Source organism: Streptomyces thioluteus, assembly GCF_039535865.1.
This window is the reverse complement of sequence record NZ_BAAAXZ010000062.1, coordinates 1-52,289: the sequence shown is the minus strand read 5'-3', so window position 1 is coordinate 52,289 and position 52,289 is coordinate 1. Positions and strand designations below refer to the sequence as shown.

At 71.9% G+C, this 52,289-nt stretch carries 32 protein-coding genes, 2 tRNA genes, 14 pseudogenes and 1 riboswitch; of the genes and pseudogenes, 29 read left to right on the top strand and 19 right to left on the bottom strand.

Going from position 1 to position 52,289, the window contains the following annotated elements; translation table 11 throughout:
• Window positions 1–269 precede the first annotated feature (269 nt).
• Window positions 270–450 (top strand): annotated as a pseudogene (locus tag ABD794_RS08150) (hypothetical protein).
• Between the two features lie 39 nt (window positions 451–489).
• Here ABD794_RS08150 and ABD794_RS08145 read toward each other — a convergent pair.
• Window positions 490–1,870 (bottom strand): annotated as a pseudogene (locus ABD794_RS08145) (ABC1 kinase family protein).
• Between the two features lie 41 nt (window positions 1,871–1,911).
• Window positions 1,912–3,038, bottom strand: a pseudogene (locus ABD794_RS08140) (ThiF family adenylyltransferase).
• Window positions 3,039–3,482: 444 nt separating this feature from the next.
• Here ABD794_RS08140 and ABD794_RS08135 point away from each other — a divergent pair.
• On the top strand, window positions 3,483–4,079 hold the full coding sequence (locus ABD794_RS08135) for a M48 metallopeptidase family protein (RefSeq protein WP_425585956.1): 597 nt from the start codon (window positions 3,483–3,485) through the stop codon (window positions 4,077–4,079).
• Window positions 4,080–4,101: 22 nt separating this feature from the next.
• Here the strand turns inward: ABD794_RS08135 and ABD794_RS08130 are convergent, their stop codons facing one another.
• A complete protein-coding gene (locus tag ABD794_RS08130) occupies window positions 4,102–4,641 on the bottom strand; it encodes an NUDIX hydrolase (protein ID WP_344961938.1) in 540 nt (179 codons plus the stop codon).
• Window positions 4,638–6,098 carry a zinc-dependent metalloprotease gene (locus ABD794_RS08125; RefSeq protein ID WP_344961936.1) on the bottom strand — a complete coding sequence of 487 codons (1,461 nt, stop codon included), beginning with the start codon at window positions 6,096–6,098 and terminating at the stop codon, window positions 4,638–4,640. Before ABD794_RS08125 ends, ABD794_RS08130 begins: the two co-directional genes overlap by 4 nt.
• A 203-nt stretch (window positions 6,099–6,301) precedes the next feature.
• On the opposite strand from ABD794_RS08125, the pseudogene ABD794_RS08120 reads away from it, so the two are divergent.
• The 4 genes and pseudogenes from ABD794_RS08120 to ABD794_RS08105 all read left to right on the top strand — a co-directional run bounded on the left by ABD794_RS08120 (window position 6,302) and on the right by ABD794_RS08105 (window position 9,503).
• Window positions 6,302–7,427 (top strand): annotated as a pseudogene (locus ABD794_RS08120) (SDR family oxidoreductase).
• Between the two features lie 100 nt (window positions 7,428–7,527).
• Window positions 7,528–7,962, top strand: coding sequence for a molybdenum cofactor biosynthesis protein MoaE (locus ABD794_RS08115; protein WP_344961933.1), 435 nt, complete (start codon window positions 7,528–7,530; stop codon window positions 7,960–7,962).
• Between the two features lie 126 nt (window positions 7,963–8,088).
• Window positions 8,089–8,331 carry a hypothetical protein gene (locus ABD794_RS08110; protein ID WP_344961931.1) on the top strand — a complete coding sequence of 81 codons (243 nt, stop codon included), beginning with the start codon at window positions 8,089–8,091 and terminating at the stop codon, window positions 8,329–8,331.
• A gap of 80 nt (window positions 8,332–8,411) precedes the next feature.
• Window positions 8,412–9,503: a YlbL family protein gene (locus tag ABD794_RS08105; protein ID WP_344961928.1), complete on the top strand. Its 1,092-nt coding sequence runs from the start codon at window positions 8,412–8,414 to the stop codon at window positions 9,501–9,503.
• Window positions 9,504–9,588: 85 nt separating this feature from the next.
• On the opposite strand, the gene ABD794_RS08100 is transcribed toward ABD794_RS08105, so the two are convergent.
• Window positions 9,589–10,182 (bottom strand): PPA1309 family protein, encoded by a 594-nt coding sequence (locus tag ABD794_RS08100; protein ID WP_344961926.1) that lies wholly within the window; start codon window positions 10,180–10,182, stop codon window positions 9,589–9,591.
• 144 nt (window positions 10,183–10,326) lie between these two features.
• On the opposite strand from ABD794_RS08100, the gene ABD794_RS08095 reads away from it, so the two are divergent.
• From ABD794_RS08095 to ABD794_RS08080, 4 genes are all read left to right on the top strand, one after another.
• On the top strand, window positions 10,327–13,182 hold the full coding sequence (locus tag ABD794_RS08095) for a UPF0182 family membrane protein (protein ID WP_344961941.1): 2,856 nt from the start codon (window positions 10,327–10,329) through the stop codon (window positions 13,180–13,182).
• 41 nt (window positions 13,183–13,223) lie between these two features.
• Window positions 13,224–13,297 (top strand) — tRNA-Met (locus ABD794_RS08090).
• Window positions 13,298–13,556: 259 nt separating this feature from the next.
• On the top strand, window positions 13,557–15,563 hold the full coding sequence (locus tag ABD794_RS08085) for a tetratricopeptide repeat protein (RefSeq protein WP_344961924.1): 2,007 nt from the start codon (window positions 13,557–13,559) through the stop codon (window positions 15,561–15,563).
• Between the two features lie 92 nt (window positions 15,564–15,655).
• Window positions 15,656–15,729: transfer RNA gene (locus ABD794_RS08080), tRNA-Met, on the top strand.
• 56 nt (window positions 15,730–15,785) lie between these two features.
• On the opposite strand, the gene ABD794_RS08075 is transcribed toward ABD794_RS08080, so the two are convergent.
• Window positions 15,786–16,202: a Fur family transcriptional regulator gene (locus ABD794_RS08075; RefSeq protein ID WP_344961922.1), complete on the bottom strand. Its 417-nt coding sequence runs from the start codon at window positions 16,200–16,202 to the stop codon at window positions 15,786–15,788.
• 182 nt (window positions 16,203–16,384) lie between these two features.
• On the opposite strand from ABD794_RS08075, the gene ABD794_RS08070 reads away from it, so the two are divergent.
• Entirely contained in the window at window positions 16,385–17,857 is a 1,473-nt protein-coding gene (locus ABD794_RS08070; protein WP_344961920.1) for a catalase, read from the top strand.
• Between the two features lie 104 nt (window positions 17,858–17,961).
• On the opposite strand, the gene hisN is transcribed toward ABD794_RS08070, so the two are convergent.
• Window positions 17,962–18,777, bottom strand: a complete 816-nt coding sequence (hisN, locus tag ABD794_RS08065) for a histidinol-phosphatase (protein ID WP_344961917.1) — start codon at window positions 18,775–18,777, stop codon at window positions 17,962–17,964.
• A 271-nt stretch (window positions 18,778–19,048) separates the two neighbouring features.
• On the opposite strand from hisN, the gene ABD794_RS08060 reads away from it, so the two are divergent.
• Window positions 19,049–19,687 (top strand): TetR/AcrR family transcriptional regulator, encoded by a 639-nt coding sequence (locus tag ABD794_RS08060; RefSeq protein ID WP_344961915.1) that lies wholly within the window; start codon window positions 19,049–19,051, stop codon window positions 19,685–19,687.
• A gap of 15 nt (window positions 19,688–19,702) precedes the next feature.
• Here the strand turns inward: ABD794_RS08060 and ABD794_RS08055 are convergent, their stop codons facing one another.
• From ABD794_RS08055 to ABD794_RS08040, 4 genes are all read right to left on the bottom strand, one after another.
• Window positions 19,703–20,026: a DMT family transporter gene (locus tag ABD794_RS08055; RefSeq protein WP_344961940.1), complete on the bottom strand. Its 324-nt coding sequence runs from the start codon at window positions 20,024–20,026 to the stop codon at window positions 19,703–19,705.
• An 87-nt stretch (window positions 20,027–20,113) separates the two neighbouring features.
• Window positions 20,114–21,118 (bottom strand): ribosome small subunit-dependent GTPase A, encoded by a 1,005-nt coding sequence (gene rsgA / locus ABD794_RS08050; RefSeq protein WP_344961912.1) that lies wholly within the window; start codon window positions 21,116–21,118, stop codon window positions 20,114–20,116.
• 17 nt (window positions 21,119–21,135) lie between these two features.
• On the bottom strand, window positions 21,136–22,500 hold the full coding sequence (gene aroA, locus ABD794_RS08045; RefSeq protein ID WP_344961910.1) for a 3-phosphoshikimate 1-carboxyvinyltransferase: 1,365 nt from the start codon (window positions 22,498–22,500) through the stop codon (window positions 21,136–21,138).
• Between the two features lie 84 nt (window positions 22,501–22,584).
• Window positions 22,585–23,301: a M50 family metallopeptidase gene (locus tag ABD794_RS08040; protein WP_344961909.1), complete on the bottom strand. Its 717-nt coding sequence runs from the start codon at window positions 23,299–23,301 to the stop codon at window positions 22,585–22,587.
• 192 nt (window positions 23,302–23,493) lie between these two features.
• On the opposite strand from ABD794_RS08040, the gene ABD794_RS08035 reads away from it, so the two are divergent.
• From ABD794_RS08035 to ABD794_RS07985, 11 genes and pseudogenes are all read left to right on the top strand, one after another.
• Window positions 23,494–24,342 (top strand): SOS response-associated peptidase, encoded by an 849-nt coding sequence (locus ABD794_RS08035; protein ID WP_344961907.1) that lies wholly within the window; start codon window positions 23,494–23,496, stop codon window positions 24,340–24,342.
• A gap of 26 nt (window positions 24,343–24,368) precedes the next feature.
• On the top strand, window positions 24,369–24,995 hold the full coding sequence (locus tag ABD794_RS08030; RefSeq protein ID WP_344961905.1) for an alpha/beta hydrolase family protein: 627 nt from the start codon (window positions 24,369–24,371) through the stop codon (window positions 24,993–24,995).
• Between the two features lie 250 nt (window positions 24,996–25,245).
• The gene (locus tag ABD794_RS08025) at window positions 25,246–25,950 is read left to right on the top strand and encodes a sigma-70 family RNA polymerase sigma factor (RefSeq protein ID WP_425585957.1); all 705 of its coding nucleotides are present in this window, start codon (window positions 25,246–25,248) and stop codon (window positions 25,948–25,950) included.
• Window positions 25,947–26,288, top strand: a complete 342-nt coding sequence (rsrA, locus tag ABD794_RS08020) for a mycothiol system anti-sigma-R factor (protein WP_344961901.1) — start codon at window positions 25,947–25,949, stop codon at window positions 26,286–26,288. The genes ABD794_RS08025 and rsrA overlap by 4 nt, the downstream gene beginning before the upstream one ends.
• A gap of 162 nt (window positions 26,289–26,450) precedes the next feature.
• Window positions 26,451–27,770: an HD-GYP domain-containing protein gene (locus ABD794_RS08015; protein WP_344961899.1), complete on the top strand. Its 1,320-nt coding sequence runs from the start codon at window positions 26,451–26,453 to the stop codon at window positions 27,768–27,770.
• Window positions 27,767–28,990 carry an HD-GYP domain-containing protein gene (locus tag ABD794_RS08010; protein ID WP_344961897.1) on the top strand — a complete coding sequence of 408 codons (1,224 nt, stop codon included), beginning with the start codon at window positions 27,767–27,769 and terminating at the stop codon, window positions 28,988–28,990. Before ABD794_RS08015 ends, ABD794_RS08010 begins: the two co-directional genes overlap by 4 nt.
• Window positions 28,991–29,122: 132 nt before the next feature.
• Window positions 29,123–29,305 (top strand): hypothetical protein, encoded by a 183-nt coding sequence (locus ABD794_RS08005; protein ID WP_344961895.1) that lies wholly within the window; start codon window positions 29,123–29,125, stop codon window positions 29,303–29,305.
• Window positions 29,302–30,294: pseudogene (locus ABD794_RS08000) on the top strand (tetratricopeptide repeat protein). Before ABD794_RS08005 ends, ABD794_RS08000 begins: the two are co-directional and overlap by 4 nt.
• Before the next feature lie 102 nt (window positions 30,295–30,396).
• Window positions 30,397–31,027 (top strand): annotated as a pseudogene (gene def, locus ABD794_RS07995) (peptide deformylase).
• A gap of 360 nt (window positions 31,028–31,387) precedes the next feature.
• On the top strand, window positions 31,388–32,005 hold the full coding sequence (locus ABD794_RS07990) for a carbonic anhydrase (protein WP_344961893.1): 618 nt from the start codon (window positions 31,388–31,390) through the stop codon (window positions 32,003–32,005).
• Window positions 32,006–32,052: 47 nt separating this feature from the next.
• Window positions 32,053–33,526, top strand: a pseudogene (locus tag ABD794_RS07985) (SulP family inorganic anion transporter).
• Window positions 33,527–33,563: 37 nt separating this feature from the next.
• Here the strand turns inward: ABD794_RS07985 and ABD794_RS07980 are convergent.
• From ABD794_RS07980 to ABD794_RS07970, 3 genes and pseudogenes are all read right to left on the bottom strand, one after another.
• Window positions 33,564–33,842: a YciI family protein gene (locus ABD794_RS07980; protein ID WP_344961891.1), complete on the bottom strand. Its 279-nt coding sequence runs from the start codon at window positions 33,840–33,842 to the stop codon at window positions 33,564–33,566.
• A 200-nt stretch (window positions 33,843–34,042) separates the two neighbouring features.
• A pseudogene (locus ABD794_RS07975) lies at window positions 34,043–35,065 on the bottom strand (ribonucleotide-diphosphate reductase subunit beta); the annotation flags it as partial.
• Window positions 35,065–37,457: pseudogene (locus ABD794_RS07970) on the bottom strand (ribonucleoside-diphosphate reductase subunit alpha). The pseudogenes ABD794_RS07975 and ABD794_RS07970, both read right to left, overlap by 1 nt.
• Before the next feature lie 160 nt (window positions 37,458–37,617).
• Window positions 37,618–37,743, bottom strand: a riboswitch (cobalamin riboswitch).
• Between the two features lie 350 nt (window positions 37,744–38,093).
• On the opposite strand from ABD794_RS07970, the gene ABD794_RS07965 reads away from it, so the two are divergent.
• The gene (locus ABD794_RS07965; protein WP_344961889.1) at window positions 38,094–38,555 is read left to right on the top strand and encodes a hypothetical protein; all 462 of its coding nucleotides are present in this window, start codon (window positions 38,094–38,096) and stop codon (window positions 38,553–38,555) included.
• Between the two features lie 76 nt (window positions 38,556–38,631).
• Here ABD794_RS07965 and mctP read toward each other — a convergent pair.
• Window positions 38,632–40,259: pseudogene (mctP, locus tag ABD794_RS07960) on the bottom strand (monocarboxylate uptake permease MctP).
• Complete coding sequence (locus ABD794_RS07955) at window positions 40,256–40,423, bottom strand: DUF3311 domain-containing protein (RefSeq protein WP_344961887.1); 168 nt, start codon at window positions 40,421–40,423, stop codon at window positions 40,256–40,258. The pseudogene mctP and the gene ABD794_RS07955 overlap by 4 nt, the downstream one beginning before the upstream one ends.
• 284 nt (window positions 40,424–40,707) lie before the next feature.
• Here ABD794_RS07955 and ABD794_RS07950 point away from each other — a divergent pair.
• Window positions 40,708–41,360, top strand: a pseudogene (locus tag ABD794_RS07950) (HAD family hydrolase).
• A gap of 118 nt (window positions 41,361–41,478) precedes the next feature.
• Here ABD794_RS07950 and ABD794_RS07945 read toward each other — a convergent pair.
• Window positions 41,479–42,072 carry an SPASM domain-containing protein gene (locus tag ABD794_RS07945; RefSeq protein WP_344961885.1) on the bottom strand — a complete coding sequence of 198 codons (594 nt, stop codon included), beginning with the start codon at window positions 42,070–42,072 and terminating at the stop codon, window positions 41,479–41,481.
• Window positions 42,073–43,176: 1,104 nt separating this feature from the next.
• Window positions 43,177–43,947: pseudogene (locus ABD794_RS07940) on the bottom strand (GntR family transcriptional regulator).
• 240 nt (window positions 43,948–44,187) lie between these two features.
• On the opposite strand from ABD794_RS07940, the gene ABD794_RS07935 reads away from it, so the two are divergent.
• The 4 genes and pseudogenes from ABD794_RS07935 (at window position 44,188) to ABD794_RS07920 (ending at window position 48,474) form a co-directional block, all read left to right on the top strand.
• Window positions 44,188–45,459 carry an extracellular solute-binding protein gene (locus tag ABD794_RS07935; protein ID WP_344961883.1) on the top strand — a complete coding sequence of 424 codons (1,272 nt, stop codon included), beginning with the start codon at window positions 44,188–44,190 and terminating at the stop codon, window positions 45,457–45,459.
• A 70-nt stretch (window positions 45,460–45,529) separates the two neighbouring features.
• Window positions 45,530–46,540: pseudogene (locus ABD794_RS07930) on the top strand (carbohydrate ABC transporter permease).
• A pseudogene (locus tag ABD794_RS07925) lies at window positions 46,537–47,372 on the top strand (carbohydrate ABC transporter permease). Before ABD794_RS07930 ends, ABD794_RS07925 begins: the two co-directional pseudogenes overlap by 4 nt.
• Window positions 47,373–47,382: 10 nt before the next feature.
• Window positions 47,383–48,474, top strand: a complete 1,092-nt coding sequence (locus tag ABD794_RS07920) for a glycoside hydrolase family 3 N-terminal domain-containing protein (protein ID WP_344961881.1) — start codon at window positions 47,383–47,385, stop codon at window positions 48,472–48,474.
• 48 nt (window positions 48,475–48,522) lie between these two features.
• Here the strand turns inward: ABD794_RS07920 and ABD794_RS07915 are convergent, their stop codons facing one another.
• Complete coding sequence (locus ABD794_RS07915) at window positions 48,523–48,702, bottom strand: hypothetical protein (protein WP_344961879.1); 180 nt, start codon at window positions 48,700–48,702, stop codon at window positions 48,523–48,525.
• Window positions 48,703–52,289: the final 3,587 nt, after the last annotated feature.

Here is a 52,289-nt window from a genome sequence, read left to right as displayed (position 1 = left end):
CGTGCCCATATGCACGAGGGCAGGGCCGTCCGGCTCGCGGCGGCCCGGCGCGTGCAGCGCCGCGCCGAGCGGGCCTCGCTGCGCGCCCGACGGGCATTGGCCATGGCCGTGATGCAGCACTAGGCCATTCCGCCGAACGCGACTTGGTGAACCGGGGGGCCGGTCCGAAAGGACCGGCCCCCCGGTGCGTTCGGGTGCGTTGAACCCTCACGAACCGTTCACGGGGATATCGTCTGGGAGTGGACCAGAAGACGCCTGATTCAGCGCAGTTGGACCCTGAGGCCACCGGCACCACCCTCACGTGTGCCCGTTGCGGAACCACCGCCGACGGCTTCCCGCCGACCTGGACCTGCTCCGTGGAGAACGGCGGCCGCCCACTACTTCTGCGACGACTGCTCCCGCGCCAACCTCAGAGCGATCGAGGGCCGACTCGACTCCGCCTGGTGGTGAGGGAACGGGCCCGCGCCTCCGGCGGACCCGCCCGCCCGCTCAGGCGGGAGTCCCCTGACCGCAGTCCTCCACCGGGCCGGCGTCCGCGAAGCCCGGGACCCACGCCTCCATCTCGTCGCGCAGCCGCACCGTCGCGCCCAGCTGACAGAGCACCCCTATGGTGCTCGTGGTCACCCGGTGGATGAGCAAGTACGCCGGGGGCAGGTTGAGCTGACGGGCCAGCTGGTACGCGGGAGAGCGGGGATCGGCGATCCGCGTGGCCTGGGACCGCATCCAGTCGCGGGTGAAGGTGAACTCGTCCACCTGGGCAGGCTCGATGATCGGCAGCAGATAGTCGAGCACGGGCTTCCGGGTCGAGCTCGATCTCCGGCTTGACGAACCCCTCGTCACGGAGCAGCTCGTGGACCGCCTCGGCCTCGCCGTCCAGCGTCAGCCGCAGCGCCGTCCCGATCTCGGCCGGCAGTCCCTGCGGCAGCCGGTCCACCGTGCCGAAGTCCAGGACGCCCAGGCGCCATTTCTCCCGGTGGCCCGTCGGGGTGGTCGCCGGTGACCAGACGGAAGTTGCCCGGGTGCGGGTCGGCGTGCAGCAGTCCCGTGCGGGCGGTGCCCGAGAAGAGAAAGCGGGCCAGCAACTGACCTGCCCGGTCCCGCTGCTCCTGGGTGCCGTCCGTTATCACCTCGGACAACGGCACCCCCCTCCAGCCACTCCGTCACCAGCACTTGATCGCTGTGGTGCACCACGGCCGGCACCGTGACGTCGGCGTCCCCCGCGAACTCCTCGGCGTGGGCGATCTGGGGCGCTCGCCTCCAGCCCGTAGTCCAGCTCCTCGGCCACCCGGTCCCGCAGCTCGGCGATGAGGGGCTTGAGATCCATCCCGGGGATCAGCGGTCCCAGCAGCCGGGCGAAACGGCCGAGTTGGGTGAGATCGGACAGCAGCGCATCCCCGGCCCCGGGGTACTGCACCTTGACCGCGACTTCGCGCCCGTCGTGCCAGACAGCCCGGTGCACCTGCCCGATCGACGCCGCCGCGGTCGGCTTGTCGTCGAACTCCTCGAAGAGATCCCGCCAGTCCGCCCCCAGCCGCTCCGCCAGCGCCGCGTGCACCGACTTCACCGGCATCGGGGGCGCCGCCTCCTGGAGCTTGGTGAGCGCCGCCCGGTAAGGGCCCGCGACCTGCTCCGGAAGCGCCGACTCGAAGACGGACAGGGCCTGTCCGAGCTTCATCGCACCGCCCTTGAGCTGGCCGAGCGTCGCGAACAGCTGCTCCGCCGTGCGCTGCTGCAGCTCGGCGGCGATCATCTCCGCCGGCCGGCCGCCGATCCTCTTGCCCAGCCCCAGTGCCGTGCGTCCGGCGAACCCCAACGGCAGCGCGGCCAACTTGGCGGTACGAGCGACCGCCTTGCGCGGTAGATCAGACATGCGCCCCTCCAACTAGCTGTGCAGCCACGCCGCGACGGTGGTCACCCGTGCATTCTCCCGTGCGGGTCCCCCGCGGCCCCGTCACGACCCCCCTCCGGAAGGCGCGCCGCACCGCACGGGCACCGCGGGTGCGGCTCGACGGGGCGCGAGGACCACCCCGGACCCGGCAGCGCCAGCTCCAGGCGGTGCCCCGCACCCGCCGTGGACCCACCGTCGAGGAACGCCAGCGCCCACGACACGGTCAGCCCCGCCACGACCGTGGCCAGTGCCATGTCGCATGACGGTACCCCCGCGCGCCGGCCGGACTTCCACTGGGCGAGCATCCGGGGCCACGCCGCGTCCTGTTCGGCGCGGTCCAGGTCCATGCACCCGGCGCAGGCCGACCGGCCCGGCAGGACCAGCGGGCCCACCACCCCCGTCGCCTCGGCCACCCCCGCGTACAGAAGGGGCGTCCCCGACGACCCCAACTCCCGGGCCTCCGCCGGATCCGGGGACCAGACCGCCACCCCGTCCCGCGGCGCGCACACCGTCAGGGCCAAGGGAGGCTCGGGGCGGCCGGCCCGGGACCGGGGCGCGGGCAGCGGCGCCGCCTCGCGCCACCACCCGGCGGGCCGCCGCGTCCCGCCGCTCGCCCGTCCGCCGCGCGCCCACCCCGCACGGGCCCACATCCCACGGCTCGACACAGCCGCCGTCCACCACGTCGACCCGCCCCACTCCCGAGGCCGACAGCAGCGCGGCGACGGCGGCCCCCCACCCGGCCGCCCCGCGGACCCGCACCCGCGCCTCCTGTCGCGCGGCCATCAGCCGCATCGCCGCGCCCGGTTCGGGATGCAGCACCGAGAGCGAGGCCAGATCCGGCCGCAGCCGCTCCAGGGCCGCGCCGCCGCGGCTCCGCAGGGCGGCCCCGCCCGTACCGCCGCCGCGCGCGTCGTCGAGCAGGCCCGCCCGCGTCAGGCGCTCCAGCAGCAGGTCCGCCCGGCCCTCCGGGAGGCCCAGGGCGGCGGCCTCCACCCGCAGCAGCGGCAGGCTCCGCGTGCCGTCGAGCAGGGCGAGGAGGGACGCGGTCGCGGTGTCCACGGGGCCCGACCACCGACGCGTGGGCCGCCGTCATCCCCAGCTGAACGGTGTCCCGGCTGCGCCAGGCACGCCGCAGGGCCGGCTTGACCATCGGATGCGCGCGGTCCCGTCCCGGGCCGAGGCCTCGTCCGCGGGCGCCGGGATTCCGTCCCCGGCGCAGGGGACCGGCCGCCCGCCACCGGAATCCCGTCTCCCGCCTCCGGGTTCCCGCACCCCCGCAGCGGCACGTCTTCCTCCGCCACGGCCACCGCCGCCCCGCACGCCCGTCCGCTCCCCATGGCTCCCCCTCGTCGACCCGGGACACCGCGCTGTCGCGGTGCCCTCGCCGCATCCCGGCAGGGCCCTGGCACCCCGCGGATCCGACAGGCCCAGGATGCCCGGCGGCGCCCGTCACCGCCCGGAGTTGTCCACAGGCAGGAGTGATTGTCGTACTAGTGGTGTGGTCGATGGGGATCGGCCCTCGACCGGGCGGGCGCGGGACTTCCGGCGCCGCCACCCGGTAACGTCGGGCGCGTGCCCGTCGACCCCCTGCACAGTGCCCCCAGAACAGCGCGCGGCGCCCCGAACCCGGGCGGGCCCGTCCGTCGAGGGGGCGCCGACGGAGGCCGGGACCGGCGCGGTGGAGGTCCGCAGGAGCGCGCGGCGCCGCAGGACCGTCTCCGCGTACCGCGAGGGCGACCGCACGGTCGTCCTCATCCCGGCCCGGATGTCGGACGCCGAGGAGAAGCGCTGGGTGGGCGTGATGCTCGACCGGCTCGCGGCGCAGGAGAGCAAGCGGATACTCGGGGACGCCGAGCTCGCCGAGCGGGCCGGGCGCCTCTCCGCGCAGTACCTCGACGGCCGGGCACGGCCGGCCACGGTCCGCTGGGTCACCAACCAGAACACCCGCTGGGGCTCGTGCACCCCCGCCGAGGGCAGCATCCGCCTCTCGCACCGGCTCAAGGGCATGCCCGAGTACGTCGTCGACTACGTCCTGCTGCACGAGCTGGCGCACCTGCTCGTGCCCGGACACGGCCCCGCCTTCTGGCGGCTGCTGGAGGCGTACCCCCGCACCGAGCGTGCACGGGGGTACCTCGAAGGTGTGGTCGCCGCCGGCCGGCTTCCGCACCTGCCGGCGGCCCGCAGCGAGTGACCCGGGGCGCTCGGGCCCGCGGTCACCCCAGCAGTGCGCGCACCCGGTCCACCAGGCGCACCACCGACTCGTCGGCCACCGAGGCCACCTCGTCGTAACCGAACCAGCGCAGGTCCAGCGACTCGTCGCTGATCGCCGCCTCGGAGCCGGCGGGGGCCAGCGCCGCGTACTGCACGTCCAGGTGCCAGGCGCACGGCGTGTGGTGCCGGTCCAGCCGGACGGGACCGCCCGGCAGCAGCGTCAGTCCCTCGGCGATGCCCGACTCCTCGCGTGCCTCGCGCAGGGCCGCCGCCGCCAGCGTGGCGTCCTCCGGCTCGCAGTGCCCGCCCATCTGGAGCCACATCTCCAGCTTGCGGTGGAGCGTGAGCAGTACCCGGCCGGCGGCCGGGTCCACCACCAGGGCGCTCGCGGTGACGTGGCCCTCGTGGCACGCCTTCCACATGCCGTCCGGACGGCTCCGCAGGTGGTCCAGATAGGCCAGCCGCAGGCTCTCCTGCCGATCGTCCCCGTCCGGGGCGGACCACTCCTCGAGGACCCGCTCCGCGTCGGCGTGCAGGCTCACTCGGCCCCCTCGCCGCCGGACCCGTCCTTCTTGTCGTCCTTCTTGTCGTCCTTCTTCAGGTCCGGCCCGGCAGAGCCGCCGGCCGCCTCGCCGAGCATCTTGTCCAGCTCGGAGAAGTCCAGGTGCTCGCGGTGCACAAAGCCGTCCGGGTCGTCCAGGTCGGCGGCCGTGGGCAGCATGTCCGGGTGCTCCCAGAGGGCGTCCCGGCCCTCGGCGCCGCGCGCGTCCGTCAGGGAGGCCCACAGGCGCGAGGCGTCGCGCAGCCGGCGCGGACGCAGCTCCAGGCCGATCAGCGTCGCGAAGGTCTGCTCGGCGGGGCCGCCGGTCGCCCGGCGCCGGCGCAGCGTCTCGCGCAGCGCCCCGGCGGACGGCAGGTGCGGGGCCGCCGCCGCGTGCACGACCGCGTCCACCCAGCCCTCGACCAGCGCCAGCGCGGTCTCCAGCCGGGCCAGGGCCGCCTTCTGCTCCGGCGAGTCCTCCGGCTGGAACATGCCCTGCTGGAGCGCCTCCTGCATCTGCTCGGGGTGCGTCGGGTCGAGCTGGCCGACCACGTCCTCCAGCTTGGAGGTGTCCACCTTGATGCCCCGGGCGTAGCCCTCGACGGCGCCGAACAGGTGCGAGCGCAGCCACGGCACGTGGGAGAAGAGCCGCTGGTGGGCGGCCTCGCGCAGGGCCAGGTAGAGGCGGATCTCCTCCTGCGGGACGCCCAGGCCGGAGCCGAACTCCGCGATGTTCACCGGCAGCAGCGCCGCCCTGCCCGCCGGGCCCAGCGGCAGGCCGATGTCGGTCGAGCCGACGACCTCGCCCGCCAGCACGCCCACGGCCTGGCCGATCTGGGTGCCGAACATGGCGCCGCCCATGCTGCGCATCATGCCGAGCAGCGGGCCGGCCATGGCCCGCATCTCCTCGGGCAGCACGTCGCCCATGGCCGAGCCGACGCGCTCGGCGACGGGGTCCACCAGCTCGCGCCAGACCGGCAGGGTCGCCTCGACCCACTCCGCGCGGCTCCAGGCCACGGCCGTGCCGGAGCCCGAGGGGAGCGAGGTGACGCCGTCCAGCCACAGGTCGGCCAGGCGCACGGCCTCCTGGACGGCCGCCCGCTCGCCGTCGGTGACGCTGGCGTCCTTGCTGCCGTCGGCGGTGCCCTGCGCGACCGTCTGCCGCGCGATGTCCTTGGCCATGTCCCAGTTCACCGGGCCGCCCTCGTACGAGAGCATCTGGCCGAGCTGCTGGAACGCGGCGCCCAGGTCGCCGGGGTTCATCGCGCCGCCCATGCCGGGGACGGCACCGCCGAACAGCGCGGCGAAGGGGTTGTCCCCGCCGCCGGCCCCCGGGCCGAACCCGAACGGGTTCGCCGGCCCTTGGCCACCACCCTGGTCACCGCCCTTCTTCTTGCCGTTGTCGCCGTCCTCCGGCTCCTCCGGCGGAAGACCGAATCCGAATGGGGTGTCACTCACGGGTTTCCTCGGCTCGTAGGGCCGCCGGCTCGGGCCGGCGGCGAATGCCCGACAACACCACCCAGCGTAGACACCTCCCCGGTATCGGGGCTTGGTGCTCCACCGGCTCGGGGCCTGCGGCAGGATGGACGTCACCTGGTACGTACGGGTCATGACACAGGTGATGACGCATACGTACTGAAGACAACCGCTGGAGACGCCCGGTGAGTTCCCCCGACCGAGAAGTTCGCGCAGCGCGAAACGGTTCCGCGCGAGACAGTACGAGCCTGCCCGGCCGACGGCCCGTGGTCGCCGTGACCGGCGCCGCCCGCGGCGTCGGCGCGCTGCTCACCCGGCGGCTCGCCGCGTGCGAGGAGGTCAAGCACGTCCTCGCGATCGACGAGCGGCGCGGCGACGTGAGCGAGGCGCAGTGGCACGTGCTGGACGTGCGCGACCCGGCGATCGCGGAGAAGCTGCGCGGGGCCGACGTCGTCGTCCACCTCGCGCTCGACCTCGACCTGGAGACCGACTCCGCCGCCCGCACCGCCTACAACGTGCGCGGCACCCAGACCGTGCTGACGGCCGCCGCGGCGGCCGGGGTGCACCGGGTGGTGCTGTGCACCTCGGCGATGGTCTACGGCGCGCACCCGGACAACGACGTGCCGCTGGACGAGGACGCCGAGCTGCGGGCGACCGCCGAGGCCACCGGCGTCAGCGACCTGCTGGAGATCGAGCGGCTGGCCCGCCGCGCACCCCGCGCGCACCCCGGCCTGAACGTCACGGTGCTGCGGCCGGCCGTGCTGGTCGGCGGCACGGACACCGCGCTGACCCGCTACTTCGAGTCGCCCCGCCTGCTGGTGGTCGCGGGCTCCCGGCCCGTGTGGCAGTTCTGCCACGTCGAGGACCTGGTGAGCGCGCTGGAGTTCGCGGCCCTGGAGAAGGCCGAGGGCGAGCTGGCGGTGGGCTGCGACGGCTGGCTGGAGCAGGAGGAGATCGAGGAGCTCAGCGGAATCCGCCGCATGGAGCTGCCCTCGGCGGTGGCGCTCGGCGCCGCCTCCCGGCTGCACCGCCTGGGCCTGACGCCCTCCCCGGCCGGCGACCTCGCGTACACGATGCACCCGTGGGTGGTCAGCGGACATCGGCTGCACGCCGCGGGCTGGCGGCCGCGCTGGACCAACGAGGAGGTCCTGGCGGAGCTGCTGGAGGAGGTCGCGGGGGCGGCACACGGTCGCGGGGCGCCGCCTCGGCCGCAAGGACGCGACCGCCGCGGGGGCGGCCGGGGCCACGGTGGCGCTGCTGGGCACGGCGGCGCTGGTGCGGCGGGCGCGGAAGGCGCGGCGGAGGGTGTGAGGGGTGTTGTGCCCCTGTCCCGCCCTTTCTCCCCCAGCGGGTAGCCGGGGGAGAAAGGGCGGGACAGGGGCTCCTTCCGCCCTGCGGCACCATGGACCGCATGCCCGCTTCGAACGAAGGCCCTGTGCGCCTCCTCGCCGTCCGCGACACCCCCCTCTCCCTGGACGAGGTCTTCGCCGCCGTCGGCGACCCCGCCGCCGGTGGCACCGCGCTCTTCGTCGGCACGGTGCGCGACCACGACGGGGGAGCGGACGTGACGGGACTCGGCTACTCCGCGCACCCCTCCGCCGAGGCCGAACTGCGGCGGGTCGCCGAGGCGGTGGCGGCCGACTTCCCGGTGCGGGCGCTGGCCGCCGTGCACCGGGTCGGGGATCTGGTCGTCGGCGACCTCGCCGTCGTGGTCGCGGTCTCCTGCCCGCACCGGGCGGAGGCGTTCGCGGCCTGCCGTCGGCTGATCGACGACCTCAAGCGCGAGGTGCCGATCTGGAAGCACCAGACGTTTTCGGACGGTACGGAGGAGTGGGTGGGGGTTTAGGCAGGTGGCATGCCCGGAACGGGTCGCCCCCGGTTGCGTAACCAGGTCCCTGAAGTGAGCGTTGAGACGGCAGACGATTAATGTGCTCATCGGTAAGTCGCGAGGAGTAAGGGGTCGGAGGCCGTTATGGCGGCGCTCGCTTGGTTGCTGATTCCGGTTGCCGCGGCCGTGGTCGCCGCTCTGTGGGGGAGCTGGGCGGCCCGGAACCGCAAGGCCGGCGATGTCTCGGAGCTCGCGGGGTACGAGAAGTTCCGCGAGGCCATGGAGCGCCGGGAGGTCATGGAACGGCCGGAAGCCGTGGAGCGTCCGGAAGCCGTGGAGCGCCCGGAGGTCATGGAGCGCTCGGACTCCGGGACCGGATCCGCCTGACACCGGCCGCGACCAGGCATTCCGTCCCGTACGGACCGCCCCGGGAGTGGACTGTCAGACCTGTCCCGTACTGTCGTTCCATGCCCCGCCGCACTGCGACGATGCTCGCCTCCCTGTTGATGCTGATCGCGTTTCTCTGCGCCGGCGTGCTGATCCCCGTGCCCTACTCGGAGATGTCCCCCGGCCCGACGGTGAACACCCTGGGGGACCACGGCGGAGAGCCGGTGCTCCAGATCTCGGGGCGCAAGACGTACCCGACCACCGGCCACCTCAACATGACGACGGTCCGGGTGACCGGCTCGCAGTACCGGATGAACATGGTCGAGGCGGTCTACGGCTGGCTGACCCACGACAAGCTGGTCGTCCCGCACAGCACCCTCTACCCCGACGACAAGACCCCGGACCAGCTGAACCAGGAGACGGCCGAGGAGTTCAGCCAGTCCCAGGAGAGCGCCAAGGTGGCGGCGCTCAAGCAGCTGGACATCCCGGTCGGCACCCGCGTGGTGGTCGCCTCCGTGGTCAAGGCCAGCCCGGCGGAGGGCCTGCTGCACGCCGGCGACGTGATCAAGTCCGTGGACGGCACGGAGGTCGGGCAGCCCGGTGACGTGGCCAAGCTGGTCACCAAGCACAAGCCGGGCCAGAAGGTCGCCTTCCGGGTCGTCCCGGCCAAGGAGGCGGCCGCCGCGGAGAAGGAGAAGCGGCAGCCGAAGACGGAGGAGACCGTCACCCTGGTGACGCGCGAGGCGCCCGGTGACAAGCGGGCCGTCGTGGGCATCCAGGCGGGGACGGCGCACACCTTCCCGTTCCCGATCAACATCAAGCTGGCCGACGTCGGCGGGCCGAGCGCGGGCCTGATGTTCGCCCTCGGGATAGTCGACAAGCTGACCCCGGACAACATCGCCGACGGCCGGTTCATCGCCGGCACGGGCACGATCGACGACAGCGGCAAGGTCGGCCCGATCGGCGGCATCGAGATGAAGACCGTCGGCGCCCGCAACAAGGGCGCGGAGTACTTCCTGACCCCCAAGGACAACTGTGCGGCCGCGGCCAAGGACACCCCGAAGGGGCTGACCCTCGTCAAGGTCGACACGATAGGCGACGCGCTGAAGTCCCTGGAGAAGATCAAGAAGGGGGACGCGGCCGGCCTGCCGCGGTGCACGACGGGCAAGTGACGCCCCCGCGCCCCGCGGCTCCCCCGAGCGGCCGGGGCCGGATCGGGTCCGGCCCGGCCCGGTGCGGGCCCGACCCCGTCCCGGCTCAGTCGGCGAAGGTGGCCGCGAGCGCCTCGGCCAGACCCGGCACCAGGTCGGGGCCGGTGAGCACCTCGGTCGGCGAGTCCTTCTCGCGCAGCCGGACGGCCGATTCGCGGGCCCCGTCGCGCAGCACCGCGACGGTCATCCGGACCTCCTGGCGGTCCGGGTGGCCGGCGACCCACTTGGCGAGCTGCTTCTCGTTCATCCCGTGCGGCACCGAGGCCTCGGCCGACGGCGGCAGCATCAGCCGCTCCACGGTCAGGGCGCAGCCCGTCACGGCATCCGGCCAGGCGACCGTGGCGAGGAACTTGTCGAGGGGGGCGCCGGCGGGCAGCTTGTCCTGCTCGATGGGGGTGTAGGAGGGAGCGGCGGAGCCGGGGGTCCCCTCCAGGCCGAGCTGCTTGGCGAGCGCGGGCTCCTGGGCGCGGAGCTTCGCGGTGTCGACGAGGGCGAAGAGTCGGGCCGGCTGGTCCCAGCCGAGCCCGGAGGCGTACTCGTCGATCTCGAGCACGGCGCGGGTCAGCGGGCTGGCGGCCATGGGGGGCGTGCCCGGAACGGGCTGGTCGGGGTGGCTCGGGGAGCCGGCATTGCTGGACATGCTCAATATCGTGCCCTGACCGGGGCCGAAATCGGGAACCGAGTAAAGCCTCGGTAAGTTGCCACAGTGGGTCCTACTATCGCCAGGGCCTGATCGACAGCTCCACTGACAGCGAACTTCGAGGTGCGCACCTTGGCTTTCCAGATGCCGGACCGCGGCGGAGGCCCGACAGGGCCGCGGATGAGAGTCGGACGGCCGTCCCGTCGTGTCCGGACCCTGATGACGACCCTGGGTGTGCTGGCTGCGCTGGCCATGCTCTTCGTCATGTTCGCCGGGTTCTGGACGGACTGGCTGTGGTACCGCTCCGTCCACTACTCCTCGGTCTTCACCACCACGCTCGGCACCAAGATCGGCCTGTTCGCCGTCTTCGGCGTGCTGATGGCCCTGGCGGTGGGGACCAACATCTGGCTGGCGCACCGGTTGCGTCCGCCACTGAGCGCGATGTCGGCGGAGCAGCAGTCCCTCGACCGCTACCGGATGAGCATCGCGCCGTACAAGAAGTGGGTGCTGCTGGCGGTCACCGCGCTCGTCGGCCTGGTCGCCGGCGCCTCCGCGGCGGGGCAGTGGCGCACCTGGCTCCAGTGGATCAACGGGGTCCCCTTCCACCAGAAGGACCCGCAGTTCCACAAGGACATCTCCTTCTACACCTTCGATCTCCCCTGGTACCGCTTCCTGTTGAGCTTCGGCTTCGCGGCGGCAGTGCTGTCGCTGATCGCCGCAGCCCTGGTGCACTACCTCTACGGCGGGCTCCGGCTCACCAGCCCCGGCCACCGGGCCACCGCCGCCGCCACGGGCCATCTCGCCGTGCTCCTGGGCCTGTTCGTGACGCTCAAGGCCGTCGCCTACTGGCTGGACCGGTACGGGCTGGCGGTCAAGTCGAGCGGCCTGAAGTCGACGGACGGCTGGACGGGCCTGCGGTACGTGGACGCCCACGCCTATCTGCCGGCCAAGACGATCCTGTTCATCATCGCGCTGATCTGCGCGGTGCTCTTCTTCGCGACGCTGTGGCGGCGCACCTGGCAGCTGCCGGTGATCGGCTTCGGCCTGATGGTGCTCTCGGCGATCCTGATCGGCGGGCTCTACCCGGCGATCGTGCAGAAGTTCCAGGTCTCTCCCAACGAGCAGGCCAAGGAAGCGCCGTACATCGCGAAGAACATCAAGGCCACGCGCGAGGCGTACGGCATCGACAAGACCCAGGTCGACGACAAGTACCCGGGCAGGGGCGACGCCTCGACGGACAAGGGCACGCTGCGCGACCTGGCCGGTTCCACGGCCAGCCTGCGGCTGCTCGACCCGAACATCGTCTCGCCCGCCTTCCAGCAGGAGCGCCAGGACCGCGGGTACTACCAGTTCCCGTCCACCCTGGCCGTGGACCGCTACAAGGTGGACGGCAAGGACCAGGACACGGTCATCGGTCTGCGCGAGCTCAACATCAAGGGCATCCCCGAGCGCAACTGGATCAACGACCACTTCAAGTACACCCACGGGTACGGCGCGGTGACCGCCAAGGGCGACTCGGTGCCCAAGGGCGGCGGCCCCGACTTCCAGTCGGACAAGGTCCTGGGCCCGTACGAACCGCGGGTGTACTACGGCGAGAAGACCACGCAGTACTCCATCGTCGGCGGCCCGCAGAAGGAGCTGGACCGGCCCGGCGACGAGGACAAGGAGAGCTACAGCTACCGGGGCAAGAGCGGGGTCGACCTGTCGAACCCGGTCAACCGCGCCGCGTACGCGGTGGCCTTCGGCGAGCCCAAGATCCTCTACTCGGGCGCCATCGGCAAGGGTTCGAAGATCCTCTACAACCGGACCCCGAAGGCCCGCGTCGAGGCGGTGGCCCCCTGGCTGACCATCAACAGCGACGCCTACCCGGCGGTGGTGGACGGCCGCATCCAGTGGATCGTGGACGCCTACACCACGAGCAACGGCTATCCCTACGCCTCCCGCACCACCCTCGGCGACACCACGGCCGACTCGCTGACCACGGGCCAGCGCGCGGTGGTGGCCCAGCAGAACCGGGTCAACTACATCCGGAATTCGGTGAAGGCGACGGTCGACGCGTACGACGGCACCGTCAAGCTCTACCAGTGGAACACCGAGGACCCGGTGCTCAAGACCTGGATGAAGGCGTTCCCGGGGACGGTGAAGCCGAAGAGCGAGATCAGTTCCGCGCTCAAGGACCATCTGCGGTATCCCCAGGACCTGTTCAAGGTGCAGCGCGAACTGCTGACCCGGTACCACGTCACCGACCCGGGGACGTTCTACACCGGCAGCCAGCGCTGGGAGGTGCAGGACGACCCGACCAACAAGGGCAACGCCGTTCCCCCGTACTACCTGAGCATGCAGATGCCGGACCAGAAGGCCCGGACGTTCTCGCTGACCACCACGTTCACGCCGAAGAACCGCCAGAACCTGGGCGCGTTCATGGCCGTCGACGCCGACGCGCGGAGCGACGAGTACGGCCGGATCAGAATTCTCCAGCCCAAGGACACGGTCTGGGGCCCGTCGCAGGCACAGAGCAATTTCAACAGCGACCCGACGGCCGCGAGCGAGATCAAGCTGTTGCGGGGCGGGGATTCCGAGATCGAGTACGGAAATCTGCTGACGGTGCCGCTCAACGGCGGTCTGCTGTACGTGGAACCGGTCTACGTCCGCGGCGCGCGCGCCAATTACCCGCTGCTGAAGAAGGTGTTCGTCACCTACGGCGAGAAGATCGCCTTCAAGGACACCCTCGGAGAGGCGCTGGACGAGGTGTTCGGCGGTCAGAAGCCGGGCGGCAAGCAGCCGCCGGACGGCACGAAGCAGCCACCGGCCGGCGACTCGACGGTGAAGCAGGCCGTGAAGGACGCTCAGGACGCCTACGGGGCAGGGCAGAAGGCGCTGGAGAAGCAGGACTGGGAGGCGTACGGCAAGGCCCAGAAGGACCTCAAGGACGCCCTCGACCGGCTGGCGAAGGCCGAGGCGCGGAGCGAGGAGAAGAACGGGGGCAAGCCGGGCAGCTAGCCCCGCCCGCCCCGCGCCGTGGTACGGTTGTTCCACAACGGCGCGGGGTGGAGCAGCTCGGTAGCTCGCTGGGCTCATAACCCAGAGGTCGCAGGTTCAAATCCTGTCCCCGCTACTGGAAGACAAGGCCCGGAGTCTCGAACTCCGGGCCTTGTCGTGCTGCCGTGAGGCCCATGGGGAGCCTCCGTTGCCGGAGTGACCGGCGGGACCACTGTTCGCATCGGACGCCACGCTGCTCTGTGCGGGTTATGTGCGGGGGTTTTGATTAGAGTTTGGAGCACCGTTGTGTCGGGAAGTCGGGAAGTCGACAAAACGCTGAAGTGACCTCACTGGCTGCGGTATTCCAGGTGTACGCAGGTTGCGGGAGTGCGACGATGGGACGTATGGGGGACAAGGCGAGGCTGGTGGAGACAGGTCGGCTTGTGAACGCTCCCGCTGCGGGGAGCATTCCGGAGGTACGGGTTCCGGCGCCGTACGACCCTGCGCGGGCCCCGTCGGCCCCCTCGTCCCGGGGGTCCTCGTCCCCGGGGCCCTCGAGAGGCGTCTCCCAGGGGGGCGCCGCCGAAGCGGCCGACCTGGAGCTGGAGACCGCCCGCCGCCGCGCCGAGGAGTCCGGTGACCCCGCCGCCCTGAGCATGCTCGGCGCGCTGCTGCTCCGCCGTGGCGACCTCGACGGCGCCGAGAAGCACCTGCGTGCCGCCACCGCCGAGGGCGACCGCTCCGCCGCCAACAACCTGGGCGTCCTGCTCCACCAGCGCGGCTACGCCGACGAGGCGGCCGGCTGGTGGCGGGTGGCCGCCGTCGCCGGCTCCGCCGCCGCGGCCCATGCCCTCGGCCGCTACCACCGTGAGCGCGGGGACGAGCCCGCCGCCGAGTACTGGCTGCGGCAGTCCGCCGAGTCCGGGCACGCCCTCGGCGCGTACGCCCTCGCCGACCTGCTGGAGCACCGCAGCGACGTGGGCGCCGAGCGCTGGTTCCGCTCGGCCGCCGAGCGCGGGCACCGCGAGGCGGCGTACCGTCTGGCCCGCATCCTCGACGGCCGGGCCCCCGGCTCCGCCGCCCGCTCCGGCGGCCTGGCGGCCGGGCTCGGCCCGACCACCGGCGCCCGGCGCAACCCCGTCGGCGGCGGCGACACCTCCGTGCGCGACCTGCGGGCCGCCGCGGCCGGCCGCGAGAAGGGCCCCGCCGACGAGGCCGAGCAGTGGTACCGGCAGGCCGCCGCCCGCGGCCACCGCCGCGCGGCCCTGCACCTGGGCACCCTGCTGGAGGCCCGCGGCGAGATCCAGGAAGCCGCCCGCTGGTACCTGACCTCGGCCAAGGACGGCGAGTCCCGGGCCGCATGCGCCCTCGGCTTCCTGCTGCGCGACGCCGGCGACGGCGACAGCGCCGCCGTCTGGTGGCGCCGGGCCGCCCAGGACGGCGACGGCAACGCGGCCAACGCCCTGGGCGCCCTGCACGCCGACCGCGGCGAGTCGCAGCAGGCCGAGCGCTGGTACCGCACCGCGCTCGACGCCGGGGACGTCAACGGCGCGTACAACCTCGCCCTCCTCTGCGCCGAGCAGGGCCGCACCGCCCAGGCCGAGCAGTGGTACCGCCGTGCCGCCTACGCCGGCCACCGCGAGGCCGCCAACGCGCTGGCCGTCCTGCTGCTCCAGGCCGGCGACCCGGCCGGCGCCGAGCCGTGGTTCTCCAAGGCCGCCGAGGCGGGCAGCGTGGACGCCGCCTTCAACCTCGGCATCCTCTACACCGGGCGGAACGAGGAGCGCGCGGCACTCCAGTGGTACGAGCGGGCCGCCTCCGCCGGGCACACCGAGGCGGCGCTCCAGGTGGCCATGGTCCTGCTGCGCGAGGGCGGCCAGGACGACGCCGAGGAGGCCGAGCGGCACCTGCGGGTGGCCGCCCGGGGCGGCAGCGCGGAGGCGGCCTTCCGGCTGGGCTCCCTGCTGGACCGGGAGGCCGGCGACGACCATGACGCGGCGTCCTCGGCCGAGTGCGAGGAGTGGTACGGCAAGGCGGCCCGCCAGGGCCACCGCCGCGCCCAGGTGCGGCTCGGCATGCTGGTGGCGGCGCGGGGCGACGTCGTCGAGGCCGCGCGCTGGTACCGCCAGGCCGCCGAGGCGGGCAGCAGCAACGGCGCCTTCAACCTCGGACTGCTGCTGGCCCGGGAGGGCAGCGAGCCGGAGGCGGCCCTGTGGTGGACCCGGGCGGCCGAGGCCGGGCACGGCCGCGCGGCCCTGCGGCTGGCCCTGCTGGCCGCCCGCCACGGCGAGTTGACGCAGGCTCAGCTGTGGTGCGCGCAGGCCGTCGAGCACGGCCCGGCCGAGGTCGCCGAGCGGGCGGCGCGGCTGCGGGACGCGCTCCAGCAGGAGCTGTCGGCGTAGGCGCGCCGCACGTCGTCCCGTGGTCGCGGGCCGTCACTGCGGGCACCTGGTTTGCACCATGCGCCGTAACCGGGTTACAGTTGGCCCATCGACGCGGGGTGGAGCAGCTCGGTAGCTCGCTGGGCTCATAACCCAGAGGTCGCAGGTTCAAATCCTGTCCCCGCTACTGATCGGAAGGCCCGGATCCTCAGGATCCGGGCCTTCCGCATTCCCGCTCCGGTTTCAGGCCGCGGCGCAGCCGGGGCACAGGCCGCGGTAGGTCACCTCGACCGCCGAGAGCTGGAAGCCGAAGCGCTCCTCCGGCGGGAGGCCGGCGAGCAGGTCCCCCGCGGGGTGCACGTCGCGGATGGTGCCGCACCGCGAGCACACGAGGTGCTGGTGCGCGTGGTGGGCGTTGGGGTCGTAGCGCTTGGCGCGGCCGTCGGTGCTCACCTCCAGCACCTCGCCCAGCGAGACCATCTCCCCGAGGGTGTTGTAGACGGTCGCCCGGGAGATCTCCGGCAGCAGTTCGGCCGCCTTCGCGTGCACCTCGTCGGCGGTGTAGTGCACATGATCCCCGTCGAGCACCTCGGCGACGACGCGCCGCTGCGCGGTCAGCCGCCAGCCGCGTCCGCGGAGTCGGTCCAGCAGGTCACTCATGCCATTCACCCATCAGTCAGATAGCACCAGCCTAGCAGCGCCTTTTGTCCATCAATGGAGGAGATTCTTCCGTGCGCTGCATCTTGACTTAGACAAAGTCCAATGTAGGATCGGTTTCTGTTCCTGCCAAGGCCGAGTGCCTGGCGTGGCAGGGCGAGACGATGGAAATGACGGAGGCGTACGTGTCGGTTCAGGACGAGGCCAAGACGACGGGCCCGCTGACCACGGAGTCCGGAGCTCCGGTCGCGGACAACCAGAACAGTGAGACCGCGGGCATCGGCGGCCCCGTCCTGGTCCAGGACCAGCTGCTGCTGGAGAAGCTCGCGCACTTCAACCGTGAGCGCATCCCGGAGCGCGTGGTGCACGCCCGCGGCGCCGGCGCCTACGGCACCTTCACCGTGACCGCGGACGTCACGAAGTACACCCGGGCGAAGTTCCTGGCCGAGATCGGCAAGGAGACCGAGGTCTTCCTGCGCTTCTCGACCGTCGCCGGCAACCTCGGCGCCCCGGACGCGGTCCGTGACCCCCGCGGCTTCTCGCTGAAGTTCTACACCGAGGAGGGCAACTACGACCTCGTCGGCAACAACACCCCGGTGTTCTTCATCAAGGACGCCATCAAGTTCCCGGACTTCATCCACACCCAGAAGCGCGACCCGTACACCGGCTCGCAGGAGGCGGACAACGTCTGGGACTTCTGGGGCCTGAGCCCGGAGGCCACCCACCAGGTGACCTGGCTGTTCGGCGACCGCGGCATCCCCGCCTCGTACCGCCACATGAACGGCTACGGCTCGCACACCTTCCAGTGGAGCAACGAGGCCGGCCAGGCCTTCTGGGTCAAGTACCACTTCAAGACCGACCAGGGCATCGAGAACCTCACCGCGGACGAGGCCAACAAGCTCGCCGGCGAGGACCCGGACAGCCACCAGCGCGACCTGCGCGAGGCCATCGAGCGCGGCGAGTTCCCGACCTGGACCGTGCAGGTGCAGATCATGCCGGTCGAGGACGCGGCGAACTACCGCTTCAACCCGTTCGACCTCACCAAGGTGTGGCCGCACGAGGACTACCCGCCGATCGAGTTCGGCAAGCTGGAGCTCAACCGCAACCCGGAGAACATCTTCGCCGAGGTCGAGCAGTCGATCTTCTCGCCGGCCCACTTCGTGCCCGGCATCGGCCCGTCCCCCGACAAGATGCTCCAGGGCCGGCTCTTCGCCTACGCCGACGCCCACCGCTACCGCGTCGGCATCAACGCCGACCACCTGCCGGTGAACCGTCCGCACGCCACCGAGGCCCGCAGCTACGGCCGCGACGGCTACCTCTACGACGGCCGGCACGGCCGCTCGAAGAACTACGAGCCGAACAGCTTCGGCGGCCCGGTCCAGACGGACCGCCCGCTGTGGCAGGCGTCCGCCGTCTCCGGCGTGACGGGCGACCACGTGGCCCCCTCGCACGCCGAGGACAACGACTTCGTCCAGGCGGGCAACCTCTACCGCCTGATGTCGGAGGCGGAGAAGGAGCGCCTGATCGCCAACCTCGCCGGCTTCATCGCCAAGGTGTCGCGCGACGACATCGCCGAGCGCGCGATCGACAACTTCCGCAAGGCGGACGAGGACTACGGCAAGCGGCTGGAGGCCGCGGTCCAGGCCCTGCGCGGCTAGGGGCGCTTGCCGTAAGAAACCGGAGAGGCCGGACGCCAATGGGCTCCGGCCTCTCCGGCCGTTCAGGAACGGCCGGTCAAGGGCGGCCGATCAGGGGCGGCCGATCAGGGGCGGCTCGGGCGCAGATAGCCCAGGAGCTCGTCGTGGAGCAGGCCGTTGGACGCCGCCGCGTTCCCGCTGTGCGGGCCCGGACGGCCGTCCAGACCGGTGAAGCGGCCGCCCGCCTCCTCGACGATGACGACGTTCGCCGCCATGTCCCACAGCGACAGCTCCGGCTCGGCGCAGATGTCCACCGTGCCCTCGGCGACCATCATGTACGGCCAGAAATCTCCGTAGCCGCGGGTGCGCCAGCAGTCCCGGGTCAGGTCCAGGAAGCCCGGCAGCATCCCGCGCTCCTCCCAGCCCGAGAGCGAGGAGTAGGCGAACGACGCGTCCGCCATCCGCTCGACCTTCGAGACGCCCAGGCGGCTCGCGGACGAGAGGCTGCGGCCGGTGTACGCGCCCGAGCCCTTCGCCGCCCACCAGCGGCGGCCCAGCGCCGGGGCGGAGACCAGCCCCACCACCGGCTCGAACTCGGCCCGGCCCGCGTGCTCGACCTGGACCATCAGGGAGATGAGCGTCGCCCACACCGGGACGCCGCGCACATAGTTCTTGGTGCCGTCGATCGGGTCGATCACCCAGCGGCGGGGCCCCAGGCCCTCGCTGCCGAACTCCTCGCCGAGGACGGCGTCCCGCGGGCGGGCCCGCTGCAACTGGCCGCGGATCAGTTCCTCCGCGGCCTTGTCGGCCTCGCTCACCGGGGTCATGTCCGGTTTGGTCTCGACCTTGAGGTCGAGGGCCTTGAACCGATCCATGGTCGCCGCGTCGGCGGCGTCCGCCAGGACGTGGGCCAGGCGCAGATCATCGTGGTAGTCGGACATAACCGGAACACTACCCGCGATCGGTCCTCCCGGGCTCTTGACACCGTCTGGTGGTGCGTCAATTCTGTGGCCACAACCGTCGTGCGGCCGCAAGGGCGTGTCCGATGGGTCAGTGCGGGCCCTGCGGCGTCCGGTGCGGTGCATCGCAAGGCGGAGCATCGCCCGCGTACTGGGCGTACTCGGGTGATGCGACAACGCAGCGAGGTGCCGTGCCAGGCGTCGCGGGGCCTGTGCTGTCCCATCGGACACGCCCTAGGCCCGGGAGGCGACGATGCCCGCGGCACGAGAGCTCCTGCTGGACGCGGCCTTCACGGCCCTCGGCACCCGGCCCTGGCACGGGGTCCGAATGGTCGACGTGGCGGCCGCCGCCGGGGTGTCCCGGCAGACGCTGTACAACGAGTTCGGCAGCAAGGACGGCCTGGCCCGCGCGCTGGTGCGGCGCGAGGCGGAGTCCTTCCTGGCCGGCGTGGACCGGTCGCTGGCGGACGTCGCCGAACGGGGCGACGCGGACGCCGGGGACTGCTGCGCGGCCGCCGCCGTGTGGACGCTGCGCGCCGCGCGGGCCAACCCGCTGGTGCGCGCCGCCCTCACCGGCTGCCGCGGCGAACGGCTGCCCGCCCAGGCGGCCCCGGCCGTGCCCGCGCCGCGCACCCCGCCGCCGCCCTCCGCGGCGCGGGGCGCCCCGGTGCCCGCCGCGCTGGTGGAGCGCATCCGCGACAGTGCGGCCGAGGCCGTCGGGAGGACGGCGGGGCCGGGCGCGGCGGACCCGGAGGCGATACGGCGGGCCTGCGAGACAGCCGTGCGGGTGACCCTGTCGTACGTGGTCGCCCCCGCCGCCTCCGACGTGGAGGCGGCGGGGCAGGTCGCCCGCGTCGTGCGGGCGCTGCTGGACGCTCCCGAGCGCTCCTGAGAGCGGGTCCGCGCTTCAGTGCGCCGAGCCGGAGAGCTGGAGTCCGATGACGCCGAGGATCACGAAGGCGATCGAGACCAGCTTGAGGGTGGAGACCAGGTCGTCCAGGAAGACCATGCCGTAGATCGCGGTGCCCGCCGCGCCGATCCCCGTCCACACCGCGTACGCCGGCCCGACGTCCAGCTTCTTGAGGGAGAGCGTCAGCAGCCCGAAGCTGCCGAGGGCGAAGCACGCGAAGGCGATCGTCGGCCACAACCGGGTGAAGCCGTGCGAGAGTTTGAGACAGACGGCGAAGCCCGTTTCCAGAAGTCCGGCGACCACGACCAGCAGCCACGCCATCAGATTGCCTCCCGTGTCGTAGACCGCCCCACGCGTCCCGGTTGCTTGGTGCACTTGCCGCTGGCGGTCATTCGCAAACGTAGGCGATCAGTCGCCTTCGCGCCGCTCCCGGGTGGCCAGAAGCCTGCGCAGCGAGAAGAGCCGTTGCGGATCGGCGTGCCCCTCCGCCACCCAGGCGTCCAGCGCGCAGTCCGGCTCGTCGTGGCTGCACGCGCGCGGGCAGCCCTCGGTGCCCGGCTCCAGGTCGGGGAAGGCGTGGATGACCCGGGACGGGTCGACGTGGTGGAGCCCGAACGACCGGACGCCCGGGGTGTCGATGACCCAGCCCGAGCCGTCCGGCAGCGGGAGGGCCAGCGCCGACGTCGTGGTGTGCCGGCCGCGGCCGGTGACCGCGTTGACGTGGCCGGTGGCCCGCTGCCGCTCGACGAGCGAGTTGACCAGGGTCGTCTTGCCGACGCCGGAGTGCCCGACGAAGGCGGTGATCCGGCCGGTCAGCCGCTCCCGGACCCGGTCGGCCGCGGCGCCCTCGGCCAGCTCCTCGCGGTTGGTGACCACGTAGGGCACGCCCAGCGACCCGTAGGACTCCATCAGCTTCTCGGCCGGGGCCAGGTCCGACTTCGTCAGGACCAGCAGCGGTTCGAGCCCGGCGTCGTACGCCGCGACCAGGCAGCGGTCGATCAGCCGGGGCCGCGGCTCCGGGTCGGCGAGCGCGGTGACGATGGCGAGCTGGTCGGCGTTGGCGACCACGACGCGCTCGAACGGGTCGGTGTCGTCGGCGGTCCTGCGCAGCACCGAGCGGCGCTCCTCGACCCGGACGATCCGGGCCAGGGTGTCCTTCTTTCCGCTGAGGTCGCCGACGACCGCGACCCGGTCGCCGACCACCGCGCTCTTGCGGCCCAGTTCACGGGCCTTCATGGCCGTGACGGCGTGGCCCTCGAGGAGGACGGTCAGCCGGCCGCGGTCGACGGTGAGGACGAAGCCCTCGGCGGCGTCCTCGTGCTTGGGGCGGATGCTCGTCCGCGGCCGGTTGCCCTTGCGGTTGGGGCGGACGCGGACGTCGTCCTCGTCGGTGTGCTTGCCGTAGCGGCGCATGGGTGTTCCCGGGTCTCTCAGGCTCTCGGCGCCGTCGTCGCCCCCGCGACGGATCCGAGCATTCCGTTCCACAGTGCCGGGAAGTCGGGCAGGGTCTTGGCGGTGGTCGCCACGTTCTCCACCTGGACGCCCGGAACCGCGAGGCCGAGGACCGCGGCGGCGGTGGCCAGCCGGTGGTCCTCGTAGGTGTGGAAGACGCCGCCGTGCAGCGGGCGCGGGCGGATGCGCAGGCCGTCGGCGGTCTCGGTGACGTCGCCGCCGAGCTCGTTGATCTCCTTGGCGAGCGCGGCGAGGCGGTCCGTCTCGTGCAGGCGGAGGTGGGCGATGCCGCGCAGCTCGGACTCGGAGTCCGCGAGCGCGGCCACGGCGGCGATGACCGGGGTCAGCTCGCCGACCTCGTGCAGGTCCGCGTCGAGGCCGGTGATCCGGCCGGTGCCGGTGAACGTCAGCCCCGCGTCGGTCAGTTCGCAGGTGCCGCCCATGGCGGTGAAGATCTCGCGCAGCGCGTCGCCGGGCTGCGTGGTGTGCTCGGGCCAGTCGGGGATGGTGACCCGGCCGCCGGTGACCAGGGCGGCCGCCAGGAACGGCGCGGCGTTGGACAGGTCGGGCTCCACGACCAGATCGCGGCCGAGCAGGGCGCTGGGGGAGACCCGCCAGACGTCGGGCTCGCCGCCCGCCTCGGGGGTGTCCACCTGGGCGCCGGCGGCGCGCAGCATGTCCACCGTCATGCGGATGTGCGGCAACGAGGGCAGCGCGGAGCCGACGTGGCGGACCTCGACGCCCTGGTTGAAGCGGGCGCCGGAGAGCAGCAGCGCGCTGACGAACTGGGAGGACGAGGACGCGTCGATCTCCACCGGGCCGCCCTCCAGGGCCCCGGCGCCGTGCACGGTCAGCGGCAGCGCGCCGCGGTCGTTGTCGTCGATGCGGGCGCCCAGGGCGCGCAGGGCGTCGATGACGCCGTGCAGCGGGCGCTCGTAGCTGCGAGGGTCGCCGTCGAAGCGGACCGGGCCGTCGGACAGCGCGGCCACCGGCGGCAGGAAGCGCATGACCGTGCCGGCGTTGCCGACGTCGACCGTGGCCGGGCCGTGCAGCTGGGCGGGGATCACGCGCCAGGCCTCGCCGGTGCCGTCGGGGCCGCCCTCGGAGCTGGAGGAGACGGTCTCCTCGATGCCGACGCCCATGGCGCGCAGCGCCTCGGCCATCAGCAGGGTGTCGCGGGAACGCAGCGGGCGGCGCAGCCAGCCCGGCTCGGCGGCCAGTGCGGCGAGGACGAGGCCGCGGTTGGTGACCGACTTCGAGCCGGGCACGGTGACGGTCGCGTCAACGGCCCCGGTCGCGGTCGGAGCGGGCCAGAGGTCGGTGTGCGCGGGGCTCTGGGTCATGCCCTTACCTTACGGCCTCCCCGGCCGCGGTGAACGGGCTCCCTGCCGGACCCGAACGGGCCCGTAGCGCCTCGTCGCCGCGGGTCAGGCCGCCCCGAGCAGCCAGCGCCCGCCGGCCACCAGGGAGACCAGCGAGACGAGATGGAACAGCAGCAGCCACAGCGCGGGCGCGACGCCGGTCAGCCGCCCCAGCTGATCGGCGTCCGAGTCCGACGCCCGGCCGTGCCGGCGCTTGCGCTGCAGCTCGAAGGCCGGCCGCACGCCGCCCAGCAGCAGGAACCACACCACCCCGTACGCGAACGCGGCCCGCAGCTCGGCGCCCGCCAGCCACGAGACCAGGGCGAAGGCGCCGCCCGAGACCACCACGGTCAGCACGCCCCAGGCGTTGCGGATCATCACCAGCATCGCCGCGAGCAGCGCCGTCGCGCCCCAGAGCAGCGCCGTGACATGCCCGGTGGACAGCGCCCACGCCCCGGCGAGGCCCAGCAGCGAGGGGGCCGGGTAGCCGGCCGCGGCGGTCAGGACCATGCCGATCCCGGTCGGCCTGCCGCGCGAGACGGTCAGCCCGGAGGTGTCCGAGTGCAGCCGGATGCCGCTCAGGGTCCGCCCGCTGAGCAGCGCCACCAGGGCGTGCCCGCCCTCGTGGGCGATGGTGACGGCGTTGCGCGTCACGCGCCAGACCCGCGGCGGGGCGACGGCGGCGAGGGCGATCAGGCCGGTCACCACCACGGTCCACAGGGAGGGCCCGGCCTGGGAACCGGCCAGCCGGTCCCACAGTCCGGCGGTGCTGGTGCTGTCCATGGCGGTGCCGCTCCTCCTACGTTCCTCGCGCGTTCCTCGCGCAGCGTGGTCCGTGCAGAGGGACGGCCGGAACTCGACGGTGGTTCCCCGGGCCGGGGGCGCGGAGGCCACGAAAAAGGCAAGGGGGCATGGACGGGTGGGGCGGATGGGGCACCATGGTCAGCGCGAGGGTGAACCGAGGGGCGGTCGGACATGTGCGGGCGGTACGCGGCGAGCCGGAGGCCGGAGGACCTGGTCGGGCTCTTCGACGTCAAGGTGTGGGAGCCCGCGGAGACCCTGGCGCCCGACTGGAACGTGGCACCGACCAAGAGCGTCCACGCGATCCTCGAACGTCCCCTCAAGGGATCCGGCGACCCGCGCCCGGTCCGTCAACTGCGCACCCTGCGCTGGGGGTTGGTGCCACCCTGGGCCACGTCGCCGGACGGCGCCGCCCGGATGATCAACGCCCGGGCGGAGACGGTGCACGAGAAGCCGTCCTACCGCCGGGCCTTCGCCGCCCGGCGCTGTCTGCTGCCGGCGGACGGCTACTTCGAGTGGGTCACCGGCGCGCAGGAGCGCGAACTGGAGGTCCAGGGCCGCAAGAAGCGCCCCCGGAAGCAGCCCTGGTTCGTCACACCGGCCGACGGCTCGGTGATGGCCATGGCCGGACTCTACGAGTTCTGGCGCGACCGGACGCTGCCCGAAGACCACCCGCAGGCCTGGTGGGCGACCTGCTCGGTGATCACGACCGAGGCCGAAGCGGAGCCCTTCGCGGGCGGCGGGTCACCGGAGGGCGGGGCATCGGACGGCGGGGCCGAGGGCGGCCCGCGCTCGCTGGCGGACATCCACCCCCGGATGCCGCTCCTCCTCACCCCCGACCGGTGGGCGGACTGGCTCGACCCGGCCCGCACCGATCCGGAGGAGCTGCGCGCGCTGCTCGCCCCGCCGCCGCCCGGCCTGGTCCGGGCCCACCCCGTGCCGACGGCGGTCAGCGACGTCCGCAACAACGGGCCCGAACTGCTGACGGAGCTGGCGGCGCCGGAGGAGGCGACGCTCTTCTGACCGGCGGCGCCCGGCAGGATGGGCCCGTGAGCACGCAGACCGTACCGACCCCCGCCGGTGACGCCCGCATCCACTGGCACCCCGCCGCGCGGCCCCGCCTCGTCCTCGCCCTCGGGCACGGCGCCGGCGGCGGCGTCGAGGCCCGCGACCTCGTGGCGCTGGCCGCCGCCCTGCCCGGGCGCGGCGTGACCGTGGCCCTCGTCGAACAGCCCTGGCGCGTCGCCGGAAAGAAAGTGGCCCCCGCGCCCGCGACGCTGGACAAGGCATGGCGCGCCCTCTGGCCCGAACTCGCCGCGCCCGGCGTGCCCGTGGTGGCCGGCGGGCGCAGCGCCGGGGCGCGGGTCGCCTGCCGGACGGCCGCGGAGCTGGGTGCGGTGGGTGTCCTCGCGCTGAGTTTTCCCCTGCATCCGCCGGGGAAGGCGGAGAGGTCCAGGGCCGCGGAGCTGCTCGGCGCGGGCGTCCCGACGCTCGTCGTCCAGGGCGCGCGGGATCCGTTCGGGCGGCCCGAGGAGTTCCCCCCGGGCACGGATCCGGTGGCGGTGCCGGGCGCCGACCACGGCTTCGCGGTGGCGAAGTCCGCGGGCGTCACCCAGGAGGACGTATCGGCCCTGATCACCGGGGCGGTGGGGGACTGGCTCGCCGACCTGCCCTGACCGGGAATGCGCGGGGGCCCGCCGCTGTTCTCGTACTCGTACGACAACGCACCGGCACATGACAAAGGAACGGGAGACCCGCGCAATGGGTTCGATCGCATGCCTGTCCCGCCCGAACACGGCCGACCGGGGCCTGCTGGCCATGGGTACGGGCCGGGCGGCCGCGGCTGGAGCGGCGGGCCTGGCCGATCGTCGTCTATTCTCCGAAACGAGCGGGTCCGGGAAGGACCCGGCCAAGGTTCTGGAGGAGGTGGGTCCGGTCGCAGGCACCGACGCGGGGTCGAACGGCGAGGGGCTCCCTCCCGCCCAGCACGTGGAGAACCAGCACGCGGAGAGCACGGCGGAGCGCAACGCGCGCTTCGAGCGCGACGCGCTGACCTTCCTCGACCAGATGTACTCGGCCGCCCTGCGGATGACCCGCAATCCGGCGGACGCGGAGGACCTGGTCCAGGAGACGTACGCCAAGGCGTACGCGTCCTTCCACCAGTTCCGTGACGGCACGAACCTCAAGGCGTGGCTCTACCGCATCCTGACCAACACCTTCATCAACTCGTACCGCAAGAAGCAGCGTGAGCCGCTGCGCAGCGCGTCCGAGGAGATCGAGGACTGGCAGCTGGCGCGTGCCGAGTCGCACATGTCCCAGGGATTGCGGTCCGCCGAGTCGCAGGCGCTGGACCATCTGCCCGACTCCGATGTCAAGGAGGCCCTTCAGGCCATTCCCGAGGAATTCCGGATAGCGGTCTACCTCGCGGACGTCGAGGGGTTTGCCTACAAGGAGATCGCGGACATCATGGGTACCCCCATCGGCACGGTGATGTCCCGTCTCCACCGGGGCCGGCGACAGCTCCGCGGCCTGCTGGAGGACTACGCCCGTGAGCGCGGTCTGGTCCCGGCCGGGGCCGCCGCGCCGAACGGTTCCGCCGCGTCGCACAATCGGAAGGGCTCGGACTCATGAGCTGCGGTGACCCGCACGAGACGGACTGCTCCGAAGTCCTCGACCACCTCTACGAGTACCTCGACCGCGAGATGCCGGACGGCGAGTGCGCCAAGTTCGAGGTGCACATCGACGAGTGCTCGCCGTGCCTGGAGACCTACGGTCTGGAGCAGGCGGTCAAGAAGCTCGTCAAGCGCTGCTGCGGACACGACGACGTCCCCGCCGACCTGCGCTCCAAGGTGATGGGCCGGATCGAGCTCATCCGCACCGGCCAGCCCGTCCCCGAGCAGGACGTGGTGGCCGAGGCCGTCGCCGAGCGCACCGCGGGCGCCGAGGCACGGGGCGCCTCCCAGGACTGACCCCGGCCGGCTCCTTCGCGGATCACTGCGGCGTGGATCAAAACGGTCTCCGCCCGAACGTCACCCGAACGGACGGCGGTTCGGGCGGATGCGGCCGACGCGGGCCGTCCGCCACCCTATTCTCCCCATCCCGACAGCGCGTCAGGATGGGGAGGACATGTCATGAAGCCAGTTCCGGCGGCCGCGCGCGGCTGGATCGCGTGCGCCGTGGCCGCGGCGGCCGTGTGCGACGCACCCGCCCTGTGGGCCGGCCGGACCGTCGACTGGGCGGCCGTGGCCCTGCTGGCCGCCGTACTCGTCGCCGGCGAACGGCTGCCCCACCGCTCCCCGATGCTGCCGGTGCTGCTGACCGGTGCCCTCCTCCTGCCGCCGGCCGCCGCCGGGCTGGCCGCGGTCCCCGGCGCCCTCGCCGGCCCGCCCGGCGGCAGCGCCCCCGGGGGGCCGGCCTGGCTGCGCCGGCTGTGGCACGCCGCGCTCTACTCCCTCGCCGCGGCCTGTGCCGCCGGCGTCTTCGCCGCCGCCCGCCGGGTGCTGCCGGCCGGAACGCCGGGGGCCCTGCCCGCCGCGCTCGCCGCGGCCCTGGCCCTGGCCGCGGTCGTCGCCGTCCTCGACGCCGGGGTGCGCGGCGTCCGGCCCGGTCCGTGGCCCGCCGCCCTGGCGCCGGCGCTGCTCCACGGCACCACCGCGCTGCTCGCGGCCGTCCTGTGGGACAGCGTCTACGGTCCGCCGGCCGCCCTGCTCGTCCTGCTTCCCGTCACCCTCTCCCCCCGGCTGCTGGACCGCCTCCGCCGCGACCGCGCCGACCGCCGGGCCGCGGTCCACGCGCTGGTGCGGGCGGTGGACCTCAAGGACCACTACACGTGCGGCCACGGCGAACGCGTCGGGCGGGCCGCGGTGTTGATCGGCCGCGAACTGGGCGTGGGCGGCGAGCGGCTGGAGGCGCTGCGCGTCGCCGGCGTCCTGCACGACCTCGGCAAACTCGGCGTCCCCACAAGGCTGTTGCGCAAGGCCGGCCCGCTGACCGCCGAGGAGCGGCGCATCGTCCAGCGTCATCCCGAGTACGGGCACGAGCTGGTGCGCGGCATCGGCTTCCCCGGCGAGGCGCGGGAGGCGATCCTCCACCACCACGAGCGCATGGACGGCACCGGCTATCCGTACGGACTGACGGGTCATCAGATCCCGGAGGCGGCGCGGATCGTGGCCGTCGCGGACGCGTTCGACGCGATGACCTCCACCCGCACCTACAGCCGCGCCCGCCCGGTTCCGGTCGCCCTCGCGGAGCTGCGTCGCTGCGCCGGTTCCCACTTCGACCCGCGCATGGTCGCGGCGCTCGTGCGGGCGATCGGGCGAGAGGGCTGGCAGACGGTGGACGGCATGCGGGAAACCGCAGTTCCGGACTGCGGAAACGTCCCTCCTGATCACGGTCCCGGCGGACGCCCGGACCCCGCCCTGCCCGCGTCCCTCCCGGGCGGCGAGCGGTGAACCTCGCCCGCGCCGTCCACCTCGCCGCGGCCGCCGGCGCCCTGCTGGCACTGGGCTGGACCGCCCGGCACGGCGTCGCGCAGCCGGGCGTCGCCGTGGCCTACGGCGTACTGATCGCCGTCGGCGAGGCCGTGCGGTACCGGCCGGGCGCGCCCGGCGACGCCCGCGAGTCCGCCCCCGTCGGCGCCGCCGGATCGCTCGCCTACGCCCTCCTCGGCGACGTCGGCGGCGTTCCGGCCACCCACGGCGTGCCGCAGGTGGTCGCCGTGGTGCTCGGCGCCACCCTGGCCGGCGCCGCGGGCCGCCCGCCCGCGCCCGACCGGCTCGCGCGCCGCATGGCGGGCACCGCCCTGGCCGCCCTCTGCTTCCAGCCGCTGCACCGCGCCGGGCCGTGCCCCTACTACGTACTGTCGCTGCTGCTCCTGCTCGCCCTCACCGCCGTCTCCGACGCCGCGCTGGCCGCCGCCCTCGCCCGCTCCCGGGCCGGCGGCCGCTACACGGCGGCGCTCCGGACCGAGCTGCGTGCCCTGCCCGGCGTCGGCCCCGCGGTCTGCGCGACCGGCGTCACCGCCGCGCTCGCGCCGGCCGTCGCCGGGCTGTGGGTCCTGCCCCTGTGCTGCCTGCCGCTGCTGGTCGTCCAGCTGTCCGCCCGGCGTCGCGAGGCCGCCCGGAGCACGTGCGGACGGACCGCCGCCTCGCTGGCCCGGGCGACGGAGCTCGCCGGATGCACACCCGCCGGTCACGCACGGCGCGTAGCCGAGCTCAGCCGTGCCGTCGGCCGGGAGCTCGGGATGACGGAGTCCGGCCTCAGCGTCGTCGAGTACGCGGCGCTGATGCACGACGTGGGCCAGCTTTCGCTCGTCGACCCGGTGCCCGCCGGGGCCACCGAGCCGCTGCCCCCCGAGGAGCGGCGGCGCCTCGCCCGGCTGGGCGGGGCCGTGGCCCGGCTCGCCCCGCTGGAGGGGGCGGACGCCGCCGAGGTCGCGGCCGCGGTGGAGCGCCAGGCCGACCCGTACCGGGAGCAGCCGCTCGCCGCCCGCGTGGTGCGCACGGTCAACGCCTACGAGGACCTGGCGTGCGGGGCGGGCCACGGCCCGGCGGCCGCGCTGGAGCTGCTGCGCCGGGCGGTCTCCGCGGGGAGCCACGACCACGAGCCCCGGGTGGTCGCGGCGCTCGCGCGGGTGCTCGCGCGGGACGCGCCGGGGCAGGCGCAGGCGTGAGGCGCCCGGCGGCGGCCGGAGTAGCACGGCTAACCCACGGGTAATGAGCGGGCGTCCGACGGGGCATGGTTGGATGCGAAGAGAAGAAGAGCGACGAAGTACATGGCGAGAACGCGGGAACCGGGGGGTGTCATGAGCGCTGTCGCGGACGTCAGGTCGTGGTGGGCTCGGCTCCCCGAGGAGACGACCCGGCTCACGGGCGGGGTCGTGAGCAAGGAGTGGCGGGCCGCCGTCAGGGAGGACGGCGCCGACCACCTGGGCCATCCGGCGTGGGTGCACGCGGAACGTCGAGAAACCAGCAGGCGGACATCGTGAGGATCTTCGGCAGGGTGCGGCACCGGCCTTCCCCTTCGTGGCGGCAGGCCACCGACCGTGCCTTCACTCTCATCGGCGACGGCCGGTACGAGGACGCCGGCGCGCTGCTGACGCGCGCCGCCGACATGGAGCCGTGGCTGTCCGAGTCGTGGTTCAACCTCGCACTGCTGCACAAGTTCCGGCACGACTGGGAGCAGGCCCGCGCCGCGGGGCTGCGGGCGGTGGCGCTGCTGGACCGCGAGGCGGGCGCGCCCGACTGGTGGAACGTGGGCATCGCCGCCACCGCGCTCCAGGACTGGCCGCTGGCCCGAGCGGGCCTGGCAGGCGTACGGGCTGCGGGTGCCCGCCGAGGGCGGGCCGGCCGGTGAGGCCGGCCGGCATGGGAGCTGGGCAGCGCGGCCGTGCGGCTCTCGCCGGAGGGCGAGGCCGAGGTGGTCTGGGGCCGCAGACTGGACCCGGCGCGCATGGAGGTGCTGTCCATCCCGCTGCCCTCGTCCGGCCGGCGCTGGGGCGAGGTCGTGCTGCACGACGGCGTCCCGCACGGCGAGCGGGTGACCGCCGCCGGGGCCGTCCTACCCGGTCTTCGACGAGATCGAGCTGTGGGCCCCGTCCCCCGGTGCCGACCTGGGTCGTCCTCCTGGAGGCCGCCACCGAGGCCGACCGGGACGCCCTGGAGCGGCTGGCCGCGGACGCGGGGTTCGCCGCCGAGGACTGGTCGTCCTCGGTGCGGCTGCTGTGCCGCACGTGCTCGGAGAGCCGGATGCCCAGCGACGGAGGGCGACGGCGAGCACCTGGACCCGCACGACCACAGCGAGCCCGGCCATCCCGGCCCGCTCGGCCACCGCACGGCCGGCTCCGGGCTGCTCTGGGTGCCCGAGCGCGAGTGCGGCATCGCCGCGCCCGCGGGTCTGGTGCGCGGTCTGCTGGACGGCTGGGTCGCGGACAGCCCCGACACCCGTGAGTGGCGCGATCTGGAAGAGGTCTGCTGAGCGCCCCCGCGGCGTCCCCTTACCCTGGAAAGGTCCTGGGAAGGCCCGTGCGGATCCAGGGACGATACGGCATTCGGGTTGTGAGAGAGGCTTACGGCGGTCATGGCGCAGCAAGACACCGACCAGTCGGTGAACGACGAGTTCATCGTGGACACCGAGGACTGCGAGGAGCGGCGAGGCGGCGCACCGCGAGCGCGGCACCTCCCGGCCGATCACCGTCCACGGCAACCCGGTCCTGCACCGGGAGTGCAAGGACGTGACGGAGTTCGACGAGAAGCTGGCCCAGCTGGTCGACGACATGTTCGCCAGCCAGCGCACGGCTGAGGGCGTCGGCCTGGCGGCCAATCAGATCGGCGTCGATCTCAAGGTGTTCGTCTACGACTGCATGGACGACGAGGGCGTCCGGCACGTGGGCCACATCTGCAACCCGGTCCTGGACGAGCTGCCGGCCGACCGCCGGGTGCTCGACGACTCCAACGAGGGCTGCCTGTCGGTCCCGACCGCCTACGCGGAGCTGGCCCGCCCCGACTACGCGGTCGTGCGCGGCGTGGACATGAAGGGCAACCCGGTCGCGATCCAGGGCACGGGCTACTTCGCGCGCTGTCTCCAGCACGAGACGGACCACCTCTACGGCTATCTCTACATCGACCGCCTCTCCAAGCGCGACCGCAAGGACGCGCTGCGGCAGATGGCGGAGGGCACGCCGCGCTACCCCGTCGTGGCCAACGACTGACGGTCCGCGGGACCGTGGGAACGGCCGGTCCGCACGCACCCCGGCGGTGTGTGCGGGCCGGCCGTTCCCGTTCCGGCGCCGTCCCTTCCGGCTCCGTCCGTTCCAGCCGTGTCCGTTCCGGCTGTGTACATTCCGCGAAAGGAATGCGGGCAGGTATTCCATGGAATTCACCCGTCCACGGGAATCGAACAATTCCGAGTCGGGCGGTTCCGGGTCAAGTAACGTTTCGTGTCCGGTTTTTGGTGAATAATTCCGGGGTTCACAGAGCGGTAATGCATCGGTAAAGTGATGGTCTCCCGCGGTGGTGCAGAATGCCGCGAAAGACGACCCGACCATGCCCCGATCACGAGGCAGGCCATCATGCGATCACTCGTCGACAACGCCCGATCCTTCGCGTCCACCCTCGTCGCCGACCCCGAGCGCGCCCGGCGCCTGAGGGCTCTGGAGGCGGGCCAGTCCCCCGAAGTCCTCTTCATATCCTGCGCCGATTCCCGCGTCGTTCCCTCGCTCATCACGGGGGCGCATCCGGGAGAACTGTTCGAACTCCGCACCGCGGGAAACATCGTCCCCGAATACCGCAGCGACCGCCCCACCGGCGAGGCCGCCACCGTCGAATTCGCCGTCGGCGTGCTCGGCGTCCGCGACATCGTCGTCTGCGGGCACTCGCACTGCGGCGCGATCGGCGCCGTCGTGCGCGGCGACGATCTCTCCTCCGTGCCGGCCGTGCGGGGCTGGCTCGACCACGCCGTGCCGCCCGAGGCCCCGGCCCGTACGGCCCGGCCCGGCTCGCCCGACCTGGCGGAGGCCGCACAGCGGCACGCCGTCGCCCAGCTGGAGACCCTGCGCTCCTACCCGTGCGTCCGGGACCGGCTCGACCGGGGCCGGCTCGCCCTGCACGCCTGGTACTACGAGGTCCACACCGGCCTCGTCAGCGCGCACCGCCCCGGCGGCGGCGCCCTGCCGTTCCCGCCCCTGTGATCCGCCCCGTGATCCGCCCGGCAGCGACAGACAAGGGACCCTCCACCGTGTTCTCCGCTCTGAAACAACCGGACGTGCTCCGCCAGGACGTCCTCGCCTCGCTCGTCGTCTTCCTCGTGGCCCTGCCGTTGTGCGTCGGCGTGGCCGTGGCCTCCGGGGTACCGGCCGAACTCGGCCTGATCACCGGCATCGTGGGCGGCCTCGTCGTGGGCGTGTTCCCCGGCAGCACCTTCCAGGTCAGCGGCCCGGCCGCCGGGCTGACGGTGCTGGTGCTCGAAGCGGTACGGGAGTTCGGGCTCGGCATGCTCGGCGTCATCGTGCTGTGCACCGGGCTGCTCCAGCTCGCCCTGGGCCTGCTGCGGTTCGGCCGCTGGTTCCGGGCCATCTCCGTCTCGGTCGTGCACGGGATGCTGGCCGGCATCGGACTCGTCCTGCTTTTCGGCCAGTTGTACACGATGGCCGGCGTCCCCGCAGCCGCGCGCCGGCCTCGACAAGATCGCCGGCGTCCCCGGCCTGCTCGGGGACGTCCTGGACGGCGGCCGGCCCGCCGTCGCCTGCGCGGTCGGCGCGGCGACGATCGCCGTGCTCGTCCTGTGGCAGCGGCTCCCGGCCCAGGTCCGGCTCGTCCCCGCGCCGCTGGCCGCGGTCGCCCTGGCCACGGCGGTGACCTGGGCGGCCGGCCTGGACGTCGCCCACGTCGCGGTGCACGGCCTGGGCGACGCGATCGACCTGCCGGGGCTGAACGACCTCGCCTCGTTCAGCGGTCCCGTGCTCGGCACCGTCGTCACCTTCGCGCTCATCGCCTCGGCCGAGACGCTGTTCAGCGCCGCCGCCGTGGACCGGATGCACGACGGGCCCCGGACGCACTACGACAAGGAGCTGCTCGCCCAGGGCGTCGGCAACATGCTGTGCGGCCTGCTCGGCGCCCTGCCGATGACCGCGGTCATCGTCCGCAGCTCGGCCAACGTCCGGGCCGGCGCCCGCACCACGCTCTCCCGTGTGCTGCACGGCGCCTGGCTGCTGGTCTTCGTGGTGGCCCTGCCGGCGGCCGTCGGCGTCATCCCGCTGCCCGCGCTGGCGGGCGTGCTGGTGCACGCGGGCTGCAAGCTCATCCCCTTCCGGGAGTTCGCCCCGCTGTGGCGAGAGCACCGCGGCGAGCTGGTGATCCTCGCGACCACCGCCGTGGGCATCCTGGCGACCAGCATGTTCGAGGGCGTCCTGTTCGGCATCCTGCTGGCCGTCGTGAAGTCCGCCTGGGAGACCTCCAAGGTGCAGGTGGACGTCCGCGAACTCACCGACGGCAGGATCCTGGCGCGCCTCACGGGCAACGCGACCTTCCTCCGCCTGCCCCGCATCATGGAGACCCTGGAGGCACTGCCCAAGGACCGTCCCATCGAGCTCGACCTGTCGGAGCTGCGCCACCTCGACCACGCCTGCCGCACCGCCCTGGAGAACTGGGCCGCGGGCCACAACGACGTCGGCACCGAACCGGTCCGGCTGCGCGAGGCGGCGGTCCGGTAGGAAGCGGGGGGACGGCCCGCGCCGTCCCCCGCCCCCGCTACCCCGCGGGAAAGTCCTCGGGTTCGAAGACCCGGCGCAGCTCGACGACCCCGTCCCGGAACGGAATCCGCTTCGCCCAGTCACGGGCCTCGTCCATCGTCTCCACCCTGATGACCCAGTAGCCGGCCATCAGTTCGCCGATCTCGGAGAACGGCCCGTCGATCACGCTCGGCGCCCCGCCCGCGAACACCACCCGCGCGCCCTCGGACGACGCCCGCAGCCCGTCGGCGGCGAGCAGCACGCCCGCCGTGGCGAGTTCGTCGTTGTACTTCCCCATCTCGGCGATCTGTTTCCCGGGTCGGGAGCACACCGGCCTCGGAGTCCTCGGTCGCCTTGACGATCATCATGACCCGCATGGGGTCCTCCTGCCGTCGCTCTGTCCTGACGGTTCCCACCATGGCCGGACACGGGGCGACAAACGCGGAGCCCCGCCGGACCGGGGTCCGGCGGGGCTCCCTGATCCGTGTGCGCGATCAGAAACTCGTCGTCGAAGGCGACCGTGCCCTCGACCGCGACCTGGTACGCGGAGGCGCGGCGCTCGAAGAAGTTGGTCAGCTCCTGGACGTTCTGCAGCTCCATGAAGGAGAACGGGTTCTCCGAGCCGTAGACCGGGGCGAAGCCCAGGCGCATCAGGCGCTGGTCGGCCACGCACTGGAGGTACTCGCGCATGGACTCGGTGTTCATGCCCGGCAGGCCGTCACCGCACAGGTCGCGGGCGAACTGGAGCTCCGCCTCGACGGCCTCCGCGAGCATGTCCTTGACCTGCTGCTGGAGTTCGTCGTCGAAGAGCTCCGGCTCCTCCTCGCGGACGGTGTCCACCACGGAGAACGCGAAGTCCATGTGCATGGTCTCGTCGCGGAACACCCAGTTGGTGCCGGTCGCCAGGCCGTGCAGCAGGCCGCGCGAGCGGAACCAGTACACGTAGGCGAACGCCCCGTAGAAGAACAGCCCCTCGATGCAGGCCGCGAAGCAGATCAGGTTGAGCAGGAAGCGACGGCGGTCGGCCTTCGTCTCCAGCCGGTCGATGCTCTCGACCGAGTCCATCCACTTGAAGCAGAACTGGGCCTTCTCCCGGATGGACGGGATGTTCTCCACCGCCGCGAACGCCTCGTTGCGGTCCTCCGGGTCGGGGAGGTAGGTGTCCAGCAGCGTCAGATAGAACTGGACGTGCACGGCCTCCTCGAAGAGCTGCCGCGACAGGTACAGCCGCGCCTCGGGGGAGTTGATGTGCTTGTAGAGCGTGAGCACCAGGTTGTTGGCCACGATCGAGTCGCCGGTCGCGAAGAACGCGACCAGGCGGCCGATCAGGTGCTGCTCGCCCGGGGAGAGCTTGGCGAGGTCGGCCACGTCGGAGTGGAGGTCGACCTCCTCCACGGTCCAGGTGTTCTTGATCGCGTCACGGTAGCGGTCGTAGAAGTCCGGGTACCGCATGGGGCGGAGGGTGAGCTCGAATCCGGGGTCGAGCAGGTTCTTCGTCTGACGCTCGGGGGCGGTCGTCATTACTGGCATGCCTCGCAGGACTCGGGGTTTTCCAGGGAGCAGGCGATGGCGTCGGCGTCGGGGGGCCGACTGCTGGGCGGGTACCTCGACAAGAACAGCGGCGGTGCCGGCCGACCGCGCGATCCGGGTCGCCGGGCGCGAACGCAGGTAGTACGTGGTCTTGATGCCCTGCTTCCAGGCGTACGCGTACATCGAGCTGAGCTTGCCGATAGTGGGCGCGGCCATGAACAGGTTGAGGGACTGGCTCTGGTCGAGGTACGGCGTGCGGGCCGCGGCCATGTCGATCAGGGCGCGCTGCGGGACCTCCCAGGCGGTGCGGTAGAGGTCGCGCACCTCCTGCGGGATCCACCGCATGTCCTGGACCGAGCCGTTGGCGTCCGTCAGCGCGTCGCGGGTGGTGCGGTCCCACACGCCGAGCTTCTTCAGGTCCTCCACCAGGTAGGTGTTGACCTGGAGGAACTCACCGCTGAGCGTCTCGCGCTTGAAACAGGTTGGAGACCTGCGGCTCGATGCACTCGTAGACGCCCGCGATGGACGCGATCGTCGCCGTCGGCGCGATGGCCAGCAGCAGCGAGTTGCGCATGCCGACGGAGGCGATCCGGGCGCGCAGCGCGTCCCAGCGCTCCGCCCAGGTGGGCTCGGTGTTGGGGTAGTGGTCCGGGTGCAGCACACCGCGCGCGGTGCGGGTGGCGGACCAGGCCTCGTGCGGGCCGTGCCGCTCGGCGAGGTCGGCCGACGCCTCGTACGCCGCGAGCATGATCCGCTCGGAGATCCGGGTGGACAGCGCCTTCGCCTCGGGGGAGTCGAAGGGCAGGCGCAGCCGGAAGAAGACGTCCTGGAGACCCATCAGGCCCAGACCGACCGGCCGCCAGCGGGAGTTGGAGGCGCCCGCCTGCTCGGTCGGGTAGAAGTTGATGTCCACGACGCGGTCGAGGAAGGTCACGGCGGTGCGGACGGTGCGGTCGAGCCGCTCCCAGTCCATCTCGCCGTCGGCGCCCAGGTGGGCCGCGAGGTTGACCGAACCCAGGTTGCAGACCGCGGTCTCGCCGTCGTTCGTGACCTCCAGGATCTCCGTGCAGAGGTTGGAGGAGTGGACGACCTGGCCGGGCTCGGCGGTCTGGTTGGCGGTGCGGTTGGCGGCGTCCTTGAACGTCATCCAGCCGTTGCCGGTCTGCGCGAGCGTCCGCATCATGCGGGCGTAGAGCACCCGGGCCGGGATGGTCTTGACGGCCTTGCCCGCGGCCTCGTATGCGCGGTACGCGGCGTCGAACTCGTCGCCGTAGAGGTCCACCAGGTCCGGGGTGTCCGCCGGGGAGAACAGCGACCACTCGGCGTCCGCCTCGACCCGGCGCATGAACTCGTCCGGGATCCAGTGCGCGATGTTGAGGTTGTGCGTGCGGCGCGCCTCCTCACCGGTGTTGTCGCGGAGCTCCAGGAACTCCTCGATGTCCGCGTGCCACGTCTCCAGGTAGACGCAGGCCGCGCCCTTGCGCCGGCCGCCCTGGTTGACGGCCGCGACCGAGGCGTCGAGGGTGCGCAGGAACGGCACGATGCCGTTGGAGTGCCCGTTGGTGCCGCGGATCAGCGAACCGCGGGAGCGGATGCGGGAGTACGACAGGCCGATGCCGCCCGCGTGCTTCGACAGCCGCGCCACCTGGTGGTAGCGGTCGTAGATCGAGTCCAGCTCGTCCAGCGGCGAGTCCAGCAGGTAGCAGGACGACATCTGGGGGTGCCGCGTACCGGAGTTGAAGAGCGTGGGGGAGGACGGGAGGTACGAGAGCGTGCTGGTGAGGCGGTAGAGCTCGGCGACGTCCTCCAGCGCCCGCTCCGAGTGGTCCTCGGCCAGGCCGCAGGCCACGCGCAGCAGGAAGTGCTGCGGGGTCTCGATCACGTTCCGGGTGATCGGGTGGCGGAGCAGGTAGCGGCTGTGCAGGGTGCGCAGGCCGAAGTAGCCGAAGCGGTCGTCGGCGCCGTCGGTCAGGGCGGCGTCCACCAGCGCGTCCAGCCGCCGGGCGTGGGTGCGCACGAAGGCGGCGGTGTCGTCGGCGATCAGGCCCTCGCGGTGCCCGGTCTCCACGGAGGCGGAGAAGGAGACCGCGCCCTGCCCGGCCGCCTCCTGGGCGATGGCGAGCGTGAGGAGGCGCGCGGCGAGCCGCGAGTACTCGGGCTCCTCGCCGATCAGCCCGGCCGCGGCCTCGGTGGCCAGCGAGCGCAGTTCGGCCTCGTCCGATCCGGCGTGCCGGCCGCGCAGCGCGGCGGCGGCGACCTTGCCGGGGTCGGTGGCGGGGAGGTCGGCGGTGAGTTCCGTCAGGGTGCGCAGCAGCGCGGTCCCGGGGCCGTCGGCGGATGCCGCCGCCTGCGCTGAGACCGGATCGACGGGCGCGATCGTCACGTGTTGCTCTCCCTCACTCGGCTGGAGGCCGCTCGGGAGCGCACGGGGCCGCGCACGGGCATGCGGGGCACCGTACGAGGCGTACGGGAGCATGCGCGCAGGCGTCCACCGGCCCAACCCTCGAGGCCCGGACGTGTTCGACACCGCACGCCGGTGGACCGGCGAGGGCGCACTGTCGTCAGGTCTTCGGACTGCTGTGTGGGCGCAATGTGCCCACACGTACACCGTTGCGGGACAGTTCCGGATTTCCACCGGATTCCCCTGCGGCGACAGCGAGGACGAGCATACATCTAGTGGCGACGGTGGCGTGTACCCCCACATGTTGTGTCGGCGCGTCATGAGGTGGTCGCGGAATGTGCTAACGGGTGCGCCGCCGGGGGCGGTTTCCCGGGCCGCGTTCGCGTCCGTGACGGGCCGGCGCGAGGCAGGGCGGGGGAACGGGGGCGTCGTTTCGCGAATGCGTAGCCGCGGGGCGCGTGGCGGTGGCGCGTCCTCGGCCGGGCGCGGGCCGCGGCCGGCCGGCACTGACTTTTGTCATCTCCGGCCGGTGACGGGCGGATCTGCCGCCGGGGGGCGGGGGCCGGAATGATCGTGGGTGTCGGACGGGACGGCGACACCACGACAGGGGCGGACATCATGAGCGGGACCATCACCGAGCAGCAGACCGGGATCGAGGCCGGGGCCGGGCAGGGCGTGCCCGACCCGGAGCTGAAGCCGCTTCCGGTGTGGTTCTTCGCCTTCGAGGGGGCCATGGGGGCCGCCTTCGACCTCTACAAGGCGTGGGACGGGGCCTGGATGGTCCTCGCCGGGCTGGGGGCGGTGAACGTCGCGGTGGGGCTGACGGTCCTGCGGCGGCGCAGGAAGCTGCTCAAGGCCCTGCTGAAGAACTCCCGCACCCGGAAGATCCTCTTCGGGCTCATCGGGCTGCGGGTCGCGCTGCACGTCGTGCTCGGGGCCGTGGGTGCCACCGTCGAGTCGGCGGCCGGTCATCTGGCCCTGGGGCTGGTGATGTCCGCGCTGACGGTGGGGCTGCTCTGGTTCGACCAGCGGGTCTCTTTCCGGGCGCTCGGTCTGACGCCGTCCGGTACGGCCGCCTGAGGGGGGCGGAGGGGAACGGTGGGGCCCGTGGTGCGCTCGCGCACCACGGGCCCCACCGTTTCCAGGTGACCGTTTCTCAGTGACCGCCCGGTGCCCCCGCCGTGGCCGGCGGCAGCTCCACCGCCACGTCCGGGTCGCCCGCGTCCGCCGTGTAGTCCGCGGGCTTCGTCTCGTCCACCCCGTCCGGGGCCTTCACGGCCTTGAGGACCAGCGTCAGCACGACCGCGACGGCGACGTTCAGGGCGAAGGCCGTCAGGCCGATGTAGCCCTTCTCCCCGATGAACGGGATGAGGTTGGTGTTGCCGAAGTGGTCCTGCGTGGCGCTCGGCGTCTCGTACGCCCGCCACGTCCCGTACGCCATGCCCACGGCCCAGCCGGCCAGCAGGGCCCAGCGGTGGAACCAGCGGGTGAACAGGCCGCCCACCAGGGCGGGGACGGTCTGGAGGATCCAGATGCCGCCCAGCAGCTGGAAGTTGATGGCCACGGTCTTGTCCATGGTGAGGACGAAGACCAGCGCGCCCACCTTCACCAGGAGGGACGCCAGTTTGGACACCTTCGCCTCGTGCTCGGGCGTCGCGTCCTTGCGCAGGAAGTCCTTGTAGATGTTGCGGGTGAAGAGGTTCGCCGCGGCGATGGACATGATGGCCGCCGGGACGAGGGCGCCGATGCCGATGGCCGCGAAGGCCACGCCCGTGAACCAGTCGGGGAACATGTCGTCGAAGAGCTGCGGAATGGCCAGCTGGCCGTTCTTCACCTTGATCCCGGCCGCGACCGCCATGAATCCCAGCATGGCCAGCAGACCCAGCATCAGTGAATAGAGCGGAAGGATCGTGGTGTTGCGCCGGATGACGTTCCGGTTCTTGCTGGAGAGGACCGCCGTCACCGAGTGCGGATAGAGGAACAGCGCCATCGCGGAGCCCAGCGCGAGGGTCGCATAGGCCCATTGCGCGTCGGGCCCGGGGACGAGGGCGCCGCGCGGCTTCCCGGTCGCCGGATTCTTCGTGGAGAACGCCTCGCCCGCCTTGGCGAAGACGTCGTGGAATCCGCCGAGCTTCATCGGGATGTAGATGATGGCGACCGCGATGACGATGTAGATCAGCGCGTCCTTGACGAAGGCGATGAGCGCCGGCGCCCGCAGCCCCGAGGAGTAGGTGTAGGCGGCCAGGACGCCGAAGGCGATGAGCAGCGGCAGGTCCTTCATGAACCAGTTGGAGCCGCCGCCCACCCCCATCACGTCCAGCACCGCCTGGATCCCGACCAATTGGAGCGCGATGTACGGCATCGTCGCGAGAATGCCCGTGAGGGCGAGGGCCAGCGAAAGCCCCTTGGAGCCGAACCGGCCGCGCACGAAGTCCGACGAGGTGACGTAGCCGTGCCGGTGGGAGACCGACCACAACCGCGGCAGGAACGTGAACACCAGCGGATAGCAGAGAATGGTGTACGGCACGGCGAAGAATCCCGCCGCCCCGCCCGCATAGATGGCCGCCGGAACCGCGACGAAGGTGTACGCGGTGTAGAGGTCGCCGCCCAGCAGGAACCAGGTGATCCAGGTCCCGAAGGAACGCCCGCCCCAGGCCCCACTCGTCGAGGTTGTCCGCGTTCTCGGCCCGCCGCCATTTCGCGGCCATGAACCCCATGACCGTCACGGCGAGGAAGAAGACGACGAAACACCGTGAGGGCGACTCCGTTGACGCCGTGCCTCATCGCCGCTCACCGCCCTTCCGGGCGCGTTCGTTGCGGCGCACGAGCACGTACGCGACGGTGGTCAGCGCGGTGGATATGAGCACCCACAGCATCTGGTACCAGTAGAAGAACGGAATGCCGATCAACTCCGGTGTCGGCCGGGCATAGGAGTCGACCCAGAGCATCGCCCCCGAACGGCAGGGCGAGGCAGACGCCCGCCACGATCAGCGGGAAGGTCACGACAGGTCTGCGCCTGTCCTCGGCGGGTGGTTCGGACATGCGATGGCTCCGTCCCCGTGTGGTGAACGCGCACGGCGCGATCACTCGCGTAATGCGCACGAAATCTAGGGGAGGGATCCTCCGGGCGTCACCCCCTGTCCGGATATCGGTATGGCAATGTCAAGTCGGGCCGCGCGGCGGTGGCTTGAGCCCGAAGGGTGCGGACCGCCCCGCCCGTAGGCTTGCGTGCATGACACAAGAGCCCTTTGACCTCGTCATCTTCGACTGCGACGGCGTGCTGGTGGACAGCGAGCGGATCGCCGTCCGGGTGGACGCCCGGATGCTGGCGGACCTCGGCTGCCCCTTTACGGAGGAGGAGATCGTCGAGCGGTTCCTGGGGGGCGTCGGACGGAGAACTCGGCCGCGCGGTGGAGGAGCGGCTCGGACGGAAGCTGGAACCGGGCTGGTGGACGCCGTACCAGCGGTGGTACCAGGACGCGTACGACGCGGAGTTGACGGCGGTGGACGGGGTCGCCGAGGCGCTCAAGGAGATCTTGCTTCCCATCTGCCTCGCCTCCAACGGGCGTCACGAGAAGATCGCCCGCAATCTGCGCACGACGGGCCTCTCCGAGCACTTCGAGGGGGCGCGTCTTCAGCGCCCACGACGTGGCCCGGGGCAAGCCGGCCCCGGACCTCTTCCTGCACGCGGCCCGGACCATGGGCGTGGAGCCGTCGCGGTGCGCGGTGGTGGAGGACAGCCGCTACGGCGTGCGGGCGGCGCGGGCCGCGGGCATGCGGTCGTTCGGCTACTGCGGCGGCCTGACGCCGGCGGAGTGGCTGGCGGGGGAGGGGACGGTGGTCTTCGACGACATGCGGGCCCTGCCGGGGCTGCTGGGGGTGTGAGGGCGCCCGGGGCGGAGCCCCCGCCCATCGCGCGAAGCGCGGCTCACCCGGCTGGTGGCCGAACTGTGCGAGCGGAGCGCGGAGTTCGCACGGGAGGGCGGGTGGCGGTGCGTCAGGATCAGAGGAAGTCGGCGTGGAGCGCGGGCGGTACCTCGGCCGCGTACTCCGTCGGCCGTCCGCGGTCTTCCGCGCGCAGGCGCTCCAGCAGTTCGTTCTGCGGGCGGTAGAAACAGGAGCCGCACCGTTCGGTGCCCAGCGGGTCCGTCGCCTCCCAGGCGGCGCGGGCGTCGCCGTCGAGGACGTCCGTCCAGCCGGCGGTGACCACGTCGCCGGTCCGGTAGCGGCTGTCGGTCCGCACCTGCGGACAGGGGTAGAGGTGGCCGTCGGCGGCGACGGTCGCGGTGAAGCGGCTGTAGTGGCAGCGGTGGAAACTCCCGCCCGCGGTGTGCGAGGTGCGGTCGTCGCGGGTCACGTGGACCTCGAAGTCCCGCGCGGCGAGGTGCGCGGCCTCCTCCAATGCGGTGGCCTCGTCCGGGCCGTCCGTGCCGGGTCCGGCCTCGAAGCGGATGTAGTGCGCCCCGGCGCCGCGGGCCGCGCGGACCGCGGGCAGGATCCCGGCCCGGTTCCGTTCGCCGATCCGGTAGTGGAAGCCGATGCGGAAGTCCGGGTCGATGGCCGACTGCCGCAGCCGGCCGACGTCGTCGAGGAGCACCGCGTCGTGCGCGAACGCGACGCGGGGCCCAGGTGTGGGTGGAGGCGACGCACTCGGCGACGTCCGGCCGGCCGAGGCGGCTGCCGTCGGTCACCAGCCCCAGCCGCAGCCCGGCCTCGTGGCCCGCGTCGCAGACGGCCGCGTACCCGGGGTGCGCGGTCGGCTCGCGGCCGCCGCGAAACGACACCGCCCGGCCGTCGGGCCGCCGCGAACCCGCGCAGCAGGCGCACGGCGTCGTCGGTGGAGAGGCCGTCCCCGGGGACCGTCGGGGGCCAGCGCGACGCGCAGGTGGACGGGGCGGAGCCGGTCCCCGTCCACGAAACGGCGCAGGAGCGTGCCGTGGGCGAGGAGCTTGTCCGGGGAGAGCGCCGGGCCGAGGCCGACGGCTTCGGCCGGCGGGGCGGCGGGGTCCCGGCCGGGGGCGCGGGTCGGGGCGGGTTCCTCCCGCCTCGTACCGGGCCCGTTCGGGCCGGCCGGGGAACCGTCGGGTGGGAGCCCCGCCGCTTCGGCGGGTGGGTGATGTCACGATCGTCCTCATCGCAGAGCCAGAGGGTCGGCGGCCGTGACACTATGAGCCGCCGTCATGGGCGTCAATAGGCATAGACCAGGGGTCGGGCGGCTGGTGGGCGCGGGCGGGTGGCCGTATCCGGACGTTCCGCTCCCGCCTTGGACGCTGTGGCGGCCCTGCCCTCTGTCGGCTGTCGCGCAGTCGTGCCAGGTTGTGTTGTCCCGGGGATGCCCCCGGACTCCCGGCCCGATCCGGGTCTGCGGTCCGCTGCTCCGTCGGCCGCCGCGTTGTCCCGGGGGCCCGGGGGATAACTCCCGGGCTCCCGGCCCGAGCGGGGCCCCGGCCCGCAGCCGCGCCACGCTGCGTTGTCCTGGGGGTGACCCCCGGACCCCCAGCCGATCCGGGTTCCCCGGCCCGCCGCTCCGTCGGCCGCCGCAGCCGCGCCACGCTGCGTTGTCCCGGGGGTGACCCCCGGACCCCCAGCCGATCCGGGTTCCCCGGCCCCGCCGCTCCGTCGGCCGCCGCAGCCGCGCCACGCTGCGTTGTCCCGGGGGTGACCCCCGGACCCCCAGCCGATCCGGGTCCCCCGCCCCCCGCTACTCCGTAGGCCGCCGCAGCCGCGCCACGAACTTGTAGCGGTCGCCCCGGTAGACCGACCGCACCCACTCCACCGGCCGGCCCTCCGCGTCCAGCGAGTGACGCGCGAGAGCATCAGCATCGGCAGGCCCGTGTCCGTGCCCAGCAGGCCCGCCTCCCGGGGCGTGGCGAGCGAGGTCTCGATCGTCTCCTCGGCCTCGGCGAGGCGGACGTCGTAGACCTCGGCCAGCGCCGTGTAGAGCGAGGTGTACTTCACCAGGTTCCGGCGCAGCGCCGGGAAGCGCTTCGCGGACAGGTGGGTGGTCTCGATGGCCATCGGCTCACCGCTGGCCACCGCGCAGCCGCTCGATGCGCAGCACGCGGCCGCCCGGGACGATGTCCAGCAGCGAGGCGAGCCGGTCGTCGGCGGTGACGTAGCCGATGTCGAGGAGCTGGGAGGTGGGTTCGAGGCCCTGGGCCCGCATGTCCTCCGTGTAGGAGGTCAGTTGCAGCGCCTGCGAAACCTTGGGTTTCGCGACGAATGTCCCCTTGCCCTGGATGCGCTCCAGACGCCCCTCGACCACCAGCTCCTGGAGGGCCTGACGGACCGTCGTGCGCGAGGTGTCGAACTCCGCGGCGAGCGTGCGCTCCGGGGGCACCGGTGTGCCGGGTGGAAGGGTTTCGGTCATCTCCAGCAGATGGCGTTTGAGCCGGTAGTACTTGGGGACGCGCGCGATCCGCGCACCGCCCGCGGTGCCTCCGCCCTCCGTCGTCCCGCCCTCGGTCGCCATGGCGCGCCTTCCCGACTCCGATCCTGCTGCCGTCACCGGCTCCTCCGTCCATCGCCGTCACATGGTGGCACGGGCACAGCCCGAGGGGACCGGAGATGTCCTGGTCGTCCTCAGGTGTCGGTCCGGTAACGGAGCCGACAGCGACTCTTATACACCCTTGACACCCCAAAAGGTCTAGGCAAGCTGCGGGCACTGGTCTAAACCATTAAAGACCACTTTTCGGTCCTTGAGGAGAGTGCTGTGAAGCGTGGGCTCATAGCGGCGACGGGTGTCGCGGCCTTGTTGGTGAGTGTGGCTGCTTGTGGGTCCGACAAGGACGACAAGGATTCCGGTTCGGGGGACTCCAAGGGCAAGACGCTCACGGTCTGGTTCATGGACGGCTCGAACCCGCCCGGCTGGACGAAGTCGGTCCAGGCCGAGTTCGAGCAGAAGACCGGCGCCAAGCTCGACGTCCAGGTCCAGAAGTGGGACGGCATCCAGCAGAAGCTCACCACCGCGCTCTCCGAGTCCACCCCGCCGGACGTCTTCGAGGTCGGCAACACCCAGACCCCCTCCTACGCGGAGACCGGCGGCCTCGCCGAACTCGGCGACCTGAAGAAGGAGATCGGCAAGGACTGGACCGAGTCCCTCAACAAGCCGTCCGTCTTCGACGGGACGCAGTACGCCGCCCCCTGGTACGCCGCCAACCGCGTCGTCATCTACAACAAGAAGATCTGGGCCGACGCGGGCATCAAGGACGTGCCGAAGACCCGCGCCGACTTCCTCAAGGACCTTGAGGCGATCCAGAAGAAGGGCGACGCCGAGCCGCTCTATCTCCCGGGCCAGAACTGGTACTTCTTCACCGGTCTGACCGTCGGCACCGGCGCCGACCTGGTGAAGAAGGACGGCAGCAAGTACGTCTCCAACCTCGCCGACCCCAAGGTCACCAAGGCGATGGAGATCTACAAGCAGTACCAGGCGTTCAGCAAGGCGCCCAAGGACAAGGACGAGGCCACCCCGCAGCAGGCCGACATCTTCGCCAAGGGCAAGACCGGCGCGTTCATCGGCATGGGCTGGGAGGCGGCCACCGCGATCAAGGCCAACCCCCAGATCGAGAAGGACCTGGGCTACTTCACGATCCCGGGCGAGAGCGCGGACAAGCCCGAGGGCGTCTTCCTCGGCGGCTCCAACCTGGCGATCGCCGAGCGCAGCAAGAAGAAGGAACTCGCCGAGGAGTTCCTGAAGATCGCGCTGTCCGACAAGAACGAGGGCGCGCTGGCCAAGGAGGTCGGTTCGATCCCCAACAAGGACGCGCTGCTGGCGAGCCTGAAGGGCAACGCGGCCGCCGAGGCCGCCGCTCCGGCCGCCAAGGGCGGCGGCACCACCCCGCTGATCCCCGAGTGGGCCGCGGTGGAGAACGCTCCCAACCCGATCAAGGCGTACATGACCGCCGTTCTCAACGGCAAGTCGCCGGAGGACGCGGCCAAGCAGGTCGAGGGCGACATCAACAAGCGCCTCAGCCAGAAGCAGTGACCGGGCGGCCGGGGACGAGGGCGGTGGTCCGTCCGCGTCCACCGGCCCGGCCCGACGCAACACCGTGCAAGTGAACAGGGGAGAAGGCGGACGACGATGTCAGCGCAGACCGAAGAGGTGGCGGCCGGGGCCGCGCCGCCGGCCGGCAAGGGCGGGTCGCCGCCCCGCGCGTCGTGGCGGTGAGGGGAGGGCCGGGAGCGCCGTCCCGTATCTGCTGATCCTCCCCGCGGCCGTCTTCACCGTGCTGCTGCTCGGCTGGATCATGGTCGAGAACGGCCTGCTGTCGTTCCAGAACCTCAACCGGCGGCAGCTCATCCGGCGCACCACCGAGTGGACCGGGCTGAGCAACTACACCGACACGCTGGGCAATTCCGAGTTCTGGCGCGTGACCCTGCGGTCGATCGTGTTCACCGCCGCCAACGTGGTGCTGATCATGCTGATCGGCTGTCTGATCGGACTGCTGCTCGCCCGGCTGGGCAAGAAACTGCGGCTGTTGCTCTCGCTGGGGCTCGTGCTGGCCTGGGCGATGCCCACCGTCGCCGCGACCACCGTCTTCCAGTGGCTGTTCGCCCAGCGCTTCGGCGTCGTCAACTATGTGCTGGACCGGCTGGGCTGGCACTCGATGGCCCGACTACAACTGGACCGGCGGGCAGTTCTCCACCTTCTTCGTCATCACCGTGCTGATCGTCTGGCAGTCCGTGCCGTTCGTCGCGATCAACCTCTACGCGGCGACGACCACCATCCCCAAGGAGCTCCACGAGGCCGCCGCGCTCGACGGCGCCGGCGTATGGAAGCGGTTCACCTCGGTGACCTTCCCCTTTCCTCAAGCCCTTCTTCCTGGCGACGACGTTCCTCGAAGTCATCTGGATCTTCAAGTCGTTCACCCAGGTCTTCGTCATCAACGAGGGCGGTCCGGACCGGCTCACCGAGGACGCTGCCGGTCTACGCGTTCGTCGAGGGCATGAACAACCAGCACTTCGGCATGGGTTCGGCCATCTCCATCCTCACCATCCTCATCCTGGTGACGATGTCGGCCTACTACCTGCGCCTGGTGCTCAAGCAGGAGGAGGACGAACTGTGAGGCGCTCCCTGTTCGGCCGGATCTGGCCGGGGGCGACGGCGGTCGTCCTGTTCCTGGGCTTCGTCTTCCCGGTCTACTGGATGTTCGCCACGGCCTTCAAGGCCAACAAGGACATCGTCGGCGGACACCCCCGTCTGGTTCCCCACCAGCCCCACCACCGAGCACTTCCGGCGGGGCCGTCGAGGCCGACGGCTTCTGGACGTTCGTCGCCAACTCGCTGATCACCACGGTCGTCGCCGTCCTGCTGTCGCTGGTCATCGCCCTGCTGGCGTCCTTCGCCATCGCGCGGATGCGGTTCCGCGGGCGGCGCGGCTTCATCCTGGTGATGATGATGGCCCAGATGGCGCCCTGGGAGGTCATGGTCATCGCGTACTACATGCTGGTGCGCGACGGCGACATGCTGAACAGCCTGCCGCCGCTCATCGCCATCTATACGCTCTGCGTGCTGCCGTTCACCGTCCTGACGCTGCGCGGCTACGTGGCCGCCGTGCCCAAGGAGCTGGAGGAGTCGGCGATGGTGGACGGGTGCACCCGGCCGCAGGCCTTCCGCAAGGTGATCTTCCCGCTGCTGGCGCCCGGGCTGATGGCGACTTCGCTGTTCGGCTTCATCACCACCTGGAACGAGTTCCCCTACGTCCTCATCCTGAGCAAGGACCCCTCGGCACAGACGCTGCCGCTGTGGCTCACCGGGTTCCGCACCACGTTCGGCGACGACTGGGGCGCCACGATGGCCGCCTCCTCGCTCTTCTCGCCGTCCCGATCCTCATCCTCTTCGTCATCCTCCAGCGCAGGGCCGTTGGAGGCCCTGACCTCCGGCGCAGTGAAGGGCTAGCACTACATCCATGGACACGCTGACCCGTGACGCCCTGACCGTCCTCCAGCCGGGCTTCACCGGCACGACCGCCCCCGACTGGCTGCTGCGGCGGCTCGGCGAAGGGCTCGCCTCCGTCGGGCTGTTCGGCCGCAACATCGCCTCGCCCGAGCAACTGGCCGCCCTCACCGCCGCGCTGCGCGCCGAGCGGGAGGACGTGCTGGTGGCGATCGACGAGGAGGGCGGGGACGTCACCCGCCTGGAAGTCCGCACCGGCTCCTCGTTCCCCGGCAACCTGGCGCTCGGCGCGGTGGACGACACCGCGCTGACCCGGGCGGTCCGCCGGGGAACTGGGCCGCCGGCTCGCCGCCTGCGGGGTCAACCTCAACTGGGCGCCGTCCGCGGACGTCAACTCCGATCCCGACAACCCGGTCATCGGCGTGCGGTCGCTCGGGGCGACCCGGGGCTCGTCGCCGCACACCGCCGCCTACGTCGAGGGCATGCAGGCGGGGGTGTCGCGACGTGCGCAAGCACTTCCCCCAGGCACGCGCACACGTCGGTCGACTCGCAGCACCACGACATGCCGCGGATCGACGTCGGTCCGCGGACGCTGGAGGAAACGGGAGCTGGTGCCCTTCCGGGCGGCCGTCGCGGCGGCACGAAGGCCGTGATGAGCGCGCACATCTGCTGTCACCCCAGCGCTCGACCCGCGGCTGCGGCCATGCCACGCTCCGAGCGCTGCGTGCACGGGCTGCTGCACGGGCTGCTGCGTGCGCACGCGAGAAGGGCGGGCTCGCGGTTCGACGGGCTGATCGTCACCGACGGCATGGAGATGCGGGCCATCGCGGACGGCTACGGCATCGAGCGGGGAGCGTCATGGCCGTGGCCGCCGGCTCGCCGACGCGATCTGCGTGGGGGGTGGGCTGGCGGACGAGGGGGACGTGCTGCGGTTGCGCGACGCGGCTGGTCCGGGCCGTGCGGGAGAGGGGAGTTGAGCGAGGAGAGGCTCGCGGAGGCGCGGAGCGGGTGCGGGGGCTGGCGCCTGGGCGGTTCGGCGCGGGTGCTGCCGTCGCCCCCGCGCCCGGGGTGGGGCTCGCCGCCAGCGCGGGGGCGCTGCGCGTGACGCTTCGGCCGTGCCTCCCGCTCGATGGCCCGTGTACGTCGCCGGCGTTCACCCGTGGCGAACATCGCGGTCGGCGACGAGACGCCGTGGGCGTGGGCGCGGAGCTGGAACGGCTGCTGCCCGGACGTCGAGCGGGACGTACGGCCGGGAGACGAGCTTCGGTGGACGCCGTCCTCCGGCGGCGGGGGACGGCGGCGGGTCGTCGCCGTGTGTGGTCGCGATGTGCACCGGACGGGTGGATGGCGGGGGTGTTGGGGGCGTTGGTGGAGAGTGCGGCGATATGGACGACGGATCGTGGTGGATCGATGGGCTGGCAATCAAGGGCTGGAAGCGGCTGTGGGGGCGGTGCTGGCGATGTGGGCGACTGCATGGTTGGCTGGCGTGGCGGGAGTAGTGCGGGGTGGCGACGGCGGAGATGATCGCGCGGGTGCTGACGGCTTCTGAGGGGTGAGCTTTGTGCCCGCGGCCGGAAAACATCCCTCGCCCTTTCACCGTTCTAGCTGCTGCCCTGGGGGGCTGGCGGCGCCGCCTGAGTGGGAAAGTCTGTAGGGGGTAGGGGGAAAGATGCGGCTTCGGAGGGCCCCTTGAAGGCGACTCTGCAGGGCGGCTGTCCTCATAGTCGGCGCCGAGCGGCGTGGGTGCTGATTCATGTCGCGGCGTCCGGCGTTGAAGGAAGGGGTGGCGGGGCCAGGGGGGGCACTAAGCACCCAGGGGTCAATTACGCCGCGACGCGGCGTGCGGGTAGGTGCGCGTTCGACGAGAGCGTCTATCGTTCTGGGCTGAGTGGGCTGGACCATTCGCAGCGGCCCTGTGCCAGGGGATCCAAGGTCGCGGCGCTTCGCCCCTCGTAGCGATTCGCTCGGCGGAAGTTAAGGTCCGCCAGCTGAGCTCGGGACGCCGTCGCGTTCGTCACGTAGGGCTTCACCGTGGCGCGTGGCAGGGTCCGGCTAGCGGTCAGCGGGCCCGGAGGCGGGAGAGCGATGGTAGCGGAGACCTGGGCGCCTCGACCGTAATGCGGGCGGGCTGTTACGAGCCAGAGATCAGGATGGCCATTTGCTCGGGTCGGGCCGTGAGCCAGCATGACCGAGGGTGAGCAGGGGCAGTCCTCCTACGGATCGGGTAGCTTTTGGAGTGGCCCATGGGTGTATGATCCGAGTGTTGGGAAAGAAGTCGGTGGGTGCTCGTCGTGAATGTCTTCTAGTACGAATAAGGCGGGGGCGTTTGTCTCTAGTCGCGGCGTCTGCTCGGTTCACGCGCTTTTGATGCGGGTCGCCGGGAGAGCTGTAGGGAGTGGAACTTTGAGGGCTCGTTGAAGCCGGCGTATCATTGGTGGTTAATGAATGTGGGCGCGTCGGTGGGGGCGCGATGCTGCCAGCAGCACTGGGTAGGTCAGCTACAGTCCAGGCCTGCGCCTCCAGCCATTGGCGGCCGCGGGAGTCGTGAATAGATGCGTCGGCTAATGGCGGCCTCTGGACGATGCCATGCGGGGCGTTCTGTCCCAGTGCGGGGCACAGATGAAAGGTAGACTCGGTCTAGTCGAAGTGAGACCTGGGGGCAGAGGGGCGTCACCGGGCTACACTACGACTGAGCGGGCCTGCCAAAGCTTAGTACTAGCCGTGGTAGCCGTAGACTTGGCTGGGGATGGTGGCTGGGGCCGGATCTAGGCGCGCACGTAGCCTCGTCAGAGGTGGCGTAAATGTCGGGCGCGCGAGGGGTGCCGGAGCGGGCGCCGGGAAGGCGGCGACGGCCTGGGGCATTGCACGCCAGCCGGCTGTTCGTAGCACGCAGCGTGCGGCGTCGAGGCGCGGTCGGCAAAGCTGAGGGGGGGGGCGCGGAGCGCCGAGGGGGTAGGAGCGTCGGCTTGAGCGGCTGTCCAAGCTAGGGTCGGCGACACGGCCCCGGCGTCGCATGAGTCAAATGGCTTGCGCGCACTTGGCCTATGCGCTCTGCGGGAGTCGAATGAGCAGGGATACTAATCCACGCATGGGAGTTGTGGGCCTAGGTCTATACTTGGGATGGGGGTGGGTATTTAGGGAGCCAATCAGACAGAGAAGCGGTTAAGGAGGCCGGGGCGTGGCGGAGGTCGCCGTCGGCGCTTTACTGGCAGGGGTTGCGCGCCCGGTCGCGACCGTATCACTGGTCCTCCGTCACCTGTCAGCGTGGCCGTCGGGGGGCGTTATGGGCGAGGTATAGCTCGGGCTTACCCAGGCCGTCGGCTATCTTCTCGGTCTCGGGACAGTCAGTGCCAGGCTCTCTTGAGTGCCGGGTGACGGGCTTCGGTCACCGCGACTGCTGCCATCGGGGCCGCCGCGTTGGCCTGCGGCGGGCGCAGTTCAGTCCGGTCGTTGGTTGTTGGCGGTCGTCGACCACGAAGTAGAGCCGGGGAGTCCACCGGGCGTTGACCGTGGATGCTCGGGGGGGGGGTCGCGGCTCCACTTGCATCCTTGCGGAAGGGTTCACTAGGTGAAGACGTCGTCTAGAGGCGTCGCCTCTTGGTAGGGACATGGCGTATGGACGTTAGTCAGTCTGGCGGTTCGATTGTTCCGCTCTGGGGGGCTGCGGGTAGATGGGGCCGTCGATGATGTTGAGCTTCACGGTGCGGTGAGATGAACCGTGGTTGCGGGGCGCATGCGTCAGAGGGTTGGCATGTCTGGTGAATCGAAGAACGTGGGGTGCCTATGGGTGTTGCAGTAGTCGCGAAGATGTTACGGCTGCTGAGTCGAACTTCGCTCTCAGGGGGGTCTCAGTTGCAGTTCGGCCAGCCGAGCTAGCGCGGCTTGCGCGGCACCGGACATGGACGTCCCGCGTCTGTTGACTGGCAGGATGGTCTGGCACCCAGGGCCGCTACCGGGCGTGCTCGTCGCTAAGCAGGCGGGCCCACAGAGGACTAACCCGCGATCGGGCCGGCTACGCTGTAGACTTCAAGGGCTGGGCGAGAGTACGGCTGAAGGAGGATGCGCGCACGCTCGGCTCGTATCGGCAACGCGAGCCGTCTCGCCACGCGGGCGGCTGCTTCTCGGCGGATCAGTTCGTCCAAAGTGCTCGTATGTGCTAAAGCATAGCCGGTCGAACCTAGAGTACCGTGAGGGCGCCCCCCGTCCTCTCGTCGCGGCGACACGGCTCCGAGACTCCGCTTCTTACATGGACCGGATGGGCCAAACTTTGTGTTTTCGGGGGCGCCACCGCCCGTCTCGGTGCATTGCCGTCTGTGTGCGGGCCATTGACGCGCGCGCATGGGTAGGTCCGCGCGCCACTCTTTCTGCTAGCGTTGGGATGTTACTATAGTGAAAAATCGTTAGCTAGAGTTATTTATCTAAAAAAAAAGGCGAGCGGTTTTTTTTTTATTAGGCTATAGGTATATTGTGCGGCATGGGGCAACGAAAGGCAAGAGCGTGGGGCGCCCTTAAGGTCCTAGGTCTTCGTGAGGCCGAAAAGCGACCGGCCACTCGAACGAGCGGTCGATGGTCTCTACTGTATCGCATGGTGAGGCACGGCTCCAGAGGCGCAGGACGCTCGCATCGGCGGACCGACCTGCACCTCGTGGTGCATGGGGTCATGAACGGGGGTCGCACACAGGCAAACCTCTTACTGCCGCGTTTGCGGGCGAGCAATGAGGAGGCGTCGTCTGTTGGTCGGCTCCGTCTGGATCTGTTCGAGGAGTAGTCTGGCAGAAAAAAAAAAAAAAAACAAATAAACCAATTCTTATTGCGGCTATAAGCTGCGCTTTCCTCGGGCCGCGTTGGCGCTTCGCCGAGGAGCCCGCACCGCTCTCAGCACGGGGATGTCGATAACGCGCCGCTGCGCGAGCGGCCGTC

What these genes read in the sequence shown, in the direction of transcription:
- ABD794_RS08115 (WP_344961933.1), top strand. Translation starts at nt 7,528, where the DNA reads ATGCCCGCTTCGAACGAAGGCCCTGTGCGCCTCCTCGCCGTCCGCGAC.
- ABD794_RS08110 (WP_344961931.1), top strand. Translation starts at nt 8,089, where the DNA reads ATGGCGGCGCTCGCTTGGTTGCTGATTCCGGTTGCCGCGGCCGTGGTC.
- ABD794_RS08105 (WP_344961928.1), top strand. Translation starts at nt 8,412, where the DNA reads ATGCCCCGCCGCACTGCGACGATGCTCGCCTCCCTGTTGATGCTGATC.
- ABD794_RS08100 (WP_344961926.1), bottom strand. Translation starts at nt 10,182, where the DNA reads ATGTCCAGCAATGCCGGCTCCCCGAGCCACCCCGACCAGCCCGTTCCG.
- ABD794_RS08095 (WP_344961941.1), top strand. Translation starts at nt 10,327, where the DNA reads ATGCCGGACCGCGGCGGAGGCCCGACAGGGCCGCGGATGAGAGTCGGA.
- ABD794_RS08085 (WP_344961924.1), top strand. Translation starts at nt 13,557, where the DNA reads ATGGGACGTATGGGGGACAAGGCGAGGCTGGTGGAGACAGGTCGGCTT.
- ABD794_RS08075 (WP_344961922.1), bottom strand. Translation starts at nt 16,202, where the DNA reads ATGAGTGACCTGCTGGACCGACTCCGCGGACGCGGCTGGCGGCTGACC.
- hisN (WP_344961917.1), bottom strand. Translation starts at nt 18,777, where the DNA reads ATGTCCGACTACCACGATGATCTGCGCCTGGCCCACGTCCTGGCGGAC.
- ABD794_RS08060 (WP_344961915.1), top strand. Translation starts at nt 19,049, where the DNA reads ATGCCCGCGGCACGAGAGCTCCTGCTGGACGCGGCCTTCACGGCCCTC.
- ABD794_RS08055 (WP_344961940.1), bottom strand. Translation starts at nt 20,026, where the DNA reads ATGGCGTGGCTGCTGGTCGTGGTCGCCGGACTTCTGGAAACGGGCTTC.
- rsgA (WP_344961912.1), bottom strand. Translation starts at nt 21,118, where the DNA reads ATGCGCCGCTACGGCAAGCACACCGACGAGGACGACGTCCGCGTCCGC.
- aroA (WP_344961910.1), bottom strand. Translation starts at nt 22,500, where the DNA reads ATGACCCAGAGCCCCGCGCACACCGACCTCTGGCCCGCTCCGACCGCG.
- ABD794_RS08040 (WP_344961909.1), bottom strand. Translation starts at nt 23,301, where the DNA reads ATGGACAGCACCAGCACCGCCGGACTGTGGGACCGGCTGGCCGGTTCC.
- ABD794_RS08035 (WP_344961907.1), top strand. Translation starts at nt 23,494, where the DNA reads ATGTGCGGGCGGTACGCGGCGAGCCGGAGGCCGGAGGACCTGGTCGGG.
- rsrA (WP_344961901.1), top strand. Translation starts at nt 25,947, where the DNA reads ATGAGCTGCGGTGACCCGCACGAGACGGACTGCTCCGAAGTCCTCGAC.
- ABD794_RS08015 (WP_344961899.1), top strand. Translation starts at nt 26,451, where the DNA reads ATGAAGCCAGTTCCGGCGGCCGCGCGCGGCTGGATCGCGTGCGCCGTG.
- ABD794_RS08005 (WP_344961895.1), top strand. Translation starts at nt 29,123, where the DNA reads ATGAGCGCTGTCGCGGACGTCAGGTCGTGGTGGGCTCGGCTCCCCGAG.
- ABD794_RS07990 (WP_344961893.1), top strand. Translation starts at nt 31,388, where the DNA reads ATGCGATCACTCGTCGACAACGCCCGATCCTTCGCGTCCACCCTCGTC.
- ABD794_RS07980 (WP_344961891.1), bottom strand. Translation starts at nt 33,842, where the DNA reads ATGGGGAAGTACAACGACGAACTCGCCACGGCGGGCGTGCTGCTCGCC.
- ABD794_RS07965 (WP_344961889.1), top strand. Translation starts at nt 38,094, where the DNA reads ATGAGCGGGACCATCACCGAGCAGCAGACCGGGATCGAGGCCGGGGCC.
- ABD794_RS07955 (WP_344961887.1), bottom strand. Translation starts at nt 40,423, where the DNA reads ATGCTCTGGGTCGACTCCTATGCCCGGCCGACACCGGAGTTGATCGGC.
- ABD794_RS07920 (WP_344961881.1), top strand. Translation starts at nt 47,383, where the DNA reads ATGGACACGCTGACCCGTGACGCCCTGACCGTCCTCCAGCCGGGCTTC.